At 67.4% G+C, this 55,763-nt stretch carries 51 protein-coding genes and 1 tRNA gene (1 of these 52 running past the window's edge); 34 read left to right on the top strand and 18 right to left on the bottom strand.

Annotated features, from left to right (window positions below):
* The 6 genes from ACXJKJ_RS17710 to ACXJKJ_RS17685 all read left to right on the top strand — a co-directional run.
* Nucleotides 1–545: the 3' portion of a YqgE/AlgH family protein gene (locus tag ACXJKJ_RS17710; protein WP_056199455.1), read on the top strand. The gene continues 34 nt to the left of window position 1, outside the view; 545 of the gene's 579 nt are visible here — the last part of the coding sequence; its start codon lies beyond the left edge, outside the window; it ends in the stop codon at nucleotides 543–545.
* The gene (gene ruvX / locus ACXJKJ_RS17705) at nucleotides 542–937 is read left to right on the top strand and encodes a Holliday junction resolvase RuvX (RefSeq protein ID WP_457354310.1); all 396 of its coding nucleotides are present in this window, start codon (nucleotides 542–544) and stop codon (nucleotides 935–937) included. The genes ACXJKJ_RS17710 and ruvX overlap by 4 nt, the downstream gene beginning before the upstream one ends.
* Nucleotides 934–1,422: a bifunctional pyr operon transcriptional regulator/uracil phosphoribosyltransferase PyrR gene (gene pyrR, locus ACXJKJ_RS17700; RefSeq protein WP_056199449.1), complete on the top strand. Its 489-nt coding sequence runs from the start codon at nucleotides 934–936 to the stop codon at nucleotides 1,420–1,422. Before ruvX ends, pyrR begins: the two co-directional genes overlap by 4 nt.
* Nucleotides 1,422–2,384 (top strand): aspartate carbamoyltransferase catalytic subunit, encoded by a 963-nt coding sequence (locus ACXJKJ_RS17695; RefSeq protein ID WP_056199446.1) that lies wholly within the window; start codon nucleotides 1,422–1,424, stop codon nucleotides 2,382–2,384. Before pyrR ends, ACXJKJ_RS17695 begins: the two co-directional genes overlap by 1 nt.
* Before the next feature lie 2 nt (nucleotides 2,385–2,386).
* Nucleotides 2,387–3,688, top strand: coding sequence for a dihydroorotase (locus ACXJKJ_RS17690; protein ID WP_056199444.1), 1,302 nt, complete (start codon nucleotides 2,387–2,389; stop codon nucleotides 3,686–3,688).
* 76 nt (nucleotides 3,689–3,764) lie between these two features.
* A complete protein-coding gene (locus ACXJKJ_RS17685) occupies nucleotides 3,765–4,496 on the top strand; it encodes a lysophospholipid acyltransferase family protein (protein WP_056199441.1) in 732 nt (243 codons plus the stop codon).
* Here ACXJKJ_RS17685 and ACXJKJ_RS17680 read toward each other — a convergent pair.
* Nucleotides 4,477–5,238, bottom strand: a complete 762-nt coding sequence (locus ACXJKJ_RS17680; RefSeq protein ID WP_056199437.1) for a hydroxypyruvate isomerase family protein — start codon at nucleotides 5,236–5,238, stop codon at nucleotides 4,477–4,479. The two genes, ACXJKJ_RS17685 and ACXJKJ_RS17680, sit on opposite strands and share 20 nt — an antisense overlap.
* A 60-nt stretch (nucleotides 5,239–5,298) precedes the next feature.
* On the opposite strand from ACXJKJ_RS17680, the gene ACXJKJ_RS17675 reads away from it, so the two are divergent.
* Entirely contained in the window at nucleotides 5,299–6,315 is a 1,017-nt protein-coding gene (locus ACXJKJ_RS17675) for a glycosyltransferase family 9 protein (RefSeq protein ID WP_457391336.1), read from the top strand.
* On the opposite strand, the gene gpmA is transcribed toward ACXJKJ_RS17675, so the two are convergent.
* The gene (gpmA, locus tag ACXJKJ_RS17670; protein WP_457326075.1) at nucleotides 6,300–7,043 is read right to left on the bottom strand and encodes a 2,3-diphosphoglycerate-dependent phosphoglycerate mutase; all 744 of its coding nucleotides are present in this window, start codon (nucleotides 7,041–7,043) and stop codon (nucleotides 6,300–6,302) included. The genes ACXJKJ_RS17675 and gpmA overlap by 16 nt on opposite strands.
* Nucleotides 7,044–7,132: 89 nt before the next feature.
* Here gpmA and ACXJKJ_RS17665 point away from each other — a divergent pair, with 89 nt between their 5' ends.
* The 4 genes from ACXJKJ_RS17665 to ACXJKJ_RS17650 all read left to right on the top strand — a co-directional run bounded on the left by ACXJKJ_RS17665 (nucleotide 7,133) and on the right by ACXJKJ_RS17650 (nucleotide 9,581).
* Nucleotides 7,133–7,543, top strand: coding sequence for a rhodanese-like domain-containing protein (locus ACXJKJ_RS17665; RefSeq protein WP_056199428.1), 411 nt, complete (start codon nucleotides 7,133–7,135; stop codon nucleotides 7,541–7,543).
* Between the two features lie 83 nt (nucleotides 7,544–7,626).
* Nucleotides 7,627–7,887 carry a glutaredoxin 3 gene (gene grxC, locus ACXJKJ_RS17660; protein ID WP_457391334.1) on the top strand — a complete coding sequence of 87 codons (261 nt, stop codon included), beginning with the start codon at nucleotides 7,627–7,629 and terminating at the stop codon, nucleotides 7,885–7,887.
* A gap of 142 nt (nucleotides 7,888–8,029) precedes the next feature.
* Nucleotides 8,030–8,503 carry a protein-export chaperone SecB gene (secB, locus tag ACXJKJ_RS17655; RefSeq protein ID WP_056199425.1) on the top strand — a complete coding sequence of 158 codons (474 nt, stop codon included), beginning with the start codon at nucleotides 8,030–8,032 and terminating at the stop codon, nucleotides 8,501–8,503.
* A gap of 79 nt (nucleotides 8,504–8,582) precedes the next feature.
* On the top strand, nucleotides 8,583–9,581 hold the full coding sequence (locus ACXJKJ_RS17650; protein ID WP_457391333.1) for an NAD(P)H-dependent glycerol-3-phosphate dehydrogenase: 999 nt from the start codon (nucleotides 8,583–8,585) through the stop codon (nucleotides 9,579–9,581).
* A gap of 1 nt (nucleotide 9,582) precedes the next feature.
* On the opposite strand, the gene trmL is transcribed toward ACXJKJ_RS17650, so the two are convergent.
* Both trmL and ACXJKJ_RS17640 read right to left on the bottom strand, forming a co-directional pair.
* Nucleotides 9,583–10,053: a tRNA (uridine(34)/cytosine(34)/5-carboxymethylaminomethyluridine(34)-2'-O)-methyltransferase TrmL gene (trmL, locus tag ACXJKJ_RS17645; RefSeq protein ID WP_457391331.1), complete on the bottom strand. Its 471-nt coding sequence runs from the start codon at nucleotides 10,051–10,053 to the stop codon at nucleotides 9,583–9,585.
* Nucleotides 10,054–10,237: 184 nt separating this feature from the next.
* A complete protein-coding gene (locus ACXJKJ_RS17640) occupies nucleotides 10,238–10,990 on the bottom strand; it encodes a ComF family protein (protein WP_057295803.1) in 753 nt (250 codons plus the stop codon).
* Nucleotides 10,991–11,013: 23 nt separating this feature from the next.
* On the opposite strand from ACXJKJ_RS17640, the gene ACXJKJ_RS17635 reads away from it, so the two are divergent.
* From ACXJKJ_RS17635 to ACXJKJ_RS17605, 7 genes are all read left to right on the top strand, one after another.
* Nucleotides 11,014–11,937, top strand: a complete 924-nt coding sequence (locus ACXJKJ_RS17635) for a biotin synthase (protein ID WP_457391329.1) — start codon at nucleotides 11,014–11,016, stop codon at nucleotides 11,935–11,937.
* Between the two features lie 195 nt (nucleotides 11,938–12,132).
* Entirely contained in the window at nucleotides 12,133–13,311 is a 1,179-nt protein-coding gene (coxB, locus tag ACXJKJ_RS17630; protein ID WP_394326335.1) for a cytochrome c oxidase subunit II, read from the top strand.
* Nucleotides 13,312–13,341: 30 nt separating this feature from the next.
* Nucleotides 13,342–14,991, top strand: a complete 1,650-nt coding sequence (ctaD, locus tag ACXJKJ_RS17625; RefSeq protein ID WP_457391328.1) for a cytochrome c oxidase subunit I — start codon at nucleotides 13,342–13,344, stop codon at nucleotides 14,989–14,991.
* Entirely contained in the window at nucleotides 14,991–15,107 is a 117-nt protein-coding gene (locus ACXJKJ_RS17620) for a cytochrome oxidase small assembly protein (protein WP_394326330.1), read from the top strand. The genes ctaD and ACXJKJ_RS17620 overlap by 1 nt, the downstream gene beginning before the upstream one ends.
* 83 nt (nucleotides 15,108–15,190) lie before the next feature.
* Nucleotides 15,191–15,796 carry a cytochrome c oxidase assembly protein gene (locus tag ACXJKJ_RS17615; RefSeq protein ID WP_457391326.1) on the top strand — a complete coding sequence of 202 codons (606 nt, stop codon included), beginning with the start codon at nucleotides 15,191–15,193 and terminating at the stop codon, nucleotides 15,794–15,796.
* Nucleotides 15,793–16,035 carry a DUF2970 domain-containing protein gene (locus ACXJKJ_RS17610; protein WP_457391324.1) on the top strand — a complete coding sequence of 81 codons (243 nt, stop codon included), beginning with the start codon at nucleotides 15,793–15,795 and terminating at the stop codon, nucleotides 16,033–16,035. The genes ACXJKJ_RS17615 and ACXJKJ_RS17610 overlap by 4 nt, the downstream gene beginning before the upstream one ends.
* Nucleotides 16,036–16,085: 50 nt before the next feature.
* Complete coding sequence (locus tag ACXJKJ_RS17605; RefSeq protein ID WP_056199399.1) at nucleotides 16,086–16,970, top strand: cytochrome c oxidase subunit 3; 885 nt, start codon at nucleotides 16,086–16,088, stop codon at nucleotides 16,968–16,970.
* 58 nt (nucleotides 16,971–17,028) lie between these two features.
* Here ACXJKJ_RS17605 and ACXJKJ_RS17600 read toward each other — a convergent pair whose 3' ends face one another.
* Nucleotides 17,029–17,244: a DUF2909 domain-containing protein gene (locus tag ACXJKJ_RS17600; RefSeq protein WP_457391322.1), complete on the bottom strand. Its 216-nt coding sequence runs from the start codon at nucleotides 17,242–17,244 to the stop codon at nucleotides 17,029–17,031.
* Between the two features lie 68 nt (nucleotides 17,245–17,312).
* Between ACXJKJ_RS17600 and ACXJKJ_RS17595 the strand changes: the two genes are divergently transcribed.
* The 5 genes from ACXJKJ_RS17595 to ACXJKJ_RS17575 are packed head-to-tail and all read left to right on the top strand — an operon-like array spanning nucleotide 17,313 to nucleotide 21,222.
* Complete coding sequence (locus ACXJKJ_RS17595) at nucleotides 17,313–17,984, top strand: SURF1 family protein (RefSeq protein WP_457391320.1); 672 nt, start codon at nucleotides 17,313–17,315, stop codon at nucleotides 17,982–17,984.
* 16 nt (nucleotides 17,985–18,000) lie between these two features.
* A complete protein-coding gene (locus ACXJKJ_RS17590; RefSeq protein ID WP_327082885.1) occupies nucleotides 18,001–18,633 on the top strand; it encodes an SCO family protein in 633 nt (210 codons plus the stop codon).
* Entirely contained in the window at nucleotides 18,630–19,715 is a 1,086-nt protein-coding gene (locus tag ACXJKJ_RS17585; RefSeq protein ID WP_457325419.1) for a COX15/CtaA family protein, read from the top strand. The genes ACXJKJ_RS17590 and ACXJKJ_RS17585 overlap by 4 nt, the downstream gene beginning before the upstream one ends.
* A gap of 2 nt (nucleotides 19,716–19,717) precedes the next feature.
* Complete coding sequence (gene cyoE, locus ACXJKJ_RS17580; protein WP_056199384.1) at nucleotides 19,718–20,623, top strand: heme o synthase; 906 nt, start codon at nucleotides 19,718–19,720, stop codon at nucleotides 20,621–20,623.
* Nucleotides 20,620–21,222 carry an SCO family protein gene (locus tag ACXJKJ_RS17575; protein WP_457391319.1) on the top strand — a complete coding sequence of 201 codons (603 nt, stop codon included), beginning with the start codon at nucleotides 20,620–20,622 and terminating at the stop codon, nucleotides 21,220–21,222. The genes cyoE and ACXJKJ_RS17575 overlap by 4 nt, the downstream gene beginning before the upstream one ends.
* Nucleotides 21,223–21,265: 43 nt before the next feature.
* Here the strand turns inward: ACXJKJ_RS17575 and rpoH are convergent, their stop codons facing one another.
* The 4 genes from rpoH to ACXJKJ_RS17555 form a co-directional block, all read right to left on the bottom strand.
* Nucleotides 21,266–22,183, bottom strand: a complete 918-nt coding sequence (gene rpoH, locus ACXJKJ_RS17570; RefSeq protein ID WP_394326329.1) for an RNA polymerase sigma factor RpoH — start codon at nucleotides 22,181–22,183, stop codon at nucleotides 21,266–21,268.
* 148 nt (nucleotides 22,184–22,331) lie between these two features.
* Nucleotides 22,332–22,832: a chemotaxis protein CheW gene (locus tag ACXJKJ_RS17565; protein ID WP_056199375.1), complete on the bottom strand. Its 501-nt coding sequence runs from the start codon at nucleotides 22,830–22,832 to the stop codon at nucleotides 22,332–22,334.
* Between the two features lie 31 nt (nucleotides 22,833–22,863).
* Nucleotides 22,864–26,040: a CHASE domain-containing protein gene (locus ACXJKJ_RS17560; protein ID WP_457391317.1), complete on the bottom strand. Its 3,177-nt coding sequence runs from the start codon at nucleotides 26,038–26,040 to the stop codon at nucleotides 22,864–22,866.
* A 5-nt stretch (nucleotides 26,041–26,045) separates the two neighbouring features.
* Nucleotides 26,046–28,607, bottom strand: a complete 2,562-nt coding sequence (locus tag ACXJKJ_RS17555; RefSeq protein WP_457391316.1) for an ABC transporter permease — start codon at nucleotides 28,605–28,607, stop codon at nucleotides 26,046–26,048.
* Between the two features lie 348 nt (nucleotides 28,608–28,955).
* Here ACXJKJ_RS17555 and ACXJKJ_RS17550 point away from each other — a divergent pair, with 348 nt between their 5' ends.
* The 5 genes from ACXJKJ_RS17550 (at nucleotide 28,956) to ACXJKJ_RS17530 (ending at nucleotide 32,971) form a co-directional block, all read left to right on the top strand.
* A complete protein-coding gene (locus ACXJKJ_RS17550; RefSeq protein ID WP_457391315.1) occupies nucleotides 28,956–29,972 on the top strand; it encodes an SMODS domain-containing nucleotidyltransferase in 1,017 nt (338 codons plus the stop codon).
* Complete coding sequence (locus tag ACXJKJ_RS17545; protein WP_457391314.1) at nucleotides 29,972–30,475, top strand: hypothetical protein; 504 nt, start codon at nucleotides 29,972–29,974, stop codon at nucleotides 30,473–30,475. The genes ACXJKJ_RS17550 and ACXJKJ_RS17545 overlap by 1 nt, the downstream gene beginning before the upstream one ends.
* Nucleotides 30,476–30,545: 70 nt before the next feature.
* A tRNA-Gly gene (locus ACXJKJ_RS17540) sits at nucleotides 30,546–30,619 on the top strand.
* 716 nt (nucleotides 30,620–31,335) lie between these two features.
* Nucleotides 31,336–32,619 (top strand): hypothetical protein, encoded by a 1,284-nt coding sequence (locus tag ACXJKJ_RS17535; RefSeq protein WP_457391312.1) that lies wholly within the window; start codon nucleotides 31,336–31,338, stop codon nucleotides 32,617–32,619.
* 70 nt (nucleotides 32,620–32,689) lie between these two features.
* Complete coding sequence (locus tag ACXJKJ_RS17530; RefSeq protein WP_457391310.1) at nucleotides 32,690–32,971, top strand: hypothetical protein; 282 nt, start codon at nucleotides 32,690–32,692, stop codon at nucleotides 32,969–32,971.
* Nucleotides 32,972–32,997: 26 nt separating this feature from the next.
* On the opposite strand, the gene ACXJKJ_RS17525 is transcribed toward ACXJKJ_RS17530, so the two are convergent.
* The 3 genes from ACXJKJ_RS17525 to ACXJKJ_RS17515 all read right to left on the bottom strand — a co-directional run bounded on the left by ACXJKJ_RS17525 (nucleotide 32,998) and on the right by ACXJKJ_RS17515 (nucleotide 38,346).
* Nucleotides 32,998–33,936 (bottom strand): diguanylate cyclase, encoded by a 939-nt coding sequence (locus ACXJKJ_RS17525; RefSeq protein WP_457324618.1) that lies wholly within the window; start codon nucleotides 33,934–33,936, stop codon nucleotides 32,998–33,000.
* Entirely contained in the window at nucleotides 33,933–36,545 is a 2,613-nt protein-coding gene (locus tag ACXJKJ_RS17520) for a response regulator (RefSeq protein WP_457391308.1), read from the bottom strand. Before ACXJKJ_RS17520 ends, ACXJKJ_RS17525 begins: the two co-directional genes overlap by 4 nt.
* A 121-nt stretch (nucleotides 36,546–36,666) precedes the next feature.
* Complete coding sequence (locus ACXJKJ_RS17515) at nucleotides 36,667–38,346, bottom strand: bifunctional metallophosphatase/5'-nucleotidase (protein ID WP_457391306.1); 1,680 nt, start codon at nucleotides 38,344–38,346, stop codon at nucleotides 36,667–36,669.
* A 412-nt stretch (nucleotides 38,347–38,758) separates the two neighbouring features.
* Here ACXJKJ_RS17515 and ACXJKJ_RS17510 point away from each other — a divergent pair, with 412 nt between their 5' ends.
* A complete protein-coding gene (locus tag ACXJKJ_RS17510; RefSeq protein WP_056199361.1) occupies nucleotides 38,759–41,314 on the top strand; it encodes a TonB-dependent receptor in 2,556 nt (851 codons plus the stop codon).
* A gap of 102 nt (nucleotides 41,315–41,416) precedes the next feature.
* On the opposite strand, the gene ACXJKJ_RS17505 is transcribed toward ACXJKJ_RS17510, so the two are convergent.
* Entirely contained in the window at nucleotides 41,417–42,901 is a 1,485-nt protein-coding gene (locus tag ACXJKJ_RS17505) for an NAD-dependent succinate-semialdehyde dehydrogenase (RefSeq protein WP_056199358.1), read from the bottom strand.
* A 104-nt stretch (nucleotides 42,902–43,005) separates the two neighbouring features.
* Here ACXJKJ_RS17505 and alaS point away from each other — a divergent pair, with 104 nt between their 5' ends.
* Nucleotides 43,006–45,630, top strand: coding sequence for an alanine--tRNA ligase (gene alaS / locus ACXJKJ_RS17500; RefSeq protein WP_457391305.1), 2,625 nt, complete (start codon nucleotides 43,006–43,008; stop codon nucleotides 45,628–45,630).
* A gap of 400 nt (nucleotides 45,631–46,030) precedes the next feature.
* The gene (locus ACXJKJ_RS17495; RefSeq protein ID WP_457391304.1) at nucleotides 46,031–47,167 is read left to right on the top strand and encodes a serine hydrolase domain-containing protein; all 1,137 of its coding nucleotides are present in this window, start codon (nucleotides 46,031–46,033) and stop codon (nucleotides 47,165–47,167) included.
* 28 nt (nucleotides 47,168–47,195) lie between these two features.
* Here the strand turns inward: ACXJKJ_RS17495 and ACXJKJ_RS17490 are convergent, their stop codons facing one another.
* The 5 genes from ACXJKJ_RS17490 to ACXJKJ_RS17470 form a co-directional block, all read right to left on the bottom strand.
* The gene (locus ACXJKJ_RS17490) at nucleotides 47,196–49,316 is read right to left on the bottom strand and encodes a methyl-accepting chemotaxis protein (protein ID WP_457391303.1); all 2,121 of its coding nucleotides are present in this window, start codon (nucleotides 49,314–49,316) and stop codon (nucleotides 47,196–47,198) included.
* 87 nt (nucleotides 49,317–49,403) lie between these two features.
* Nucleotides 49,404–49,928 carry a chemotaxis protein CheW gene (locus ACXJKJ_RS17485; RefSeq protein WP_457391302.1) on the bottom strand — a complete coding sequence of 175 codons (525 nt, stop codon included), beginning with the start codon at nucleotides 49,926–49,928 and terminating at the stop codon, nucleotides 49,404–49,406.
* Between the two features lie 29 nt (nucleotides 49,929–49,957).
* Nucleotides 49,958–52,081 carry a chemotaxis protein CheA gene (locus ACXJKJ_RS17480; protein WP_457391301.1) on the bottom strand — a complete coding sequence of 708 codons (2,124 nt, stop codon included), beginning with the start codon at nucleotides 52,079–52,081 and terminating at the stop codon, nucleotides 49,958–49,960.
* Nucleotides 52,082–52,106: 25 nt separating this feature from the next.
* Nucleotides 52,107–52,469 (bottom strand): response regulator, encoded by a 363-nt coding sequence (locus ACXJKJ_RS17475; RefSeq protein ID WP_056199337.1) that lies wholly within the window; start codon nucleotides 52,467–52,469, stop codon nucleotides 52,107–52,109.
* A gap of 54 nt (nucleotides 52,470–52,523) precedes the next feature.
* Complete coding sequence (locus tag ACXJKJ_RS17470; RefSeq protein WP_056199334.1) at nucleotides 52,524–52,991, bottom strand: hypothetical protein; 468 nt, start codon at nucleotides 52,989–52,991, stop codon at nucleotides 52,524–52,526.
* A gap of 197 nt (nucleotides 52,992–53,188) precedes the next feature.
* On the opposite strand from ACXJKJ_RS17470, the gene ACXJKJ_RS17465 reads away from it, so the two are divergent.
* From ACXJKJ_RS17465 to ACXJKJ_RS17455, 3 genes are all read left to right on the top strand, one after another.
* Nucleotides 53,189–54,346 carry a response regulator gene (locus tag ACXJKJ_RS17465; protein WP_457354275.1) on the top strand — a complete coding sequence of 386 codons (1,158 nt, stop codon included), beginning with the start codon at nucleotides 53,189–53,191 and terminating at the stop codon, nucleotides 54,344–54,346.
* Nucleotides 54,343–54,990, top strand: a complete 648-nt coding sequence (locus ACXJKJ_RS17460) for a response regulator (RefSeq protein ID WP_056199324.1) — start codon at nucleotides 54,343–54,345, stop codon at nucleotides 54,988–54,990. The genes ACXJKJ_RS17465 and ACXJKJ_RS17460 overlap by 4 nt, the downstream gene beginning before the upstream one ends.
* A 216-nt stretch (nucleotides 54,991–55,206) precedes the next feature.
* Nucleotides 55,207–55,763: efflux RND transporter periplasmic adaptor subunit (locus ACXJKJ_RS17455; RefSeq protein WP_457391300.1), on the top strand; the 557-nt coding region annotated here is incomplete at its 3' end.

Genomic DNA, 55,763 nt, shown 5'->3' with positions numbered 1-55,763 from the left:
TCCTCATCGCCATGCCCGGCATGGCCGACGAGGCCTTCGCAGGCACCGTGGTCTACCTCTGCGAGCACAACGACAACGGCGCCCTGGGCCTCGTCATCAACAAACCCATCTCTCTGACGCTGGGCAATCTGTTCGAGAAGGTCGAGCTCAGCCCACCGGCCGAACCGCTGGCCGACAGCCCCGTCTTCTATGGCGGCCCGGTGCAGACCGACCGCGGTTTCGTGCTGCACGAGCCGCTGGACGAAGAGGGTGGCCACTACAACGCGACGCTGGCCGTGCCCGGCGGCCTGGAGATGACGACCAGCCGCGACGTGCTTGAAGCGCTATCCAACGGCGCCGGCCCCAGGAAGATCTTTGTCACGCTCGGCTACAGCGGTTGGGCCGCGGGCCAGCTCGAAGAGGAAATCGGCCGCAACGGCTGGCTGACGGTGGACGCGGCGCCCGAGATCATCTTCGACACGCCGGTGGAGCAGCGCTACGAGCGCGCACTGGCCCTGCTGGGCGTGGACCCACGCATGCTCAGCTCGGACGCGGGGCACGCATGATGGCGGCGTTGGCGCCGTCGCATCAGATCTTTCTTGCTTTTGACTTTGGCACCCGACGCATCGGCGTCGCCTCGGGCACACGCTTGCTCGGTTCGGCCGAGCCGCGTGCCACGGTCAGGAGTGGCGATTTCGACGCGATTGCCGCCCTCGTCAAGACCTGGCAGCCCGACGCCCTCGTCATCGGCGTGCCGCGCCACCCCGACGGCGCGCCCCACGAGATGACGGCCAAGGCACAGAATTTCGGTCGCCGGCTGGCCGGGCGCCATCACCTGCCGGTCTTCGAAGTGGACGAGCGCTACACCAGTGTCGAAGCCGAGGCTGAAGGCGCGCACGATGTGGACGCCGCAGCCGCCGCCCTCATCCTTGAACAATTTTTCCGGGAACATCCATGAGTGACCTCAAGCTGGACGCTGAAGGCCTTTACCTCGAGCTCAGGCGCGGCGTGCAGCGACTGCTGACCGCCGACACCGCCCTCGTGGGCATCTGGAGCGGCGGCGCCTGGCTGGCCGAGCGGCTGGCCGTTGACCTGGGCCTGGCCGACGCCGGCACCATCTCCAGCGTGCTGCACCGCGACGACTTCGGCTCACGCGGCCTGGCCAAGGCCGACCACACCTCGCTGCCCTTCGACGTCAATGGCCGCGACATCCTGCTCATCGACGACGTGCTCTACACCGGCCGCACGACGCGGGCCGTGCTCAACGAGCTGTTCGACTTCGGCCGCCCGGCCAGCGTGCAGCTGGCGGTGCTGGTGGACCGCGGCGGGCGGCAGCTGCCGATCGAGCCGGCGTTCTCTGCGGCCCGCGTCACGCTCGCCGCAGACCAGAGCCTGCGCCTCGCGCGCGCCGACGGGGGCCGATTTGCCTTTGAGGTGAAGTGATGCTTTCCAAACGCAACCCCCAGCTCAACAAGCACGGCGAGCTGATCCACCTGCTGTCCACCGAAGGCCTGCCGCGTGCGGTCATGGAACAGATCCTGGACACCGCGGGCAGCTTCCTCTCGGTCAACGACCGTGAGGTCAAGAAGGTGCCGCTGCTGCGCGGCAAGTCGGTGTTCAACCTGTTCTTCGAGAACAGCACCCGCACCCGCACCACCTTCGAGATCGCCGCCAAGCGCCTGTCGGCCGACGTCATCAACCTGGACATCGCGCGCAGCTCCACGGCCAAGGGCGAGACGCTGCTGGACACTGTGGCCAACCTCAGCGCCATGCACGCCGACATGTTCGTCGTGCGCCACAGCGAGAGCGGCGCGCCCCACCTGATTGCCCAGCATTGCGCGCCGCACGTGCACGTTGTCAACGCCGGCGACGGCCGCCACGCCCACCCGACTCAAGGGCTGCTGGACATGTACACGATCCGGCACTTCAAGAAAGACTTCCGCAACCTGACCGTATCCATAGTCGGCGACATCGTTCACTCGCGCGTCGCTCGCAGCGACATCCATGCGCTCAACATCCTGGGCGTGCCGGAGATCCGCGCGGTGGGCCCCAAGACCCTGGTCCCCGGCGACCTGCGCGACATGGGCGTGCGCGTCTGCCACGACATGGCCGAAGGTGTGAAGGACGCCGACGTCATCATCATGCTGCGCCTGCAAAACGAGCGCATGAACGGCGGCATGCTGCCCAGCAGCGGCGAGTTCTTCAAGCACTTTGGCCTGACGCCCGACAAGTTGCGCCTGGCCAAGCCCGACGCCATCGTCATGCACCCGGGGCCGATCAACCGCGGCGTCGAGATCGCGTCCGAAGTGGCCGACGGCAAGAGCAGCGTCATCCTGCCGCAGGTCACCTTCGGCATCGCGGTGCGCATGGCCGTCATGGCCATCCTGGCTGGCAACGAGGCATGAGCATGAAGATCCTGATCCAAGGCGGCCGCCTGATCGACCCGGCGTCCAATCTCGACCGCATTGGCGACGTCGCCATCGCGAACGGCCGCATCGTGCACCTGGGGGATGTGGGCGACTTCGTTGCCGACCGCACCGTGGACGCGAGCGGCCTCATCGTCGCGCCCGGCCTCGTCGACCTGTGCGCCCGACTGCGCGAGCCCGGGCACGAGCATGAAGGCCTGCTCGAAAGCGAACTCGCCGCAGCGGCCGCTGGTGGCGTGACCAGCCTGGTCTGCCCGCCCGACACCGACCCGGTGCTCGACGAGCCCGGTCTCGTCGAGATGCTGAAGTTCCGCGCCCGCAAGCTCAGTCGCTGCCGCCTGTTTCCGCTCGGCGCGCTGACGCGCCAGTTGAACGGCACGGCGCTGACCGAGATGGCCGAGCTGACCGAGGCTGGCTGCATCGGCTTCTCGCAGGCCGAGGTGCCGATCAAGGACACGCTGGTGCTGAGCCGGGCGCTTCAATACGCCGCCACCTATGGCTACACGGTCTGGCTGCGCCCGCAGGACGCGTATCTCGGCGGTGGCGTCGCGGCCAGCGGTTCGGTCGCGACGCGGCTGGGGCTGTCCGGCGTGCCCGTCAGCGCCGAGACAGTGGCGCTGCACACCATTTTTGAATTGGTACGCGCCACGGGCGCCCGGGTGCATGTGTGCCGCCTGTCCAGCGCCGCCGGCGTCGAACTGGTGCGCGCGGCCAAGCGCGAGGGCCTGCCCGTCACGGCGGACGTGTCCATCAATTCGCTGCACCTCAGTGACGTCGACATCGGCTACTTCGATTCGGCCATGCGCCTGACGCCGCCGCTGCGCCAGGGTCGTGATCGCGATGCGCTGCGCGCGGGCCTCGCCGATGGAACTATTGACGCGCTGGTGTCCGACCACATGCCCGTGACGATCGACGAGAAGGCTGTGCCCTTTGCCGAGGCCACGCCGGGCGCGACGGGCCTGGAGCTGCTGCTGAGCCTGGCGCTGCGCTGGGCCCAGGATTCCAAGCTGCCGCTGCAGCGCGCGCTGGCCGTCGTGACGGCCGAACCGGTGCGGGTGCTGGGCAGCGCACTCGGCTCTTTGTCCGCCAGCGCCGGTCGCCTGGTGGAAGGTGGCGTCGCCGATGTCTGCGTGTTCGACGCGGCGGCGAGCTGGTCCGTCACGCCCGACGCCCTGGCCAGCCAGGGCAAGCACACGCCGTTTGCCTTCGCCTCCAGCGGTTTCGAGCTGCCCGCGCGCGTGCGTTGCACCCTTGTCGCCGGCCACGTCGCCTACGAAGGATGACCGCCCCCACGCGCGCTTCGCACGCTGCCCCCCGAGGGGGTGCAGCCTCCCTAGGGGCGGCCCGGCGGGAGGCTGAATGAGATCCCTGATCGCCACCTGGCGCCTCACGCGCCTTGTGCCGCATGTGCTGCACGGCCTGTGGATCGTCAAGCGCCGCTTCGAGCTGCTGACGGCGTCCGAGCGGCATGGGCTGATCCAGTGGTGGTCGCTCAAGACGCTGCGCATCCTCGGCATCGCGCTGAAGTCCCAGGGCCAGGCCTTGCCGACGGGTCATCTCATGGTGGCCAACCACATCTCCTGGCTGGACATCGCCGGCGTCCACGCGGTGCTGCCGCAGGCGCGCTTCGTGTCCAAGGCGGACGTGAGGCACTGGCCGGTGGTCGGCGCCCTCGTCGAAGGCGCCGGCACGCTCTTCATCGAGCGCGCCAGCAAGCGCGATGCGCTGCGTGTCGTGCACCAGACGGCCGCAGCCCTGCAGGCGGGCGACTGTGTCGCCGTCTTCCCGGAAGGCACCACGGGCGCCGGGCCCGAGATGCTGCCCTTCCACGCCAACCTGCTGCAGGCGGCGGTGTCGGTCGATGCCCCGGTGCTGCCCGTCGTGCTGCGGTGGCACGAGCCCGGCGAGCGCTTCAGCTCGTCGGCGCGCTTCATTGGCGACACGACGTTGGTTGAGAGCCTGTGGCGCATTGCTTCGGCCAAGGGGCTGGGCATTGATGTGCAGATCCTGCCCAGCGTGATGACGACCGGCCAGGACCGTCGCGCCCTTGGTGCGATGCTGCGCGGCGTGATCAGCGCGAAGCTGGGCTGAGCCAGGCCAGGCCGGCCGGCGTATTGCCACGGGGCCGGTATTCCAGGCCGACAACGCCTTGCCAGCCACGCGCGTCCAGCAAGGCCAGCTCCGCCGCGAATTCACCGGCCTCGGGCTCATGCCGCCCGGCAACGCCGGCGACCTGCACATGGCCCAGCACGCCGAGGTCCAGCGCGCGCGCCAGATGTGTCAGTGATTCACCTTCAGCGACGCGGCAATGGTAGAGGTCGAGTTGCAGTTGCACGCGGGGCGTGTCCAGCGCCGCCAGCAGCTCCAGCGCCTGGGCCTGGCGATGCAGGAAATAGCCGGGCATGTCGCGGCGGTTGATGGGCTCGACGACCAAGGGCAGGGGCGACTGCTCGGCGGCCCAGCCGAGGTTGGCCAGCCAGGTCGAGCGGTGCTCGGGCGTGTCCTCGGCCAAGCCTGACAGCAGATGCACGCGGGCCGCGCCAAGGCGGTCGGCCAAGTCCAGGCCGCGCAGCGTCGCGTCGCGAAACTCGGCCACGCGGCCGGGCAGGGCGGTGAAGCCGCGCTCGCCGACGGCCCAGTCGCCGGCAGGGGCGTTGATGAGGACGACCTTCAGCCCCGCCAGCGCGGCCGTCAGCGGTGGGCGGTCATGCAGATGCGGCTGCTGCAGCTCGACGGCGGCAAAGCCGTCGGCCCGCGCCACCGCCGGCCGGTCGAGATAGGCGTGCTCGGTGTAGAGCCAATCGAGATTGGCTGCGAAGCGTGGCGGGATCACTGCGACTCCGCTACCAGGGCGGCGTCATGGCTGGCGATCACTTTGGCTGAGGAGGGCAGGGTGATCTCGGGCATGGAGAACGGGCCTGCGCAGGGAGAATCCCGCGTCACTTGTAAAGAATTGCTGATGATAGAAGCCCGACCGTTGATCGTCCGTCTGCGCAACTTCGTTGGCGACACGGTTTTGAGCATTCCGGCGCTGCGGCTGCTGCAAAGCCACGGCTATCGCCTTGAACTGGTCGGCAAGAGCTGGGCACGCGGGTTGTTGGAGACGGAAGGCTGGCGCGTCCATGTGCGGCCCGAGAGGCTCGGCGAGCGCGTGGCGCAGTTGCGCGCGCTGCGGCGGCAGCTGCGTGCGCAAGACCCCGGATTCGACCGGCGCTCCAATACGCTGCTCTTTCCCTACGCGTTTTCAGCGGCGCTGGACGCGCGACTGGCCGGCCTGCGCGCCGAGGGCCATGCGGTGGAGGGGCGCACCTGGCTGATGCGCCGTGGTCACCCGCGGCGCCCGGGGCGGCACACGCTGGTCGAATACTGGGAACTGGCCTGCGACTTCCTCGGCATCGACGAGCCGCCTCCGCCGGTCATCGGCCTGCAGGTCAGCGAGGCCCAGCGGGAGCGGGCCGCGGCTCTGCTGGCGGGGCAAGGCATCGCCCCGGGGCGCTACGTGATGATCTGCCCGTTCGCCAACGGGAAAACCGAGTTCCTGGACCGCACCTGGCCGGCCTTCCCGGAATTCGTGCGCCGCCTGGATGCGGCGGGGCGCCGCATCGTGATGGTGCCGGGACCGACCGAGCTGGAGGGTGCCCGCCAGCTCTACCCTGACGTGGTGCGGTTCGAAGGCGTGGGCCTGGGCATCTACGCCGCGTTGCTGCAGATGGCCGGCATCGTCGTCTCCAACGACACCGGGCCGGGCCACATCGCCGCCGGCGTCGGCGCACGGCTGCTCACCCCCTGGGGGCCGGCCGATCCCGCGGTCTGGGCGCCGTGGGGGCCGACGGTCAAGCTGCTTCAGTACTGGCCCGGCTGGGCCAGCGTGGAGGAGGTGCTGGCCGAGGTGGATCAGGCCTTGCCCTGATTGGCCACGGCGGCAGCCGCCTTGGCGGCGGCTTCGGCGTCGCCCAGGTAGTAGCTCTTGATCGGCTTCAGGTTCTCGTCCAGCTCATAGACCAGCGGGATGCCGTTGGGGATGTTGACGCCAACGATGGCGTCGTCGGCGATGTTGTCGAGGTACTTCACCAACGCGCGGATGCTGTTGCCATGGGCGGCGATGAGCACGCGCTGGCCGCCCTTGATGGCGGGCGCGACGGTCTCGTTCCAGAACGGCAGCACGCGGGCGACCGTGTCCTTCAGGCATTCCGTCAGCGGAATGTCCTCGGCGTCCAGGCCGCGGTAGCGAGGGTCGCTGCGTTCGCTGCGTGGGTCGGTCGCTTCCAGCGCCGGCGGCGGTGTGTCGTAGCTGCGGCGCCAGATCAGCACCTGCTCGTCGCCGTACTGCTTGGCCATGTCGGCCTTGTTCAGGCCCTGCAGGCCGCCGTAATGGCGCTCGTTGAGGCGCCAGGCGTGGCGCACCGGCAGCCAGGTGCGGTCCATCTGGTCCAGGGCGTGCCACAGCGTCCACACGGCGCGCTTGAGCACCGAGGTGTAGGCGATGTCGAAGTCATAGCCCGCTTCCTTCAGCAGCCGGCCGGCCGTCTTGGCCTGCTCGACACCGGTGGGCGTCAGGTCCACGTCGGTCCAGCCGGTAAAGCGGTTTTCCAGGTTCCAGGTCGATTCGCCGTGGCGGATGAGGACGAGCTTGTACATGGGGCAAGGCGCGCTGAGGTGGTGGGAAGCGGCGGATTATCCGACCCAGCGATAATCGCCGGCTTCGTTGAATTACACGGGATGCTTGCTTGAACTTCCTGATCGAGAACTGGTTTCTGCTCGTCGCCGCACTTGTGTCCGGTGGCCTGTTGCTCTGGCCCATGCTGATGTCGGGTGCACAGGGCGGCGGCCTCGCCCCCGCCCAGGCGGTGCAACTGATCAACCGCGAGAAGGGCGTGCTGATCGATGTCAGCGAGCCCGAAGAGTTTGCCAAGGGCCATGCCGTCGGCGCGCGCAACATCCCCTTTGGCCAGATCGAGGGCCACAAGTCCTTGCCGTCCAACAAGGCCCTGCCGCTGGTGTTGGTGTGCCCGACCGGCGCACGCGCCGGCCGCGCCGCGGGCATGCTACGCAAGCTGGGCTATGACAAGGCCCAGGTGCTGGCCGGCGGCCTCAAGGCCTGGCGGGAGGCGAATTTGCCGGTGGAAAAAAGCGCGTGAGCGGTTTTTCGCCCAACCGACTTTTTCTGCCTTTCATTGGGCAGAAATCTGCGTAGGCAGATTTGCGGCTGAAGGAGATTGAGATGGCTGCCGTCAAGATGTACACCACCCTGGTCTGTCCGTTCTGCGTGCGCGCCAAGATGCTGCTCAAGCAACGCGGCGTCGAGCAGATCGACGAGATCCGCGTCGACCTCAACCCGGCCGAGCGCCAGGACATGATGGCCAGGACGGGCCGCCGCACCGTGCCGCAGATCTTCATCGGCGACACCCATGTCGGGGGGTGCGATGACCTCATCGCCCTCGACCAGAAGGGCGGCTTGCTGCCCTTGCTCCAAGCGGCCTGAAGGGTCGCTTTGGGCGTTCTTGCCTGATTTCAACACCGGGCAAGCCCGATCGGCTTGTCACGAGGCATCGCCCATAATCCAGTGACTGCCCGCAGCACGCCGCCTGCGGGCTTTTGTTTGACGCTTCGCTAGAAAGAATCCCATGGCCGACGAGATCCAAGCCGCCCCCGAAGGCACCCCCGTGTTCCAGATCCAGCGCATGTACCTGAAGGATCTGTCGCTGGAGCAGCCCAACGCGCCGCACATCCTGCTGGAGCAGCAGCAGCCCCAGGTCGACATCAACCTGACGCTGTCGGCCGAGAACGTCACCGACGGTATCTTCGAGGTCTGCGTGACGGCCACGGTCAACACCAAGGTCGGCGACAAGACGCTGTTCCTGGTCGAAGCCAAGCAGGCCGGCATCTTCGAGATCCGCAATGTGCCGCAGGACCAGCTCGAAGGCATCCTGGGCATCGTCTGCCCGCAGATGGTCTACCCCTATCTGCGCGCCATCGTGTCCGACGTCTGCACCCGCGCCGGCTTCCCGCCGGTGCTGCTGACGGAAGTGAACTTCCAGGCGATGTTCGAGGCCCAGCAGGCCCAGCGCGAAGCCCAGGGCGGCCAGGCCGTCAACTGAGCATCGAGGCTCGCCTCGTGATGACGCCCCGCTCCGTGCGGGGCGTTTTACTTGGGTGACACTTCTGCGCATGACGACGATGAAGATCAGCGTTCTCGGCGCCGGTGCCTGGGGCACGGCCCTGGCCATCCAGGCGGCCAACGCCGGCCATGATGTGAGCCTGTGGGGCCGTGACGCAACTGCCATCGGACAAATGCGGGCGAGCCGCCGCAACGCGGCCTATCTGCCCGACGGCGAACTGCCCGCCGCGCTCGGCCTGACCGGCGACCGCGCCGCAGCCATTGCGCACGCCGCCGACGGGCTGACCATCGTCGCGACGCCGATGTCCGGCCTGCGCGAAACCCTCGCCGCCCTGCCGCCAACGCAGCGCGTGCTGTGGCTGTGCAAGGGTTTCGAGGCAGTCACCGGGCGGCTCGGCCACGAGATCGCACGCGAGTTGCAGCCGGCCATGCGCGTCGGTGTGTTGTCCGGCCCCAGCTTTGCGCAGGAAGTGGCCGCTGGCCGGCCCACGGCCCTGGTCGCGGCGAGCGAGGACGCGGCGCTCGCACAGGCCGCCGTCGATGCTTTTCATGGTGACAGGCTGCGCGTCTACACGTCCAACGATCCGGTTGGCGTCGAAGTCGGCGGCGCAGTCAAGAACGTCATGGCCATAGCGGTGGGCGTCTGCGATGGCCTCTCCGGCGCCGCACCTGATGCGCCGGGGTTGAACGCCCGCGCCGCCGTCATCACGCGCGGCTTGGCCGAGATGCTGCGCCTGGGCCTGGCCCTGGGCGCCAAGGCCGAGACCTTCATGGGTCTGTCGGGTCTGGGCGACCTGGTGCTGACGGCGACGGGCGACCTGTCGCGCAATCGCCGCGTCGGCCTGATGCTGGCGCAGGGGCTCGCGTTGCGGGACATCCTGGCCAAACTCGGCCATGTGGCCGAAGGCGTCTACAGCGCGCCGACGGTGCTGGCGCGTGCGCGCGAGGCCGGCGTCGAGATGCCGATCACCGAGGCCATGGTGGCCTTGCTGGACGGGCGGCTGCGTGTCGGCGAGGCGGTCGAGCACCTGATGGGCCGCGAGGCCCGCGCCGAATAATTCAGGCGCCGCCTGCGTAGCCGTTCTGCCGCCAGGCTTCGAACACGGCGACCGCGACGCTGTTGCTCAGGTTGAGGCTGCGCTGGCCCTCGCGCATCGGCAGGCGCACACGCTGATCGAGCGGGAAGCTCTCACGCAGTTCGGGCGCCAGGCCGGCCGTCTCGCTGCCAAACACGAAGTAGTCGCCCGGCTGCCAGGCCACCTCGCCAAAGGACCGGCTGCCGCGCGTGGTGAAGGCGAACATGCGTGCGGCGTCGGGCGACTGGGCCGCCAGGAAGGCCGCCCAATCGGCATGGCGCTGCACGCGGGCGTACTCGTGATAGTCCAGGCCGGCGCGTTGTAGCAGCTTGTCTTCCATCGAGAAGCCCAAGGGCTCGATCAGGTGCAGGCTGCAGCCGGTGTTGGCTGCGAGCCGGATCACATTGCCCGTGTTGGGCGGAATCTCCGGCTGGACAAGGACGATATGGAACATGGACGCGAGTATCTTCGCCGGATCGCGGCGATCAACGTGTTGCATTCGGGCCGAGCGCCGGGCCGCTCCCAAGCCGGCCCGTCATGGCGATGTGCTTGCCGGTCGATCCGGCAAGCATCGCCGCCCCCTCGGGGGGCCGGCCAGGCTTGCCGGCGTCCAGCGCGGCAGGACTGGACGAGGGGCGTCATTCGCCCGGCTCCGGCGTGCGCGCAATGACCCAGGCCTGCACGCTCATCGCGCCGGCCTGCAGCAGCACATGGGCCAGCTCGAACAGCGTCGCGCCGCTGGTCATCACGTCGTCGAGCAGCGCGACGCAGGTGCCGCGCAACTGCGCCGCGCGCAGCGGCTCGACGGCGAAGACGCCGCGCACATTGGCTGCGCGCGCCTCCAGCTTCAGGCTGGCTTGGGCAGCGTTGTGGCGTACCCGCAGCAGCATCTCCGGCTCGCAGCGCAGGCCGCGCCGGCGCGCCAGCGCCTTGGCCAGCTCGTGTGCCTGGTTGTAGCCGCGCTCGCGCAGGCGGTCGTTCGACAGCGGCACGGGCAGCAGCCAGTCTGGCGCGTCGACCTCGGCCGCGGTCAGCGCCGTGTTCAGGCGCTCCAGCAGGCTCTCGCGCAGTTCCAGGGCCTGGTGGTATTTGAAGTGCTGCAGCAAGCCGTCCCAGGGGAAGCGGTAGTCCAGCGCAGCCACGGCGCGGTCCAGCGGTGGTGCCGCGTGCAGGCAGCGCCCGCATTGGGGGCGGGGCCTGCCGGTCAATTCGATGGGCAGCCTGGCCGCGCAGGTCCAGCAGCGCGGCTGCGGGCGTGCGTAGAGGGCCAGGCAGGCTTCGCAGATGGTCTGGTGGCTCCAGGCGCGGCAGACGGCGCACTGGCCGGCGCAGCGCAGCAGGACTTTCTCGATCAGAGCAGGCTTCGTTGCCGACAGGGAGCGCTCGGGCATCGGCTCAATATACTGACCGCTCCATGAGTGAACCGGCTTCGACCCCTACTTCAAACAAGGGGCCGCGGCCCCAGGACCTCGACGCCGCCGCCGTTCGCCACCAGGCGCGCCGCCTCGCGGCCGCTGCGCAGCCGCCGTGGTTGCACGACGAGGTCGCCGGGCGCATGGCCGAACGCCTGACCTATATCAAGCTGCAGCCGAACCGCGTGCTGGACGCATCGCCGGCCCTGGGCGCCAGTGGCGAGCTGCTGCGCCTGGCTTACCCGAGCGCGGAGTTGCTGTGGCATGAAGCCGACACGGCGCTGGCGGCTCGCGCGGCCGAGAAGCGCCAGCGCAACTGGTGGCAGAAGCTGCGTGGCGCCTCCTCCGGTCATGTCGATTCGCTGCCAGCGTTGCCCCAGGTCGACCTGCTGTGGTCCAACATGGCCCTGCATGCCTGCGCCGACCTGCCGGAGCTGCTCGACACCTGGCAGGCCAGCGTCGCGGTCGGCGGCTTTGTGATGTTTTCCTGCCTGGGCCCGGACAGCTTCGTCGAACTGCGGCCGTTGTATGCGCGCGCCGGCTGGGGCCGGCCGGCGCCTGACTGGTGGGACATGCATGACATCGGCGACCTGGTGCTCAAGGCCGGCTTTGCCGACCCCGTCATGGACCAGCAGCGGCTGCGCCTGACCTGGGCCACGCCCGAAAGCCTGCTGGCCGACCTGCGGGTGCTGGGCGGCAACCTGGCGCCCGCGCGCTTCGCCGGCTTGCGCGGTCGCAAGTGGAAGGCGGCACTGCTGGCGCAGCTGGAAACGCTGCGCGACGGCGAAGGCCGGCTTGCGCTGACGGTGGAACTCGTTTTCGGCCACGCCTTCAAGGCGGCGCCGCGGCTGACGATGGCGGCCGAGACCCATGTGTCCATCGACGCCATGCGCGCAACGCTGCGCAAGGGCCGTGAAACCGGGTGAAGGGGGATGAAGGGGGTGAATCCCCGGGGGCGGCATGGGCCGTCCCTCTCGGAGCCTGGGCTAAAATCCCGCGCCGCATAGAGGGCTTTGGGGCAACACCCGGCTCAACCCACGGAACTTGCCTCCCAAATCCAGCTGTCGGGCTGGACAAGCAAGCCCCGCTCTTCAAAGAACCAAGTGACAACCATGACGATGATGAACGCACGAGTGCATAGCGCCTCACGCGCTTGGGGCCGTTGGGCCACGGCGGCGATGGCGGCCCTGGCGGCCGGCCCAGCCCTGGCGGTCAACGACCTGAAGGGCGGCCCCGGCGTCAATCAGCTCAATCTGCACGAGCCGGTCACGCGCATCGCGGCCGACCAGATGTGGCTGCACAACTTCGTGATGATCGTCTGCCTGGTCATCTTCTTCGCGGTGTTCGGGGTGATGTTCTATTCCATCTTCAAGCACCGCAAGTCCAAGGGCGCGGTGTCGGCCAACTTCCACGAGAGCGTGGCCGTCGAGATCGCCTGGACGGTGGTGCCCTTCCTCATCGTCATCGGCATGGCCCTGCCGGCGACCAAGGTCGTCGTCGCGATGAAGGACACCACCAACGCCGACGTGACCATCAAGGCCACCGGCTACCAGTGGAAATGGGGCTATGACTACCTGAAGGGTGAAGGCGAAGGCATCGGCTTCCTGGCCACGTTGGACACCGCTCAACGCGAGTCATCCAACACCGGCAAGCCCGAGCCGGTCGACAACTACCTGCTCAAGGTCGACAACCCGCTGGTCGTGCCGGTGGACAAGAAGGTCCGCATCATCACGACGGCCAACGACGTCATCCACGCCTGGATGGTGCCGGCCTTCGGCGTCAAGCAGGACGCCATCCCCGGCTTCGTGCGCGACACCTGGTTCAAGGCCGAGAAGATCGGTGACTACTACGGCCAATGCGCCGAGCTGTGCGGCAAGGAACACGCCTATATGCCCATCCACGTCAAGGTCGTGTCCGCCGAGGACTACACCAAGTGGGTGGATGGCAAGAAGAAGGAAATCGCCGCCAAGGCCGATGACCCGAACAAGGTCTGGGAGCAAGCCGCCCTGGTCGCCCGCGGCGAGAAGGTCTATGGCGCCAACTGCGCCGTCTGCCACAAGGCCGACGGCTCGGGCGCCGGCCCGATCAAGCCGCTGGACAAGTCGCCGGTCGTGCTCGCCGAAGACAAACTGCAGCAGGTTCAGGTCGTGCTGAACGGCCGCATGGACAAGGGCATGCCCGCCTGGAAGCAGCTCAGCGATACCGACATCGCCGCCGTGATCACGTACACGAAGAACAGCTGGTCCAACAAGACGGGCCAGACGGTGCAACCGGCCGAAGTGCTGGCCGCCCGCAAGTAATCGACCGAACGCCGAATCAGAGGAAATCACATGAGTGCAGTGCTCCCCCCCCACGGCGCGGTCGGTGGCCATGACGGCCACGCCCACGATCACGACCACCACGATGATCACCACGCACCCCACGGCTGGCGCCGCTGGGTGTTCGCGACCAACCACAAGGACATCGGCACCCTCTACCTGCTGTTCTCCTTCACGATGCTGATGATCGGCGGCATCCTGGCCCTGTGCATCCGCGCCGAGCTGTTCCAGCCGGGCCTGCAGTTCTTCAACCCCGAACTCTTCAACCAGTTCACGACCATGCACGGTCTGATCATGGTGTTCGGCGCCATCATGCCGGCCTTCGTCGGCTTCGCGAACTGGATGATCCCGCTGCAGATCGGCGCGGCCGACATGGCTTTCGCGCGGATGAACAACTTCAGCTTCTGGCTGCTGATCCCCGCGGCCATCATGCTGGTGGGCAGCTTCTTCATGCCCGGCGGCGCCCCGGCTGCGGGCTGGACGCTCTACGCGCCGCTGACGCTGCAGATGGGCCCGTCGATGGACGCCGGCATCTTCGCGATGCACATCATGGGCGCCTCGTCCATCATGGGCTCCATCAACATCATCGTCACCATCCTCAACATGCGCGCCCCCGGCATGACGCTGATGAAGATGCCGATGTTCGCCTGGACCTGGCTGATCACGGCCTACCTGCTGATCGCCGTCATGCCCGTGCTGGCCGGCGCCATCACGATGACGCTGACCGACCGCCACTTCGGCACCGCCTTCTTCAACCCGGCTGGCGGCGGCGACCCGGTCATGTACCAGCACATCTTCTGGTTCTTCGGCCACCCCGAGGTCTACATCATGATCTTGCCGGCTTTCGGCATCGTCAGCCAGATCGTGCCGGCCTTCGCCCGCAAGCGCCTGTTCGGCTACGCCTCCATGGTGTACGCGACGGCGTCGATCGCCATCCTGTCCTTCATCGTCTGGGCTCACCACATGTTCGCCACCGGCATGCCGGTGACGGGCCAGCTGTTCTTCATGTACGCGACCATGCTGATCGCCGTGCCCACGGGCGTGAAGATCTTCAACTGGCTGGCGACGATGTGGCGCGGCTCGATGACCTTCGAGACGCCGATGCTGTTCGCCGTCGGCTTCATCTTCGTGTTCACGATGGGCGGCTTCACCGGCCTGATCCTGGCGATGGCACCGGTCGACATCCAGCTGCAGGACACCTACTACGTCGTGGCCCACTTCCACTACGTGCTGGTGGCCGGCTCGCTGTACGGCATGTTCGCCGGCTACTACTACTGGTCGCCGAAGTGGACCGGCGTGATGTATTCGGAGACCCGCGGCAAGATCCACTTCTGGGGTTCGCTGATCTTCTTCAACATCACCTTCTTCCCGATGCACTTCCTGGGTCTGGCCGGCATGCCGCGTCGCTATGCCGACTACCCGATGCAGTTCGCCGACTTCAACGCGATTGCATCCATCGGCGCCTTCGGCTTCGGCCTGATGCAGGTCTACTTCTTCCTGTTCGTCGTCGTGCCGGCCATGCGCGGCAAGGGTGAGAAGGCGGCGCAGAAGCCCTGGGAAGCCGCCGAAGGCCTGGAGTGGGAAGTGCCGTCGCCGGCGCCCTTCCACACCTTCGAAGAGCCGCCCAAGCTGAACGCTTCGGCCACCAAGATCGTCGCCTGATGGCCATGACGCCCGAACAGCGCAAAGCCAACCGACGGCTGGGATTGATCCTGCTGTCGATTGCCTTGATTTTCGGCATCGGCTTCGTCACGAAGATGGTGCTGCTGGCTCACTGACATGATGAAGCCCCCACGCGCACTTCGTTTGCTGCCCCCCGAGGGGGCGCGTCAGCGCCTTCGGGCGGCCGGGCGGCACTGACATGCGCTTCCTGGCCGCTCTGCATCGCGACAACCGGCAGCTCGTCATGAAGCTGGCGGTGGTGGTCGCGTTGATGTTCGGCTTCGGTTACGCGCTGGTGCCGCTGTACAAGGCCATCTGCAATGCGCTGGGCATCAACGTGCTGTCGCTGGCCGAGCGCCAGACCGCGCTTTCGGCCAAAGGCATCGCCGACGGCAACGGCCAGATCGACTTCAGCCGTGAAATCACGGTCGAGTTCGACACCAATGCCCGCGGCCCCTGGGACTTCAAGCCGGCGGTGCGCCATCTGACGGTGCACCCGGGCGAACTGACCCAGGTCATGTACGAGTTCCGCAACGTGCAGGACCGCACCATGGCCGCCCAGGCGATCCCCAGCTATGCGCCGATGCAGGCGAGTGCGCATTTCAACAAGCTCGAATGCTTCTGCTTCAACGAGTACACGCTGAAGCCGGGCGAGAGCAAGCAGTGGCCGGTCGTGTTCGTCATCGACTCCAAGCTGCCCAAGGATGTGAAGACCATCACCCTGTCCTACACCTTCTTCGAGGTGGCGGGCAAGGGCGGTGTGAAGCTCGGCCAGGCACCCCAGGGTGCGGGATCCGCGCTGTGAGCAAGCCCGGCCAAGATCTGAAGGAAGCGGTGGGTCGCAAGGCCTCGTTCGCCCAGACGATCTCGGCTGTGGCCTGGAGTTTTTTCGGCGTGCGCCGGGGCAAGGACCATGAGAACGACATGGCCAAGCTCAACCCGGTGCATGTATTGATCGCGGGCGTGCTTGGCGCCGCCCTGTTTGTATTGGTGCTGGTGCTGCTGGTCCGTTGGGTCATCAGCAGTGGCGTGGCCGGGGCCTGAGGGCCCGAGCCGCAACAGAGTTCAGAACGAGCGAGTACTAGGAGAACAACATGTCGGCAGCGACTACCCCGGGCAAGACCCCGTACTACTTCGTCCCGGCGCCTTCACGGCATCCGGTGATGGCCGCGATCGGCCTGTTCTTCGTCATCCTCGGCGCGGGCCAGTGGGTCAACGGCCATGGCTGGGGCATGTACTCGCTGTTCGGCGGCCTGGCCTTCTGGGCCTTCGTGCTGCAGCAATGGTTCCGCCAGGCCATCGGCGAGAGCGAAGGCGGCTTGTACAGCGACCGCATCGATGTCTCGTTCCGCTGGAGCATGGGCTGGTTCATCTTCTCGGAGGTGATGTTCTTCGCCGCCTTCTTCGGCGCGCTGTTCTGGTCCCGCCTGTACTCGGTGCCGGTGCTTGGCAGCCTGGAAAACGCCTTGCTGTGGCCCGACTTCAAGGCCATCTGGCCCAGCACGGCGCCCGGCTTTACCGCTGCGCCGGCGGGCACCGTCGAGGCTTTCAGCACCATGGGCCCCTGGCCCATTCCGACGATCAACACGGCACTGCTGCTGACTTCCGGTGTCACGCTGACCATCGCCCACCACGCGCTGATCGCCGGCAACCGCGGCAAGACCATCCTGTGGATGTGGATCACCGTGCTGCTGGGCGCGACCTTCGTCGGCTTCCAGGCCTATGAATACCACCACGCCTACACCGAGCTCAACCTCAAGCTGACCTCCGGCATCTACGGCTCGACCTTCTTCATGCTGACCGGCTTCCACGGCTTTCACGTCTGCGTGGGCGCACTGATGCTGCTGTTCATCACCATCCGCCTGATGAAGGGCCACTTCACGCCGGAGCGCCACTTCGGCTTCGAAGGCGCCGCCTGGTACTGGCACTTCGTGGACGTGGTGTGGCTGGGCCTGTACGTCATCGTCTACTGGATGTGACTTCCCGGTCTCGCAATGAGAAAGCGCCGCAGCAGCGGCGCTTTTTTGTTGTTGAAGCTCAGGATTTCACCGGCAGTCCGGTCGGCTGTATCCAGCCCATCTTCCAGCTCAGCAGGATGACCAGGAACAGCGTCACCGACACGGCGACCCGCACCGCCAGCGCACGGGCCATGTTGGGGCTTTTCTTGTTGCCGCCTTTGCGCAGCATGAAGAAGCCGGCCGCGCCGAGCGCGCCAAGGATGCCGATGAAGGCGATCAGGATCACGAATTTCATGGTGTCGAATTATCCGCTCGGGGTCTTGCATGAGCGGTAGGCGCTGGCTGGTGCTGTTGGCGGGCCTGGTGGGCGCCGCGCTGACGGCGCGGCTCGGCGTCTGGCAGCTTGACCGTGCCGCGCAGAAGATCGCGTTGCAAGCAGCCATCGAGGCCGAAGCCGACAAGCCGGCGCTCACCGAGGCCGAGTTGGGCGGCGAAGGCCAACTGCACCGCCGTGTGGCCCTGCGTGGCACCTGGATGGCCGAACGCACGATCTGGCTGGACAACCGGCCCATGGACGGCCGCACGGGCTTCTTCGTCGTCACGCCGCTGCGCCTGGCGGGCCGCGACGACGTCGTCCTGGTACAGCGCGGCTGGGCGCCGCGCAATCAACTCGACCGCCAGCAGCTGCCCCCCTTGCTCACGCCGCCCGGCGAGGTTGCCGTCGAAGGGCGGCTGGCGACGTCGCCCTCCCGGCTTTACGAGCTGGGCGAAGGGTCGGCCGGCACGATCCGGCAAAATCTCGACCCTGCGGCCTTCGCCGTCGAGTCCGGCCTGAAGCTCTTGCCGCTGACCGTCGTGCAGACCGCCACCGATTCGCCCGACGACACGTTGCTGCGCCATTGGCCAGCGCCCGACCTCGGCCTGCAAAAACACTATGGCTATGCCTTTCAATGGTTTGCGCTCTGCGCGCTGATCGTCGGTCTCTATGTCTGGTTCCAACTCATCCGTCCCCGGCTCCGCCGTCAGCAGTCCTGAACCGCTGAGCTTCGCGGTGCACAGCCTGCCCGATCCCGGCACGACGGGGCAGCAGCGCGTCGGCCGCTGGAAGATGCTGCTGGTGCTGGCCATGTGCGCGGCGCCGGTCGTCGCCTCCTACTTCACCTTCTACGTCGTCAGGCCCAGCGGCTCGGCCTATGGCGAACTGATCGCGCCTGCCGTCGACATGCCTGCCGACCTGCCGCTCACCGACCTGCAGGGCAGGGCGGTCGCGCCGGCTTCCTTGCGGGGTCAATGGCTGCTGGCCGTCGTGCACGGTTCCGACTGCCCGGCCGCCTGCGAACAGCAGCTCTTCGTGCAGCGCCAACTGCGCGAGATGCTGGGCAAGGAGCGGGCGCGCGTGGACAAGCTCTGGCTCATTCCCGATACCGGCACGCCGCGCCCCGAAGTGATGGCTGCCGTCAGTCAGAAGGGCGCCGAAGTGACCGTGCTGCGCGTGCCCAGGGACCGGTTGGATGCCTGGCTCAAACCCGCCTCGGGCAAGGCGCTGGCCGACCATTTCTACATCGTCGACCCCATGGGCAACTGGATGGAGCGCGCCCCTGCCGAGCCCGAGCCCAAGAAGCTCAAAGCCGATCTCGACAGGCTGCTGCGCGCCAGCGCCAGCTGGGATACGGCAGGCCGATGAACGACCTGCTGGTCCCTCTTGGCCAGGTCGCCGCCATCGGCGGCGCGGTCGCCATCGGCCCACTGCTCTGGTGGCGCCAGCGCTCGCGAAGCGCGACGCCGGCAGGGCGGCTGCGCGCGCTGACCCTGCTGACGCTGTTCCTGACCTTCGACCTCATCGTCTTCGGCGCCTTCACGCGCCTGACCGATTCGGGCCTGGGCTGCCCGGACTGGCCGGGTTGCTACAGCGCTGCAAGCCCGGCCGGCGCCCACGACCACATCGAGGCCGCCCAGACCGCGATGCCCACCGGCCCGGTCACGCACGGCAAAGCCTGGATCGAGATGGTTCACCGCTATCTGGCCAGCGGCGTGGGCCTGCTCATCCTCGTCATGGCTGCGCTGAGTTGGCGGCTGAAGCGGCGGGGCGCAGAGACCGCACCATCGCCCTGGCTGCCGACGCTGACGCTGGCCTGGGTCTGCGTGCAGGGGGCCTTCGGCGCGCTGACGGTCACGATGAAGCTCTTCCCGGCCATCGTCACGCTGCACCTGCTGCTCGGCATCGGCCTCTTGATGCTGCTCGCCTGGCAGCACGAGGCCTACGAGCCGCGGCCGATCATCGCGCCGTCGGCGTTGCGCCGTGCGGTCGCCGTCGTCCTTGTGCTTGCACTTGTCCAGGTCGCCCTTGGCGGCTGGGTCAGCACGAATTACGCCGTGCTGGCCTGCGACGAATTCCCCACCTGCCACGGCGGCCAGTGGTGGCCGCAACTGGACTTCGCGCAGGGCTTTCAGCTCTGGCGCGCACTGGGCCAGCGCGCCGACGGCGGCTGGCTCGGGTTCGAGGCGCTGGCCGCCATCCACACGGCCCATCGCATCGGCGCGGGCGTCGTCTTTGCGGCCATCCTGGCACTGGCCTGGCGGCTGCGTCGGCATGCGGCGAACTGGTCCAACTGGCTGCTCGCCGCGGCTGGCTGGCAGCTCGCCTCCGGCCTGTCCAATGTCGTGCTCGACTGGCCTATCGTGGCTGCCCTCGCCCACACCGCTGGCGCCGCTCTGCTGCTAGCCCTGCTCACCATCTTGCTCGCGCGCCTGAGGGCGCAAACTTGACCATGGCCTCCACGTCCACCGCCAGCGCCTTCGTGCACAGCCCGCGCTGGCAGCAGTTCTACCAGCTGACCAAGCCGCGCGTCGTCCAGCTCATCGTCTTCTGCGCAGCCATCGGCATGGCCCTGGCCGTGCCCGGCCTGCCCTCGCCGGAACAGGCCCTCACCATGCTTGCCGCCGTCGCTGGCATCTGGCTGGTCGCCGGCGCTGCGGCCGCCTTCAACTGCCTCATCGAGGACGGCATCGACGCGCGCATGAAGCGCACCGCCTGGCGCGCCACGGCCAAGGGTGAGCTCAGCCGTACGCAGACGCTCACCTTCTCGGCCCTGCTGTGCGCAGCCGGCATGGCGCTGCTGGGTTTCTACGTCAACGTGTTGACGATGTGGCTGACCTTCGCCACCTTCATCGGCTATGCCGTCATCTACACCGTCATCCTGAAGCCGATGACGCCGCAGAACATCGTCATCGGCGGCGCCTCGGGCGCCATGCCGCCGGTGCTGGGCTGGGCCGCGCTGCGTGGCGACCTCGGCCCCGAGCCCTGGCTGCTGTGCTTGATCATCTTCCTGTGGACGCCGCCGCACTTCTGGGCGCTGGCGCTGTACCGCGCTGAAGATTACGCGCGCGCCGGCCTACCCATGCTGCCCGTCACGCATGGCAACGACTACACGCGGCTGCAGATCCTGCTCTACACCTGGGTGCTGTTCGCGGCCACGCTGCTGCCCTTCCTGACCGGCATGAGCGGCTGGTTCTACCTCGCCAGCGCCGTCGCACTCGGCCTGGGCTTCTGCGGCTATGCCTTCCGGCTGTGGCGCTCGTATTCGGAGATGCTGGCGCGGCGGACCTTCTGGTTCTCCATCTGGCATTTGTCGCTGCTCTTTGCGGCGCTGTTGATCGACCACTACATCGCATGAACACCCGTCGTTTCGCGCTGGCCGCTCTGGTCACACTGTCGCTGGCCGCCTGCCAGAAGGCGAGCCCCGACAAGCCCGCCTTCAAGGGCATCGACCTGACCGGCGCCGAGTACGCCCGCACGCTGAACCTGACCGACCAGGACGGCCGCGCCCGCTCGCTGGCTGACTTCAAGGGCAAGGTGCTGGTGGTCTTCTTCGGCTACACCCAATGCCCCGACGTCTGCCCGACGACGATGGCCGAGGTGGCCGAAGTCAAGCGCAGCCTGGGCGCGGACGGCGACAAGGTGCAGGGCATCTTCGTCACCGTCGACCCGGAGCGCGATACGGCGCAGCTGCTCAAGGCCTATCTGGCCAGCTTCGATCCCAGCTTTGTCGGCCTGCGCGGCAGCGAGGAGCAGACGAAGGGCGCGGCCAAGGAGTTCAAGGTCTTCTACGCCAAGGCGCCGGGCAAGACACCCGAGACCTACACGATGGACCACACGGCGGCGAGCTTCATCTTCGACACCGAAGGCCGCGTGCGCGTTTACGCGCGCTACGGCTCGGGCGCCCAGCCGCTGGCGGACGACATCAAGCTGCTGCTGGCCGAAGCCAAAAAGTAGAAAAGGCCCCGAGGGGCCTTTTACTTGGAGCCGAGGAGGTCAATCAGGCCGCTTCGGTCAGCGCCTTCTTCATCTTCTTCATCGCCGCCACCTCGATCTGGCGGATGCGCTCGGCCGACACGCCGTATTCGGCAGCCAGCTCGTGCAGCGTCATACCGCCCGACGAATCGTCGTTCACCTTCAGCCAGCGCTCCTCGACGATGCGGCGGCTGCGCGCGTCCAGCACGTCCAGGGCGCGGTGGATGCCGTCGCCGGCCAGTTCGTCGCGCGAACGCGCCTCGATGACGCGGGTCGGCTCATGGCTGTCGTCGGCCAGGTAGGCGATGGGCGCGAAGCTCTCGCCATCGTCGTCGGTCTGCGGCTCCAGCGCCACGTCGCCGCCCGACATGCGGGTCTCCATCTCCAGCACTTCCTCGCGCTTGACGTTCAGCGTGCTGGCGACATGGGCCAGTTCGGCCTCGGTGAGCGTGTTGCGATGCGTCTGGCCGTCGGCCTGGTCGGCCTTCATCTGGTGCTTCATCGAGCGCAGATTGAAGAACAGCTTGCGTTGGGCCTTGGTCGTCGCGACCTTGACCATGCGCCAGTTCTTCAGGATGTACTCGTGGATCTCGGCCTTGATCCAGTGCATGGCATAGCTCACCAGGCGCACACCCTGGTCCGGGTCGAAGCGCTTGACGGCCTTCATCAGGCCGACATTGCCTTCCTGGATCAGGTCGCCCTGGGGCAGGCCGTAGCCCATGTACTGGCGGGAGATGGCCACCACCAGGCGCAGATGCGACAGCACCATGCGGCCGGCGGCTTCCAGGTCGCCCTTGTCGCGCAGGCTGCGCGCGGCGGACCCTTCTTCCTCGGCCGTCAGCAGCGGCAGGCGGTTGACGGCGGAGATGTATGCGTCCAGATTGCCCAGCGAAGGCACCATGGCCCAGGGGTCGCGGACGGCAATGGCAGAAGAGGCGGACATCGTCATGAATCCTTGCTAAACCGCGGCGCGGAATGCCGCGGTGAACAGGATATTAGCACTCTGGTTTAGTGAGTGCTAAGTCAGTTCGTGACGGTGCTGGAATGCAATGTTTCCAACGGTGAAACAGTCAGCGATCGCTAACTTTCCTTCAGTCGACCAGGCCGAAATCCGGGCTTTTGATCATGGCCTCGATGTCCAGCAGGATCAGCATGCGCTCGCCGAGCTTGCCCAGGCCGGTGATGAAGCGGGCGTCCAGGGCGGCGGCCACTTCCGGGCGCGGCTTGATCTCGTCGGCGCTGAGTTCCAGCACGTCGGACACCGAATCCACGACGACACCGACGACGCGGCCGGCCACATTGAGCACGATGACGACGGTGAAAGCGTTGTATTCACCGGCCTGGCCCAGGCGGATGCGCAGGTCCACGATGGGCACGATGACGCCGCGCAGGTTGACGACGCCCTTGACGAAGGCCGGTGCATTGGCAACGCGGGTGGGCGGCTCGTAAGAGCGGATTTCCTGCACGCGCAGGATGTTGAGGCCGTATTCCTCTGCGCCGATGCGAAAGGTCAGGAACTGGCGGCCATCGGTGCGTGCCAGGGCCTGCACGGCCTGGGCACCGGTGCTGGGAACGAGATCGGTGGAACTCATCGGGCGCTGACGCGTGTTGGGGACTGGGCCCTCATTCTGCCCCCGCTACGACGGAGCCCGGCGCCAACAATTCATCGACCAGGGCGAGCAATTCACGCACGTCCAGCGGCTTGGTCAGATAGTGCTGGGCGCCCGCCACCTCGGCGGCGGCGATCTGCTCGGGCTGGGCATTGGCCGACACGACGACGACCGGGGGGAGCGGCTGGCCCAGCTCGCGCATGCGGCTCAGCAGCGTCAGGCCGTCGCCATCGGGCAGCTGCCAGTCGAGCAGCAGCAGGGCCGGCGGGCGCTCGCGCAAGGCGCGCAGGCCGGCTTCCACGGTCGGCGCCACTTCCAGCTCGATGCCGGGCCGCTGCTCCAGGATGCCGCGCATGACTTCGGCGTTGAGCGGGTTGTCCTCCACGTAGAGCACGCGCCGCTGGGGGCTGGGGCGCGGGCTGGTCGGTTCGTCCGGGGCCGTCTCCTGGGACAGTGCAGCGGCAGCGCCGCTGGCCGGCAGCCTCAGCACGAAGCAGGCGCCGGGGCCGTCCTGCTCTTCGGCGCGCAGGCTGCCGCCCATCATCTCGGCCAGGCGCTGGCTGATGACCAGGCCGATACCCGTTCCCGGCAGGCCGCTGCGCTCGCGGCCCAGGCGGTTGAAAGGTTGGAAGAGGGCGGCGCGCTGCTCTTCGGTAAGGCCCAGCCCGGTGTCGCGCACGGCGATTTCGACCCACCCCAGCTCAGGTCGAGCCACCTCGACGCTGACGCTGCCGCCTGGGCGGTTGTACTTGACCGCGTTGCTGAGCAGGTTGGTCAGGATTTGGGTAACCCGCGTGGGGTCGCCGACGAGGCGCACGGCGGCCGGGTCGATACGCTGGCTGATGGCCAGGCCGCGCTCTGCGGCTTGACCTTGCACCAGCGCCAAGGCCCGGGCCAGCAGCGGCGGCAGCTCCAGCAGCACAGGCTCCAGGCGCAGCGAGCCTGCCTCGATGCGCGACAGGTCCAGCGTGTCGTTGATCATTTCCAGCAGATGCCAGCCGGCCTGGGCGATCTGCTGGGCGCGTGCGCGCTGGCCCGGTGCCAGCGGTTCACCGGCGTCCATCTGCATCAGCTGCGTGAAGCCGAGGATGGCGTTCATCGGTGTGCGCAGCTCATGGCTCATGCGCGACAGGAACTCGCTCTTGGCCTGGTTGGCCGCCTCGGCGGCCTCGCGGGCGCGGTCCAGCTCCTCGATGCGCAGCTGGTCGGTGATGTCCTCGATGATGCCCACCAGCCGGTGCGGCCGGCCGTCCGCGCCGCGCAGCAGGCTGACCAGCACGCGCGCATGGGCGGTGCTGCCGTCGGGACGGATATAGCGCTTCAAGCGGCGGTAGAACGGGATCTCACCGCGCATCAGCCGGCGTGCCAGGCGGATGTCCTCACGACGGTCATCGGCATGGGTCACGTCGATGGAGCGCTTGTTCGCCAGCGCCTCGGCCGTGTAGCCGACCAGATGGCAGAAATGGGCATTGACCTCCTGGAAGCCGCCGTTGAGGTCGGTGAAGGCGATGCCGATGGGCGCAGTCTCGAAGATGCTGTGAAAGCGCTGCTCGCTCTGGCTCAGCGCGCGTTCGCCCTGGGCGCGGTTGGCAACCTCGCGCTCCAGCGCGGCGGTGCGTTCCTGCACCAGCGCCTCGACATGCTGGGTGCGGCCCGACATCAGCAGCAGCAGCGCGCCCACCATGGCCGTGGCCAGCAGGCCGACGAGGGCGAAGGCCCAGCTGCGCCCCGGCGCCTGCACCAAGCCGGGCAGGTCATAGATGCGAATCTCCCATGACCGGCCGCCGAACTCCAGCGGCATCTTGACCAGGGGCAGGTCGGCGCCCCCACGTTGCACGGCCTCGCAGCCCAGGCGCCCGCCCAGTCGCGGATAGAGCGCGCCGCGCTCCAGGTCGACGAGACAGGCGCCGAGATGCTCGGGCCAGTTGGCCGCCAGGCGCGACAGCAGCAGGTCGGGCCTCAGCGTGGCGAAGACGACGCCGTCCAGGGCCTGCTCGCTGGGCGCCGCCTGGCCCCGGTAGAGGGGCTGATAGACCACGACGCCGACCGCGGCCTCCTTGTCCTGCGACAGCTGGAAGCCCGCCGACGCCACCGGTTTCCCCAGCGACGCGGCGCGCTCGATGGCTGCGCGCGCGCCGGGGATGGTGCGCACGTTCACGCCCAGCGCGCCGGCATTGCGCGACAGCGGTTCGATGAGGCGGATGGCCAGCATGTCCTCGTCCGCCGGTGGGCGCAGGTCGCCCGCACGCAGGCGGTCGCGCGCCTGGTAGCCGCCGGGAAAGGCATCGGCCGCGGCAGCCGCGTTGAAGCGGTCGACGTCGGCGCGCGCAACACGCAGCGTCAGGCCCAGCGCGATCAACGGGCTCTCCTCGGTCAGGAAGCCGCTCGTCGCTTGGGCGAACTCCGCGCGCGTCGGCCTTGGTTTGACCTTGACGAGGCCGTGCATGCCCTCCAGTGCCAGCAGCGGCTCGCGCAGCCGGCCGGCCAGGTCCTGGGCGGCGCTGGTTGCGTCGCGCGTGAAGTCGGCGCGGTTGCGCTGGCGGTCCCATTCCATCGTGACGGCCACGCCCAGGCCCACGAGCAGCGTTGTCAGCAGCATCGGCAGGCCGACGCTGAAGCGCCGCGTTGCCCAGGCCGAACGCGGCTGGCCGATCAGGGCCAAGGTGATCGGCGTGGCGATGAGCACGCCCATCAGGTCGCCGGTCCACCAGATCGTCCAGACCAGGCCCATCTGCGCGGTGGCGATGACGCCGAAGGCCTTCAGCACCAAGCTCGCGCAAGTTGGGCTGACGACGCCCGCCAGCGCCGCCGCGAACAGATAGCCGGCGATCTCGCGCGGCGAGGCCAGCACCAGCGGCCGGCCGCACCAGCGCCGCATCAGCAGCGTGCCGGCCACTGCCTGGGCGGCGGCACCCAGGCCGATGCCCAGGGCCAGCGGCAGCACGCCGCTCAGTTCGTTCATCGTCGTGGCCTGCACGATGAAGGATCCCAAAGCCACCGCCGGCGTGTAGCGCAGGCCCCAGACCAGCAGCACGGCCAGGCCCCAGCCGGCGGCGGGGTAGATGGGCGCGACCTGGTAGGGCGGCAGCACCATCAGCAGGCCCAGCCGCGCCAGCACGTAGTAGACGGCGACGATGGCCGCCGACAGCGCCAGGTAGCGGCCCACGTCGTGGGCGCTCAGCGGCCGCATGGCCTTCATTCGGCCTGGGCCTCCCTCAGCGTCTGCACGACGGGCCGCTGCAGCACGCCGCGCAGGCTCCACCAGCCGGCGCTCCAGGCCAGCAGTGCGCCGCAGGCCGCGCCAACCAGCGGCACCCAGGGCTTGATGTGCCAGTCAAACTCGAAGACGAAGCGCGCCAGCAGGGCCGCCAGCACCAGCGCCACAGTGCCGGCCAGGAAGCCGGCCAGGGCGCCGACACCCAGCAGCTCGGCGCGCTGCACCTGGGCCAGCAGCGACGACGGCGCGCCCAGGGCCCGCATCAGCGCGAACTCACGCGTGCGGGCCTCGCGCGTGCTGCCCACGGCCGCCAGCAGCACGACCAGGCCGGTGGCCAGCGTGAAGCTGAACAGGAACTGCACCGCCTGGATGACCTGGTCCAGCACGCCCTGCACCTGATTGAGCTGGGCCGACACGTCGATGACCGTGAGATTGGGGAACTGGCGCGCCAGCTCGCGGTCCAGCTTGGTGGCCGGCGGGCTGCGGTAGGCGGCGATCTGCGTGGACGGCAGTTCGGGCAGTTCTGCCTTCTCGAACAGCACGAAGAAGTTGACGCGCATGGACGACCAATCGACCTTGCGCAGATTGGTGATGCGCCCCTGCACGGGCTGGCCGGCGATGTCGAAGGCCAGCGTGTCGCCGAGCTTCAGGCCGAGCGTCTGGGCCAGGCCTTCTTCGACGCTCAGGCCGGTCTCGTCGGGCTTGGCATCACCCCAGCGGCCGCTGGTGATCTGGTTGTGGGCCGGCTTGTCGGCCGTGTGGCTGAGGTTGAACTCGCGCTCGGCCAGGCGCTGGGCGCGTTCCTCGGCAAAGCGCTTGGCCTGCACCGGCTCGCCGTTGATCGCCGTCAGGCGGCCGCGGATCATCGGGTACCAGTCGTAGTCCTTCACGCCGGCGTCGGTCAGCGTCTTGCGAAAGGCTGTTGCCTGGTCGGGCTGGATGTTGATGACGAAGCGGTCCGGTGCGGCCGCCGGCGTCGCGCGGCGCCAGCTGTCGATCAGGTCGGTGCGCAGCAGCACCAGCAGCGCCAGCGCCAGCAGGCCAACGGCCAACGAGGACACCTGCATGACTGCAAAGCCCGGCCGTGCCGCGACCTGGCGCGTGGCCAGCAGCAGCCAGCGCGGCACGCCCGCACCGCTGACATTGACCGGCACCAGCCGGCGCAGCAGCCACACCGCCGCCCAGGCCAGCAGCGCGAACAGCAGCACCGCGGCGGCAAAGCCTGCGGCGGCGATGGCGCCGAGCTTCACGTCGCCTGCCAGCACGACGAGGATGGCCGCGAGGCCCGCCACACCCGCGCCGAGCACCAGCAGTGAGCCGGCCTTGGGCGCGCCGAGGTCGCGGCGGATGACGCGCAGCGGCGGCACGGCGGCGAGCTGCAGCACCGGCGGCAGGCCGAAGCCCAGCAGCAGCGACAAGCCCAGGCCCAGGCCCAGCAGCGCCGGCCAGATGCTGGGCGGTGGCAGGTCGACGTCGATCAGCCCGGCCAGTAGCGACACGAAAACCTGGTGCAGGGCCAGGCCGCCCAGCACGCCGACCGCGCTGGCGCTCAGGCCTGCGAGCAGGAACTCCAGCCCGTACGCCCAGGCGATGCGGCGCTGCGGCTGGCCGAGCACGCGCAGCATGGCGCAGTCGTCCAGATGGCGGGCTGCAAAGTCGCGTGCCGCCAGCGCCACGGCCACGGCTGCGAGCAGGGCTGACAGCATGGCCACCAGGCGCAGGAAGCGGGCCGCGCGGTCCAGCGTCTGGCGCATCTCGGGGCGGCCGGACTCCAACGACTCCAGGCGCACGCCGCGCAGCTTGTCCTTCTCGACGAGTTGCTCGGCGCCGGCCACGAAGCGGCCGACGGCACCCGGTGCTGCGCCCGGGCCGGGCACGACCGCCATGCGGTAGGTGAGGCGGCTGGCGGGCTGCACGAGACGGGTGGCGGCGAGGTCGGCCTCGGCCAGCATGACGCGCGGCGCGAAGCTCATGAACCCAGCGCCGCGGTCGGGCTCGGTCTCGATCAGCGCGGCGAGCTTCAGCTTCGCGTCGCCGAGCAGCAGCGAGTCACCGAGCTTCAGTCCGAGGCCATCGGCCACGGCCGGATCGACCCAGACCTCGCCGGCGGCTGGCGCACCGCTGCGGCCGGGCAGGGCCTCACGCAGCTTGATGCTGCCGCGCAGCGGATAACCCGCACCAACGGCCTTCACGGCCACCAGCCGGCTCTCGCCGCCATGGGCTTCGTCGCTGCGCGCCATGCTGGGGAAGGTGGCCGTGCGCACGGTGGTCAGGTTCTGGGCGGCGGCCAGGTCGACGAGGGCAGGGGCCGTGGGCTGGTCACTGGCAACGACTGCATCGCCGCCCAGCAGCTTGGCTGCGTCGCGGCGCAGGCCCTGGTCGAGGCGGTCGGACAGGAAGGCCACAGCGCACAGCGCCGCGACGGCCAGGGCCACGGCCAGCATCAGCAAGCGCAACTCGCCGGCCCGCCAGTCCCGCAGCAGCTGGCGCCAGGCGATCACGAGGGTGGCAGGTGGACGCGATACGACAGGTGACGTCATGCGCGCGACTGTAGCCGCGCCGACCTGCGCTGCTGAGCCATTGAGGCAGTTTCGGCTGCGGTGGAGCGGGATGCGGGAATCGAACCCGCGGCTCTAGCTTGGGAAGCCGCGTCACGAGCTGTGGTCGCGTCCTGCGGGCACATGACGCGATCCGCGCCCGTAACGCTGCCAAGCGATCAACGGTGGCAACGTCGATGGGCCGACTTCTCGTGTGATCGTCGATGACGGCCGGTGAGGGCGATCAGCGACGTGGAGCAGGCGAAGGGAATCGAACCTGATTCCGGGCTTGTTACAACCGTGAATTGCTGTGCATTTACCCAGTGCGCTCACCTGCGCCCTGGAGGTTTCGTGAGCCAACAGCTGCCAAATAGATTGCTTTCCCTGGCAAGTCTTCTCGAAGGGACTCAATCGTATCAAGCGTCGCAAGGGCTCGGCCTTTTCTCGGCTGCGCAGGCGCCAGAGCCTCCGAAGTGGATACACGTCACGAAGCGCTTTTCGACTTTCCTGGGCAACCTCGAGCTGACGGCTTCGCAGGAAGTAGACGGATGGACGAAGATTTACGGTGTCGTGTCATGCCTCAACTCGGCCTACTACGGCAGCAACTCTCAGACAGACCATGCCTTTCTCATCGGTTCGTGGGCGAAGGGCACCCAGGTTCGTCCTCCCCGCGACGTTGACCTGTACTTCCTGCTACCAGTCGACGTTTATCACCGGTTCGAGAAGTACGCCGCCGGTGTGAACAAGCAATCGGCCCTCTTGCAAGAAGTGAAGGCGAAGCTGCTTGCGTCCTATCCGACAAGCAACATCAAGGGCGATGGCCCGGTGGTGCTCGCCGGGTTCACGAGTTACAGCGTTGAGGTCGTGCCGGCGTTCCTGTACAGCGACGAGGAACGGTCCTACTACGTATGCGACACGAAGAACGGCGGCTCGTACATGAAGACCATGCCCTTGCATGAGGTCGATGCGATCACCGCGGCCGATGGGCGTACCGCAGGTAACGCTCGCCGCCTGATTCGGATGCTGAAAGCGTGGCAAGCATGGTGCTCTGTGCCGATCAAGTCGTTCTACCTTGAGCTACTGGCCATCGAATTTCTCGATCAATGCGAATGGCGCGGTAAAGGCTACTTCTACTACGACTGGATCAGCCGCGACTTCTTCAAATGGGTGATCACCAAGGCAAATACCCACCTTTGGGCGCCAGGGACGTACCAGATGCTATGGCTTGGTGAGGCCTGGAAGTCCCGTGCTGAGTCTGCCTACGCGCGCGCCGCGAAGGCTTGCGAGTTCGAACGGAGCAACGACATGGCGAATGCGGGTGACGAATGGCAGAAAATCTATGGCAACGACATTCCGAAATGGGTCTGATGGATCAGCGCACGCAGCAACTCGTCGACGAAGCGAAGCGGCAGGAGGAGTCCTGCCTGTACACCTCTACGGCGCTGTTTAGCTGGCAGAAAGAAGTCCGCGTATTCCGCGTGGCCTTCATCGTCCTTCCAATCATCTGTGGCGCGTTTGCCAGCGCGCGCATCTTCGTGCGCGATCCGTATTTCGATTGGCCAATCGCCATCGCAGCCTTGATCGCGGGGTTGTTCCCTGCAATCTTCAAGGCGCTTGACCTAGACGTGAGCTTGAAGTCCACCGCGGACAGCGCCAACCGATTCAAGACCTTGCAAGACCGCTTCCGTCAGGCATCAATGATTGGCGCGACGCGCACGACGGAAGAACTTGAGGACGAGTTCAATGCACTGATGCAGCGAATGGATGACGCGCGCTCAGCCAACCCGACGATCCCAGATCGGCACTTTGAAAATGCCAAGAAGAAGATCCAGAAGGGCGACTACAGCTTTGACGGCGTCAAGAGGGCTTAGTCGTGCCGGCTCCACTGCGTGTCCGCGTGAGATCCACCTGCGGTGACACGCGCTAGACTGGAGCCCTGCCGCAGGTGTCGTTCAATGGCAGGACCTGAGTTTCCCATACTCAAGATGAGGGTTCGATTCCCTTCGCCTGCTCCACGTCGCTGATCGCCGTCACCGTCCGTCATCGACGATTACACAAGAAGTCTGCCCATCGACGTTGCCAACGTTGATCGCTTGGCAGCGTTACGGGCGCGGATCGCGTCATGTGCCCGCAGGACGCGACCACAGCTCGTGACGCGGCTTCCCAAGCCAGAGACGAGGGTTCGACTCCCTCTACTCGCTCCACCTTCACTGATCGTCATCGACGATCACCCAAGAAGTCAGCCCATCGCCGTTGCCAACGTTCATCGCTTGGCAGCGTTACGAGCGCGGATCGCGTCATGTGCTCGCAGGACGCGACCACAGCTCGTGACGCGGCTTCCCAAGCTCGATACGCGGGTTCGATTTCCATCACCCGCTCTACATCGTTGATCGCCGTCGCCGTCGCCGTCGCCGGTCGTCATCGACGATCACACGAGAAATCGGCCCCTCTACGTTGCCAACGTTGATCGCTTGGCAGCGTTACGGCAGCGGATCGCGTCCTGGACGAGTCACGGAAGCGGCATTCAAGCCGGAGACGTGTTCCCGCGTCGTGGTGTCGTGGTCCCGCTCCGTCGCCGTTGATGGCTCTCCTTGCACCTGGCGGCCCGGCACCGCGTGGACTCAGCCGTTCGGTGACACCACCTCAGCATTCGACCGATGGTGCGCACAGGCCGAGCGGCTCATGCTGCGACTGAAGCCGGCGAACCTGCCGCGCATTCAGAAGGGCAGCGATGAAGACTCGCCAATCCAGTACCGATACTGACAACGCGTCGCGCCAGCCAGCCGCTGAGCGCGAATCGCGGGATGGCGGATCGCGCGAGGCGACCGGCCCCCGGTCGGCACTACAGGTGGCGATCAACCGCTCGCCGCGTGTCCTGGCTCAACGCCAGGTCCTGGAAACCGTGTCCGACGCGGCCGGTGGCGCGCCGGTCCAACGCAGGATCGTCGTGGCCAATAAGAAGGCATCCGTGCCGCTCAAGTCCGCCCTGGGGGAGGTCGAGGGGACGCCGACCTGTGCCGCCGTGCAGGAGTCCAAATACGTGGCGCTGGTGGCGGAGGCGGGCGCCTCGTCCTCCGCCATGCCGCGATTTGGATCCGAGCCTGAGGCGTTCAAGGCGGAAGTGACAAAGACGCACTCGTCGGCCGAAGGCATCGACGCCTACATTCCGGTCTCGGCGGCTGACCTCCTCTGTGGCGTGCGGGACCCTGGCCACACGATCCGGGCCGATGGGCAGACCGAAGTCCGCCGCCCCATCATGGAAGACACGGGGCTGAGGCCCATCTTCGACGCCAGCGGCCGGTACGACACCATCAAGCAGCAGGTCGGCGAGCGCATCGAGCCGCTCGAGCCGCCCGGCATCAGCGGCGCGACGGTGCTGCTGCACGAGCTCGGCCATGCCCTGCAGTACTTCTCCTTTCTCGGGGGCCCAGGGAGCGAATCGTCATCCAGCAAACCGCTTTTGATGGGGCTGCTTCCCACTCTGGCGCAGGTCGACAAGTTGGAGGAGGACATCCGGACGCACGATCTCAAGACGCCGCGATGGACGGCCAGGGTCATGGAGCTGAGTGCGCTCGGTCAGCAGCTTCACCGCCTTCACGACCTGGCGAGTGACGCCCATGACAAGGTGCTCCCTGAGGAGATTGATGGCCTGGACACGCTGCGGATTCACGCGCTGGATATCGCGAAGTTGTGGATGGAGCACGACGTCATGACCGGCGTCGAGCATCCGTTCGCCATCGGGCGCGGCGAGGGCATCCGCCTGCGGCATGGGGAGGAGTCAGATACCACGTCCAAGCGGGTCAGGGGCGAGGCGGGGCGCAGGGAGATCGAGCACCATTCGGCGGTCGGCGCGATGGACCGGCGCGGGTTGAACCAGGGGAACGCCGCGGACAACATGAAGGGACAACTGCAGGTCGATTCCTCGAAGCTGCAGGAGCAGGTGCGGAAGCTGCTGACCGGCGTGAAGGCTCTGCAACATAACGAGACGGTGCTCAAGTGGTTGTCGGAGGATTGACCATGCGCTGGCCCGGCGGCACCCGGCGTCGAAGCCCCGGCTGCCGGCTTCGCTGCGGGCGAGCAATTGCGTGAGAACACCCGCCAACGGCTATTGCACTTCCATGAGTCAGACGGGGTACTACCAGACGGCGATACAAAGCCTGCCATTGAGCATTGGCCTCGACAACAAGACCATGGTGTTGCTGGATACCTTGCGCAAGCAACGCAACACCTCTGACTGCGATGGCGATCCGGTCAGCCCTGCTGCCGTCGAAGAGGGGATCGAGCAGGCCGCCAAGCTGCTCGAAGACCTCAAGGCATGGCTGAAGAAGAATCGCCCCGATTTGCACTGGGCACGTTGGAAGAACTGACTGTCGGCGCCGGCGCGTATTGAGCTTCAGCCTTCGACCCAACTCACCCTTCCCCTCCCCGCAGCCTTGGCCAGATACAACGCCTTGTCCGCCGCCTCGACGAGCCCCTGAGCCTGCGACCCCGCGGACACCCCCAGGCTGATCGTCACGCAGCCTTCCACCCCCGGATGCGGCAGCGACAACGCCCTCACCGTGTCCTCCATCAGCTGCGCCACCCCGATCGCTCCTGCCAGATCGGTGTCCGGCAGCAGGCAGACGAACTCCTCTCCGCCGTAGCGCGCCAGCAGGTCGGTCGGCCGCCGCAGGCAAGCCCGCAATGCCGCCGCCACGCGCCGCAGGCAGTCATCCCCCGCCAAGTGCCCCAGCGCATCGTTGTAGCGCTTGAAGTGGTCGACATCGGCGAGCACGATGGCCAGTGGCGAGCGCGAGCGCTGCGCGCGCCGGGCTTCGGCGATGAAGCGCTCGTCGAAATGCCGGCGGTTGTGCACGCCGGTCAGCCCGTCGATGAAGGCGAGCTCGCGCAAAAGGTCCGACTGGGCTTTCAAGGTCAGCTGGGTCCGCACCCGCGCCCGCACGACGGTGGGATTGAAGGGCTTGGTGATGAAGTCGGCCGCGCCGGCGTCCAGCGCGCGGGTCTCGTCCTCGGGCTGGTCCTGCGCGGTCACGAAGATGACGGCGATGCTGCGCAGCAGCGGGTCGGCCTTCAGTTCGGCGCAGAGCTGGTGGCCGTCCATGCCGGGCATCTGCACGTCCAGCAGCACGAGGTCGGGCTGGCGGTCGCGGCACAACTGCAGGGCGCGGCTGCCGTCGGTGGCCATCAGCACCTGGCAATCGCTCGCGAAGACGCGGTGCAGGGCCTGGATGTTGACCGGCTGGTCGTCGACGATGAGCAGGCGCGGGCGGCGGCCGGCCGGCGCGTGGCCGGGCGTCAGCGGTGCGCGGTCAGGCAGGGAGAGCTGCATCATGGTCGGGCTTCCAGCGTCGTGCGCAGGCGGTGGCACAGCGTCAGCGCAGTGCCGAAGTCGAGGGCTTCCATGGCCGAATCGAGGGCAATCGCGGTGCCTTCATCGGCCTCCTGCCGCAGCCGCTCGCGCAGGCCCTGGTGGAAGTCGAGCGCAGCGAGGTCGGCGCCGTCGAGCAGTTCGGCGAGGGCGTCCACGCGCTGGGCGAGGCTGCCGGGCGCTGCGGGCCGCTGCTGTTCGGCGAGATCGTCGTGCAGGGCCTGGCGGGCGTGCAGGTCGGCGGCGAGCCGGTCCAGCGCGGCGAGGTCGGCCTGGCGGCGCTCGAGAAAACGGCGGCGCCAGTCTTCATCGGGCGCACCGGCATGTTCACCTTCGGCGGCCAGGGCAGCCAGTTCCCCTGCGCCGAGCATGGCGGCCAGCCCGCGGTAGCCATGCAGGCCGCGCGTGGCAGTACGGCCGCCCTCGGCCAGGGCCCGGGCGAGCTTGCGATCCTGTTCGTGCAGGGCGGCCAGCGTGCGTTCGAACAGCTCAATGCGGCCGGACATGCGCGCGAGCGCCTCGGCCAGCGCGATGCCGGCCCGGCCCGCGTCGGCCAGCAGGGTGGGCGGCAGCTCGGCGGCCACGGTCCTGGGCGCCGTGGGCGCAGCGCCGCAGCGCCGGCTGATCACGGCGACCAGCACGTCGGGGTCGAAGGGCTTGCCGATGTGCTCGTCCATGCCGGCCTCAAGGCAGGCCTGGCGTTCGGCATCCAGCGCGCCCGCCGTCATCGCAATGATGGGCAGGGTCAGGCCCAGCTGACGTCGGATCAGCCGCGTGGCTGTCGTTCCATCCATGACGGGCATCTGCACGTCCATCAGCACGGCGTCAAAGCCGCGCCGGCCGCGGGTCTGGGCGAGCAGGGTCAGGGCCTGCTGGCCGTCGCCGGCCAGGCTGATCTGGGCACCTTCGAGTTCAAGCAGTTCGCGCGTGACCTGCTGGTTGCCGGGGTTGTCCTCGACGACGAGGAGATGCAGGCCGGCCAGGCGCTGCGGTGCCGGTTCGGGCGGCTCGCCGTCACTGCAGCGTGCCTGGATGGCCGCGCTGACGGCCTGGCTCAGCAGGGTCGCGGTGATGGGCTTGACGAGGAAGCCGTCGAGCAGGGCCTGCTCGGCCGCGCTGCGCTGGGCCAGGCGTTCGCGGTCGTAGCTGGTGACCATCAGGATCAGCGGCTCGGGGCCGAGGCGCTGGCGCAGGTGCACGGCGGTCTGCCAGCCATCCATGCCGGGCATGACCCAGTCGAGCAGCACGACCTCCGGCGTGCCGCTGGTGATCAGCTCCAGCGCCTCGGCGCCGCTGGCTGCCAGGCGCGCCGTCCAGCCCAGGGATTGGGCCAGCGTGCCGATGACCCGGCGCGCCTCGGCATGGTCGTCGATGACGAGGGCCTGCAGGGCCTGACGCGGCACGGGGGCGGCCTCCTCGGCGGGCAAGGGGAAGCTCAGCGTGAAGCTGAAGCGGCTGCCCTGGCCGGGCGTGCTTTCGATGTGGATGTCGCCGCCCATCAGGCGCACCAGGCGGCGGCTGATGGCCAGGCCCAGGCCGGTGCCGCCGAAGCGCCGGGCCGTTGACGCCTCGGCCTGGGCAAAGCCCGAGAAGATGCGCTGCTGCTGCTCGGGCGCGATGCCGATGCCGGTGTCGCGCACCGAGAAGGCGAGCACGACGCTGCTGGCGTTCTGCGACACGAGCGAGATGCCGAGCACGACCTCGCCGGCCTGCGTGAACTTGATGGCGTTGCCGGCCAGGTTGATGAGCACCTGCTGCAGGCGCAGTGCATCGGCGACCACGACCGGCGGCAGGGCGGGGTCGAGGTCGAACAGCAGCTCGAGCTCGCGCTTGTCGACGTTGGCGGCCAGGATGACGGAGAGGTCGCGCAGCAGCTCGTCCAGGCGTGTCGGGTGCGGGTCCAGGCCGAGGTGGCCGGCTTCGATCTTGGAGAAGTCGAGGATGTCGTTGAGCAGGCCGAGCAGGCCACGCGCGGCGCCTTCGCTCTTGACGGCGTAGTCACGCTGGCGGGCGTCCAGTGGCGTCTTCTGCAGCAGGCGCAGCATGCCCAGCACGGCATTCATCGGCGTGCGGATCTCGTGGCTCATATTGGCCAGGAAGCGCGTCTTGGCTTGTGACGCGCGCTCGGCGGCGAGACGGGCCTGGGCCTGGGGCGTCAGGTCGAGGACTGTCAGCACGAGGCCACCATCGGGAAGGGGCGCCGTGCGGGCCTCGATGAGGCGCTCGCCGGTGCGGTAGGTCTCGAGGCGGTTGGCGCGCTGGTCGCGGCCCAGGGCCAGGGCCGCGTCGACCGCGGCGCGGGCCTGTTCGCCTTCGCCATAGTCGCCGCGGGCGGCGAAGAAGAGGATCAGGTCGTCGAAGCGCAGCGGCGGTTCTTCGAAAAGGGAGGCCGGCACGTTGAGCAGGCGCTCGAACTCGGCGTTGTGCACGAGGAGACGGCGTTCGGCGTCGAAAACGGCCAGGCCGCAGGGCAGGTGGGCAATGACCTCGCGGATCAGGGGGCTGGGCGTGCCGGGCGAGGGGCTCGCGGCTGCAGGACCGGCCTGAGGCTGGGCGTCACCGCCGGCTTGCATGTCCCACGCCATCACGCCCCCGAGCCGCTGCTGCCCGGCCATCAATGCCGGGCGCTTCGAGTCTAGGGCGGCCCCGTCAGGGCGCCGGGCCGGGGTCGCTACAAGAAGTTACAGGTTTGCCCTAGTCGCGCACGATGCGGCCCGGCGCCGCCTGGGAAAGCGCCAGCGGGTTGTCGCGCAGCAGCTCGACGAGGGCGTCGATGTCGGTGCCGAGCACGGCGCGGTCGCGGCCATGCTTGAAACCCGCCTGGGCGTCGCCGCCTTCGGAGAGGAAGTTGTTGATGACGACGCGGTAGTTGCGCGCCGGATCGATCGGCTCGCCGTTGATGCGCGGGTCGACGAGTTGGGCGACGCCATCGGCCGCGGCGCGCCAGTGGTAGCGCAGCGTCGACGAGGGCTGCAGCATGCGCGGGGCGGCGTCGCCCTTGGGCAGCTGGCGCTGCAGAATGTCCAGCAGCTGCTGGCCGGTCAGCGTCACCGCGACGATGTCGTTGCCGAAGGGCTGGATGGCGAGCAGGTCACTCATCGTCGTGGGCTTGCCGGGCTTCACGGTCAGGTCGGCGCGGATGCCGCCGGGGTTCATGAATGCCACGTCGGCCGGGCCCTGCTTGCGCGCGAAGGCGAGCTGGCTGTCCGCGATGAGGTTGCCCAGCGCGGAGTCGCCATGGGGCTCCTTGGCATTGCGCGAGGCGCCTTGCGTCAAGGTGGTGACCGGCTTGTTGCGGGCTGCTTCGGTCAGCGCGGCGGCCTGGGCGACCAGGGCGGCCAGTGCCGGGTTGGGCGCGTAGGCCGACTGCAGCACCGGGTGGTTGACGGCCTGGGCATCGAGCACGCGGCCGGCAGCGTCGAACTTGAGATGGCTTTCGGTGATCCAGCCGCCATAGCTGCCGGCTTGCACGACGAGGCGGCCGTCGATCTTGCAGGTGTAGGCCTGATGGGTGTGGCCGCCGATGATGATGGCGTAGGCGGGGTCCAGGCGCTTGGCGATGTCCTGCACGCGGCCGGTCAGCGTCGGGCAGGCGTAGCTCGGGTCGTTGGCGCTGGCGTCCCTTCCTTGAACGCCACCCTCGTGCATGACGGCCACCAGCACTTGCGCGCCTTCCGCCTTGAGCTGGGGGACGAGCGCATTCAGCGTGTCGGCCTCGTCGGCGAAGCGGATGCCCTTGATCGCCCGGGCGACGATGACATGCGGCGTCTCCAGCGTCGCTACGCCCGCGATGGCGACTTTCAGCGCGCCAGCCTGCTTGATGACATGGCTGGGCAGCAGCGGCTTGCCGGTGTTCGCGTCCAGCACATTGGCGCCGAGATAGGGAAAGCCGGGGCCCTTGTAGCCCGGCCACAGGCAACCGCCTGCGCCGCATTCGCCGCGGGTCTGGCGCAGCAGCTCGGGCAGGCCGGCATCCAGCTCATGGTTGCCCAGGGCGCTGGCGGCGATGCCGAGCTGGGACATGGCGGTCAGCGTCGGCTCGTCGCGCAGCAGGTTGGAGATCAGTGGCGAGGCGCCGATCAGGTCGCCGCCCGCCACAACCAGGGCATCGGGGTTCTTGGCCTTCAGCGCGGCCAGGGCCGTGGCCAGATACGCGGCACCGCCGGCAGGCTGGGACTTGAGCGCGCCTGTGGCCGGGTCGGGCAAGCGCGGCAGCAGCGGCGTCGGGTCGGCGGGCTGGATGTTGCCGTGGAAGTCGTTGATGGACAGCAGCGTCAGCTCTGTCGTGGCGGGCTGCTGCTGGGTGGCGCAGCCGGCAAACAGGGCGCCCAGCACGAGGCCGGTGGCGAGACGGAAGGAGTGGGTAAAGGCCATGACGGAGCTGCTTGGAGGAGGCTGGGATCTTGGAGGTCGGTTTGTAGCGCGAGTTTGTCGCGGTTTCGCGACATCACGAGGTTCTGCCGCAAGGTTTACATTCCAGTAAAGATTGCACCATATCGGTGCTACAGGCGGCCCGATTCGTGGCTTGGTTCCGTGATTCCCAAGTCAGCGGGCCAAAAACGGGGAGTAATGTCGCCGGCCGGCGATGCACTGTCCCAGTGCTTCACGCCGGGCGCGAGTGTCTGAATCGGGCCACTTCTGACTTACCCGTAAAGTTCTGTCACAGAAAGTCATGACAATTCCGGGGCGCTTTGCGAAGCGTCTTTCTGCCGCGGTCATCGACGAACGGCACCCTACTGAATCTGTTGAAGCCCGCGCGCTTGGCGCACCCACTAGGAGTCTAGGAATGAAGAGCAGACTATTCTGCAAGACCGCCACCGCCCTGGCAGTTTCCGTGCTGGCCACCGGCACGGTGTACGCGCAGCAAGCGCCGGTGGATCAAGCCAAGGAAGAGGCCGCACCGCGCGCCAAGGACGATGCCGTCCGCCTGGGCACGATCACGGTCATTGGTTCCGGTGCCAAGCTGGCCGGTGGCAATATGATCAATGACGACTCCGTCAAGGGCCGCAGCACGATCACCAAGGCCGCGATGGAAAAGGAAATCGCCACCGGAAACGTGCTGCAGAGCATTGCGCAGCTGCCCGGCGTGAACACCTACAACTACGACGCGACCGGCCTAAACGGCGGCGACGTGAGCATCCGCGGCTTCGGCTCCGATCAGATCGGCTTCACGGTGAACGGCGTGCCGGTCAACGATTCGGGCGGCTATGCTTTCTATGCCCAGGAAATGATCGACAAGGAGAACCTCTGTACCGCTTCGGTGGCCCAGGGCTCTCCCGAGCTGGAATCGCCCCACAGCGGCGCCACCGGCGGCAGCGTGAGCATGATCACCTGCGACCCGAATGACACGAGCCGCCTCCGCTTCTCGCAGACGTTCGGCGGCCTGAACCTGTTCCGCTCCTTCCTGCGTGTCGACACGGGTCGTTTCCTGGACAACAAGGCCAAGGTCTTCCTGAGCTATTCGCATGCCGAAGCCGACAAGTGGAAGGGTGTCGGCAAGCTCAAGAAGGACCATGTCGACGCCGGCTTCACGCTCGACCTGAACGAGGACAACCACATCCTGGGCTCGATCCTGTACAACCGTTTGTACAACCAGAACATCTTCTCGGTCAGCCTGTGCCAAGCTCAGCTCGTTCCGCTCTCCAGCTGCGCCGCCTCCTTTGCCTCTGGCTCTGATGCCAATGGCACGCCCTATGGCTACAACTATGACTACGGCGCGAACTTCAAGGCGCTGAAGACACCGGTGGGCGGCACGGCCCAGACCGACGTCACCCAGTCGCCGGTCTACTACGGCATGGCGCTGAACCCGTTCAAGAACGTGATTGCGTCGGTGTCGGGTTCCTTCAAGGTCGCCCAGGACACTTATTTGAAGGTCCAGCCCTACATGTGGTACGGCTTTGGCAACGGCGGCTGGTCGCAAGTCATCCTTGACGAAACCGGTACCGCTGCCAAGACCGGTAGCTCGGGGACTAGCCTGATTGGCGGCGCCATTGACATCAATGGCGATGGCGACAAGCTGGACAAGGTTGCCGTGGGCCGCGCCAGCGTGACCAAGACCATGCGTCCCGGCATCACCGGCGAACTCAGCACCACGCTGGACAGCCACTACCTGAAGCTGGGCCTGTGGTATGAGCGTGCCCAGCACCGCCAGACCCAGCCGGGCGTCCGCATCAATGCCGACGGCACGCCGGCGGACCCCTGGCTGCAGGACGGCTGCATCAAGCGCACTGACGGCACTTGCTACGAAGGTCGCGACAGCAAGACGATCAGCACCGCCTACCAGATCTACCTGAACGACCAGATCACGCTGTTGAACGACCGCGCCTTCATTTCGCTGGGCCTGCGCCTGCCGCATGTGACGCGTGACGTGACCAACTACGCTAGCGAGACCCCGGTCCCGACCTACACGCTGGTCAATGGCGTCTATACCAAGGGCGCCAACGTCTACCAAGACTTCAACATTACGCGTTCGTTCCGCAAGGCGTTGCCGCAAATCGGTGCCCGCTTCAACCTGGACAGCAAACAGCATGTCTTCCTGAATGCCGCGAAGAACTTCCGCGCACCACCGAACTATGCCTATCAGGTCAGCTCCAGCGGCGTCTATGTAGCATCCGTCAACGGCGGCCCGGTCCAGCCCTTCGTAGAGGTCAAGCCGGAAACGTCGACGATGATCGACGGCGGCTACCGCTTCCAGTCGAAGGACATCTCGTTCACGGCTACGCTGTTCAGCTCAGACTTCAAGAACCGCCAGGTCTCGGCGACGGACCCGAATACCCTGGTCACCACCTATGTAAATGCCGGCGGCGTGAAGAACCGTGGCCTGGAGATGGAAGTCGGCAGCGGCGTCTTCGGCGGCTTCTCGGCCTATGGCTCGCTGACGCTGCAGAAGAGCAAGATCACGGACGATCTGCAGCTGACCGCTACCGGCTTCCTGCCGATCAAGGACAAGGAGTTCGGCAAGACGCCCAAGAAGATGGCCGCCCTGTCCGTGCAATACGAGCAAGGCCCGGTCTATGTGCGCCTGAAGGGCAAGTACACCGGCTCGCAGTACGTGGACCTGATGAACCAGGAAGCCGCCCCCGCTTACACCACCGGTGACCTGGACGCCGGCTTCAAGTTCGGCAACTTCGGCTCGCAGCTGAAGAACGCCCAACTGCGCCTGAACGTCAGCAACATCGGCAATGCGAAGTACCGCAGCGCGTCTTCGATCCTGACCAACACGCAGGCAACGCCGCTGCGGACGACGAATGGCTCGACCGCATCGCAATCTGCCAGCACCGAGTTCTACTACCTCGGTGCCCCGCGCTTCACCTCGCTGACCTTCAGCGTGGATTTCGAGTAAGTAGCTTGACTGCCGGGTGCACAAGGCCCGGTCAGTCGGTTCGGCAACCGCGAGTGCAGCCAGAAGCTGCCTCGCGGTTTTTTTGTTGCCGGGGCCTGGTTTTCAGCGGTGGATGTCGCCCAGGCAGAGGTACTTCACCTCGACATAGTCCTCGATGCCCTGGCGCCCGCCCTCGCGGCCCAGGCCCGATTGCTTCACACCGCCGAACGGCACCTCGGCCGTCGAGATCAGCCCCGTGTTGACGCCCACCATGCCGTATTCCAGCGCCTCGCCGACGCGGAAGATGCGGCCGATGTCGCGGCTGTAGAAATAGCTGGCCAGGCCGAACTCGGTGGAGTTGGCCAACCGGATCGCGTCCTCTTCGGTCTGGAACTTGAAGATGGGCGCCACCGGGCCGAAGGTCTCCTCGCGCGAGCACAGCATCTGCGGCGTCGCATCGGCCAGCAGCGTCGGCTCGAAGAAGTTGCCGCCGGCGGTCTCGATGCGCTTGCCGCCCGCCAGCAGTTTGGCACCCAAGGCGATGGCGTCGGCGACATGGGTCTCGACCTTTTCCAGCGCTGCAGCGTCGATCAGCGGCCCGACATTGATGCCGGCATCAAACCCATTACCTGTCTTCAGCGCCGCGACCTTGGCCGCGAATTTCTCCAGGAAGGCGTCGTAGATACCCGCCTGCACATAGATGCGGTTGGCGCAGACGCAGGTCTGGCCGGCGTTGCGGTATTTGCTGGCGATGGCGCCTTCCACGGCGGAGTCGAGGTCGGCGTCGTCAAAGACGATGAAGGGCGCATTGCCGCCCAGCTCCAGGCTGAGCTTCTTGATCGACGGCGCGCACTGCTTCATCAGGATGCGACCGACCTCCGTGCTGCCGGTGAAAGACAGATGGCGCACGACATCGCTCTCGCACAGCACCTGGCCGATCTCGATGGACTGCTGGGAGTCCGCCGTCAGCACGTTCAGCACGCCGGCCGGCATGCCGGCCTGCTGGGCCAGTTCGGCAGCAGCCAGGGCCGTCAGCGGCGTCGCCTCGGCCGGCTTGATGATGACGGTGCAGCCGGCGGCCAGGGCCGGGGCGACCTTGCGCGTGATCATCGCCAACGGGAAGTTCCACGGCGTGATGGCCGCGCAGACGCCGACGGCCTGCTTGATGACGAGGTAGCGCTTGGTCGGGTCGGTCGTCGGGATGGTCTCGCCGTAGACGCGCTTGCCCTCCTCGGCGAACCAGTCGAGGAAGCTGGCGCCATAGATGACTTCGCCGCGCGCTTCGGCCAGCGGCTTGCCCTGTTCGGCCGTCATCAGCCGGGCCAGGTCGTCGGCGTGCTTGACGAGCAGCTGCTGCCAGCGCACCAGCACGGCGGCGCGCTCCTTGGCGGGTTTGCTGCGCCAGGCGTTCAGCGCGTTGGCGGCGGCGGCGATCGCCGAATCGGCGTCGGCGCGGCCGAGGTTGGGCACCTGGGCCAGTTCGCGGCCGGTGGCCGGATCGTTGACCGCAAACGTGGCGGAGCCGCCGACCCATTCGCCATTGATCAGGGCCTGCGTGCGCAGCAGGCCGGGGTTGTCGAGCGCGTCCAGTGGGGAATTCGCGTCCATCAAGGGTTCTCCAGAGGTATCGCCCGGGACTCTACCCGGGGCAAGTAAAGCCCCCTCTCTACAATCGCCCCTCCTTGTCACAGACCTTTTCCAGGAAACCCCGGATGAAAGCCGCCGAGATCCGCCAGACCTTTCTGAAGTTCTTCGAGTCGAAGGGCCACCAGATCGTCGCGTCCAGCCCCGTCGTGCCGGGTGACGACCCGACGCTGCTGTTCACGAACGCCGGCATGAACCAGTTCAAGGACGTGTTCCTGGGCTTTGACAAGCGCGCCTACTCACGCGCCACCACCAGCCAGAAGTGCATCCGCGCCGGCGGCAAGCACAACGACCTGGACAACGTCGGCTACACGGCGCGCCATCACACCTTTTTCGAGATGCTGGGCAACTTCAGCTTCGGCGACTATTTCAAGAAGGACGCGATCAGCTATGCCTGGGAGCTGCTGACGGTCAACTTCAAGTTGCCGGCCGACAAGCTCTGGGTCACCGTCTACGAGGAAGACGACGAGGCCTACGAGATCTGGAACAAGACCGTGGGCGTGCCCGCCGAGCGCATCGTGCGCATCGGCGACAACAAGGGCGCGCGCTACATGTCCGACAACTTCTGGATGATGGGCGACACGGGCCCCTGCGGCCCCTGCACCGAGATCTTCTACGACCACGGCCCCGACGTCGCTGGCGGCCCCCCGGGCTCGGCCGAGCAGGACGGCGACCGCTACATCGAGATCTGGAACAACGTCTTCATGCAGTTCAACCGGACTGAAGACGGCGTGATGCACCCGCTGCCCAAGCCCAGCGTGGACACGGGCATGGGCCTGGAGCGCCTGGCTGCGGTTCTGCAGCATGTGCATTCCAACTACGAGATCGACACCTTCGTGACGCTGCTGGCTGCGGCCAAGAAGGCTGTGGACGCGGCCGGTGGTGACGACTGTGACGCCACCAGCCCGTCGCTGAAGGTCATCGCCGACCACATCCGCGCCTGCTCGTTCACCATCGTCGACGGTGTCATTCCCGGCAACGCCGGCCGCGGCTATGTGCTGCGCCGCATCGCCCGCCGCGCCATCCGCCACGGCTACAAGCTCGGCGCCCGCACGCCGTTCTTCCACAAGCTGGTCGCGGCGCTGAGCGCCGAGATGGGCGAGGCCTACCCCGAGCTGCGCCAGGCGCAGGCCCGCGTCACCGACGTGCTGAAGCAGGAGGAGGAGCGCTTCTTCCAGACCATCGCCACCGGCATGGAAATCCTCGAAGCAGCCCTCGCCAAGGGCGGCAACGTCGATGGCGACACGGCCTTCAAGCTGCATGACACCTACGGCTTCCCGGTCGACCTGACCGCCGACGTCTGCCGCGAGCGTGGCGTGACGGTGGACGAGACGCGCTTCAACGAACTGCTGGACGAGCAGAAGAACCGCGCCCGCGCCGCCGGCAAGTTCAAGATGGCGCAAGGCCTGGCCTACAGCGGCGCGCCGACCGAGTTCCACGGCTACGAGCACCTCGTCTGCGAGCACAGCAAGGTGACGGCCATCTACGTCGATGGCGCTCAGGTCAACGAGGCGCAGGCCGGCGACGATGCCGTCATCGTGCTCGATCACACGCCCTTCTACGCCGAGAGCGGCGGCCAGGTCGGCGACGCCGGCGAGCTGCGCAACGGCACGACGCGCGTCGTCGTCGCGGACACGATCAAGATCCAGGCCGATGTGTTCGGCCACCATGGCCAGGTCGTGGAAGGCTCGGTCAAGGTGGGCGATGTGTTCGTTGCCCGCGTTGACGCCGAGCGCCGCGCCAAGACCGTGCGCAACCACAGCGCCACCCACCTGATGCACAAGGCCCTGCGCGAGGTGCTGGGTGCCCACGTGCAGCAGAAGGGCTCGCTGGTTACGCCTGAGCGCACGCGCTTCGACTTCGCGCACAACGCGCCGATGACGGCCGAGGAGATCCGCGAGGTCGAGTCGCTCGTGAATGCCGAGATCCTGGGCAATGCCGGGGCCAACGCCCAGGTCATGGCGCTGGACGACGCGCAGAAGTCGGGCGCCATGATGCTTTTCGGCGAGAAGTACGGCGAGACGGTGCGGGTGCTGTCCATCGGCTCCTCCAAGGAGCTCTGCGGCGGCACCCACGTGAAGGCCACGGGCGACATCGGCCTGTTCAAGATCGTGGCCGAGTCGGGCGTTGCAGCTGGCATCCGCCGCGTCGAAGCCGTCACCGGCGACAACGCGCTGGCCTATCTGCAGCTGCTGGAAACCACGGTGCAGGGTGCCGCGATGACGCTCAAGACCTCGCCGCACGAGCTGGGTGCCCGTCTGCACGCGGTGCTGGACCAGATCAAGTCGTTGGAGAAGGAACTCACCGCTGCCAAGAGCAAGCTGGCCTCCGCCCAGGGCGATGAGCTGCTGGCCCAGGCCGTGGACGTGGGTGGCATCAAGGTGCTGGCCGCCAAGCTGGAAGGCGCCGACGCCAAGACGCTGCGCGAGACCATGGACAAGCTCAAGGACAAGCTGAAGACGGCGGCCATCGTGCTGGCCGCGGTCGACGGCGACAAGGTCCAGCTGGCGGCCGGCGTGACGGCCGACAGCATTGGCAAGGTCAAGGCCGGCGAGCTGGTCAACTTCGTCGCCCAGCAGGTCGGTGGCAAGGGCGGCGGCAAGCCTGACCTGGCCATGGCGGGCGGCACGCAGCCGGCCGGCGTGGCCGCGGCGCTGCAGAGCGTGGCGGGCTGGGTGGCTGAGCGCGTTTGAGGAAAACTGCCCCTCGCCCAATCTCGCCGCGCTGAACGCCGGCGAGCTTGGTCGGTCCCCCGAGGGGACGGCGATACTTGCCGGATCGACCGGCAAGCACATCGCCAGACGGGCCGGCTTGGGAGCGGCCCTGCGCTCGGCCCGGAATACCGCCGACTTACCGATCTAATGAATTAGGCCCGCTCATCGCGGGCCTTTTTCTTTGGCGGGTACGGCCTGGGGCAGCAAGCTGCCGACCATGCCGACGATCGTGCGTTTCGTCGGCAAGTGCTGGCCCGCGAGGAGGGCGCCGACAACACTGCGCCGGCCCTCCAACCCTCCCCATGCCGCATGGCGGGCGGTCCTGCCTCGCCGTGTCGAGCCGCGGGATCGGTGTGTCCAGAACAGAAGAAACCCCGTGATGAACCACAGAATCTGCGCGATCGCCCTGGCCGCATGCGCCGCCTCGTTCACAGTCCTTGCAGCCGATGCGCCGCAGGCGCCCGCGTCTGCGGTCAAGGCGGCGCCCACCCTCGGTCTGCAGGCTCGCCTCGAAACCAGCGTGGGCGGCAAGGTGCCCGCCATGGGCGCCGTGGTGATACGCGGTGGCCAGGTGACGGAGCTTGTGGTGGCCGGCCTGCGCGCCAAGGGCGACGCCGAACCGGTCCGGCCGGGCGATGTCTGGCACCTCGGCTCCAACGGCAAGGCCATGACGGCCACGATGGTCGCGCGGCTGGTGGAACGGGGCGTGTTGTCCTGGGACGCCCCGCTGAGTCAGTTGCTACCCGAGCTGGCCGTGGACATGCAGACCGCCTATCGTGACGTCACCCTGCGTGACCTGCTCGCACACCAGGCCGGCCTGCAAGCGGACATTGATGAATCCTGGATGGCGGTGTTCTACAAAGACAAGCGCCCTTTGCACGAACAGCGCCTGGCCTTCGCCCGCATCGCGTTGGCGCAGCCTCCCGCCTTTGCACGCGGTGCCGGCGACGGCTACTCGAACTCGGGTGTGCTGATCGCCGGCCTGGCCGCCGAGCGCGCCGCTGGCTTGCCCTACGAGACCCTGTTGCAACGCGAGCTGTTCGAGCCGCTGGGCCTGCGCAGCGCGGGGTTTGGTGCCACCCACCGCGGCCAGCCCTTGGGGCACAAGGCTGGCGAACCCGTCGAAGGCGTGGAGGCGGGCAACCCCGCCGTCATTGCGCCGGCCGGGGGCATCACCATGTCGCTGGAAGACTGGTCCAAGTTCGCGGTCGACCAGATGGCCGGCGAGCACGGACGCGGCAAGCTGCTGAAGGCGCAGACCTACCACCTGTTGCACCAACCGGCGCGTGAAGGCGGCAAGTTTGCGCTTGGTTGGCGGGCGCAGAACAGCATGGCCGGCGTGAACGCCCGCCACCTCGCCCACACCGGCAGCAATCAGGCCTGGTTCGCCCTCATCGTGCTGAAGCCGGACACCGAAGATGCCGTGCTGGTGACCAGCAACGCCAGCGAGGACGTCGAGGCCGACAAAGCCGTCCGCGCGGTGGCAGTTGCCACGCTCAAGGCCATGGCGCCCTAGGCGGGCATCAACAAGGAGCGCCCAGGGCTCAGAAGGTTTCCCAGTCGCCTTCGGCGGCCGCCGGTGCCGGTGCCGGTGCCGGGGCAGGGCGGGGCGCGACGACGGAGGCGGGCTTCGCGGCAGCGGGCTTGGGTGCTGCCGCCTTGAAAGGCGCCTTGGGTGCTGCGGCCTTTGGAGCGGGTGCGTGCGCCTTCGTCGGTGCCGGGGCGCTGGCCCTGCGCTGCGGCTCGCTGCCGGCCACGCGGAACACGGCGACGGCCTCGACAAGGCGCTGGGCTTGCTCCTTCAGGCTCTCGGCCGCAGCGGCGGACTCTTCCACCAGGGCGGCGTTCTGCTGCGTCATCTGGTCGAGTTGCACGACCGAGGTGTTGACCGAATTGATGCCCTCGCTCTGCTCGGTGGCGGCCGAGCTGATCTCGCCAATGATGTCCTGCACGCGCTGCACGCTGGAGACGATCTCGCCCATCGTCGTGCCGGCCGTCTGCACCAGACGGGCGCCGTTCTCGACGCGCTCGACGCTGTTGCCGATCAGCGCCTTGATCTGCTTGGCCGCCTCCGCGCTGCGGCCGGCCAGGGAACGCACCTCGCCGGCCACGACCGCGAAGCCGCGGCCCTGCTCGCCGGCGCGCGCCGCTTCCACAGCGGCGTTCAGCGCCAGGATGTTGGTCTGGAAGGCGATGCCGTCGATGGTGCCGATGATGTCGGAGATCTTCTTGCTGGCGACATTGATCTCGTCCATGGTCGTGACGACCTGGCCGACGACCTCGCCGCCGCGTGTCGCGGCCGCCACGGCGGACTGCACGAGCTGGTTGGCCGTGCGGGCCGAGTCAGCGGTCTGCCGCACGGTGCCGGTCAGTTCGCTCATGGACGAAGCAGCGTTCTGCAGGTTGCTGGCTGTTTGCTCGGTGCGCTGGCTCAAATCCAGGTTGCCGGTCGCGATCTCGGTGCTGGCCGTGCCGATGCTGTCGACTGAATTGCGCACCGTGCCGATGGTGGTGGCCAGGCGCTGGCGCATGCCCTCGGTGTCCTGGATCAGTGAGCCGATCTCGTCGTTGCGACTGCTGCTGACCGACTGGGTCAGGTCGCCCTCGGCAATCGCGCCGACGGCCTTCTGCAGCGAGGCCAGCGGCTGTGCGACCCAACGGCGCATCATCCACATCAACCCGAAGCCCAGGCCCACGGCAGTCAGTGCGAGGGCGCCCCAGAAGAACCACAGCGTCGTGCGGCCGGCGGCCTGAGCCTCGCCGCGTGAGACCTGGGCGACGACCCAGTAGCCGGTCTTCTCGCTCTTGCGCGCCACGGCGAAGTTGTCGGTCTTGCCGTTGCCCAGCACATCGGGCACGTCGTCCAGCACGACGGCGCTGGCGGTCTGTTCGGCCAGCGTCTTCTCGAAGCCGGGTGCGACGCTGGACAGCAGCTTGCCCTTGGCCGACGGGTGTGCGGCGAGCAGGGCCTTGGTCGGGTCCTTGGGCACGGCCACGATATAGGTGCCGCCGTGCTCGAAGAACTTGGCGCTGCCGGCCATGCGGTCCATGGCGAGCTCGAAGGCGTCGAGGTCGAAGCCGACGAAGAGAATGCCGATGACCTTGCCGGCGTCGCTTTTGATCGGTTCGTAATGCGTCATGTAGGCGCGGCCGAACAGCAGCGCGCGGCCGGTGTAGGGCTTGCCGGCGGAAACCGTGGCATGGGCAGGATGCTGCTTGCCCAACATCGTGCCCATGGCACGCTCGCCCTTCTCGTTCTTCAGCGAGGTCGTGATGCGTTCGAAGTCGTCGCCCTTGGCCGCGAAGACGGTGGCCACGCCGCCGTTGACGGCCGCGAACTTGTCGACCTGGGTGAAGTTGCCATTGAGCTTAGGCCCCCAGTCGCGCAGGTCGCCGGTGGCCTCGTCCAGCGTGAAGCTGGGACCGAAATCCTGGCGGAAGGAGCCGAAGCTGCGCTGGATCTGCTTGGCGGCGACATCGTCCATCGCCTGCATTGCATCGACCAGCGACTCGGCCTTGTCACCGACCCAGGTCTGCACCTGGTCATTGGCGGACCGCTTCAACAGCGTGCCGACGATGAGGCTGACACCCAGCAGCACCACTGCAACGGCGACTGCGCCGGTCAGAGACACCTGGCGGGCAATGGAGTTGTTGGGCTGACTCATGCGAATCTCCAGGGGCCAAAGCAAGCAAGGCTCCGCACACCCCGCCTCGTTGCGGGGGGCACGTGAACAGGAATCAGGGCAGGGCGGTCAAGCGGCGATGGCCGCTTCCATCAGGCCCATCTCGGCACTGCTCATCAGGCCTTCGATATCCATCAGGATCAACATGCGGTCGCCGACGGACCCGATGCCGGTGATGAAGCTGGTATCCACCGACGCCGAGCTCAACTCGGGGGCCGGCTTGATCGCGTCGCGGCCCAGCTCCAGCACGTCCGAGACCGAATCCACGACGGCGCCGACGACGCGGTTCTTCACGTTCAGCACGATGACGACCGTGAAGCTGTTGTACTCGGCGCTCGGGCAGTTCAGCTTCAGGCGCAGGTCGACGATGGGGACGATGACACCGCGCAGGTTGACGACGCCCTTGATGAAGTCCGGCGCATTGGCGATGCGCGTGGGCTGCTCGTAGGAACGGATCTCCTGCACTTTCAGGATGTCGATGCCGTATTCCTCGGAGCCCAGGCGGAAGGTCAGGTACTCGCCGCTCTTGGGGCCGTGGGCCTTGGCGCTGAGGGCACCGGGTTGGCGCAGGGCAGGGACGTTGCTGGCTTCCATGCAGACCTCCTAGTTATGTGTGTGATGGTTCAATGGCGCGAACGACGCACAAGGCTGCCGACGTCCAGGATCAAGGCCACGCGGCCGTCGCCCATGATGGTGGCGCCGGACACGTCATTGACCTTGCGGTAGTTGGCTTCGAGGTTCTTGACGACGACCTGCTGCTGGCCGAGCAGTTCGTCCACCAGCAGCGCGACGCGGCCGCCTTCGGCCTCGACGACGACCATGATGGAGCTGACGTGCTCGAAGTCGAAGCGCGGCACGTCGAACACCTTCTCAAGCTCGATGACGGGCATGTACTCGTCACGCACCTCGACGACGCGGCCGGAGCCGGCGACGGTCTTGATGGTGTCGGACTGCACCTGGAAGGATTCGACGACGGAGGACAGCGGCAGGATGTAGCACTCGTCGCCAACGCCCACGCTCATGCCGTCCATGATGGCGAGTGTGAGCGGCAGGCGCACAGACACCTTCATGCCGTAGCCTTCCGCCGAGTCGATCTCGACCGTGCCGCCCAGCGACGTGATGTTCTTCTTGACCACGTCCATGCCGACGCCGCGGCCGGACACGTCGGTGACCACATCGGCCGTGGAGAAGCCGGGCGCGAAGATCAGGCTCCAGCACTCGGCATCGGTCATCGTGTCCGGCGCGTCGATGCCCTTCTCGCGGGCCTTCTTGATCAGCTTGTCGCGGTTCAGGCCGCGGCCGTCGTCGCGAACCTCGATGACGATGCTGCCGCCCTGGTGAGAAGCGACCAGCGTGATCGTGCCCTGCTCTGGCTTGCCGCGGACGGTGCGGTCCTCCGGCATCTCGATGCCGTGGTCGCAGCTGTTGCGCACCAGGTGGGTCAGCGGGTCGGTGATCTTCTCGACCAGGCTCTTGTCCAGTTCGGTGGCTTCACCCTGGGTGACCAGTTCGACCTTCTTGCCCAACTTGGCCGCCAGGTCGCGCAGCATGCGCGGGAAGCGGTTGAAGACCGTCGACATCGGAATCATCCGGATCGACATGACCGATTCCTGCAGATCGCGCGTGTTGCGCTCCAGGTCGGCCAGGCCCGAGGTCAGCTGCTGGTACATCGCCGGGTCGAGTTCGCGGCTGTTCTGGGCCAGCATGGCCTGGGTGATGACGAGTTCGCCGACGAGGTTGATGAGCTGGTCGACCTTCTCGATCGACACGCGCAGCGTCGTCTGGTCCATGGCCGCGGGCTTGGCCTCGGCCTTGGCGACCGGCGTGGCGGGGCGGGTCGGCACGATGGCGGCCGTGGGCGCGGCCTCCGCGGCGGGCGCTGCCGCAGCGACACTTTCGGGCACGCCGGGGGCGTCATCGAAGAAGCCGTAGCCTGGGTCGGCGGACGGTGCCTCGGCCGGTGGTGCGCCGGGCGCACCGTCGTAGAAGCCGAAGCCGGGGCCGAGCGGGATCAGCTTGACCTGCTCGCGGGCGACGTGGAAGGTGAAGAGGTCCAGCAGGTCGTTGTCGGTCGAGCTGGTCAGCACCTTGAAGCGGCGCATGCCGTCGGAACTCTGGCCGGCGTCCAGCGGCTCGATGTTGCCGAGGTCGGTGATTTCCTTGAAAAGCTCGACCAGGTTGTCGGCCAGGCTGAGGTCGGTCAGCGGGCCGACCTGCAGTTCCAGCAGGCGCGCGCCGGACTTGAGCGGTACGGCGGGCGCCGCGGCAGCAGGCGCGGTTGCCGCCTTGGGTGCCGGAGCGGCTGCTGCAGGTGCGGGCGCGCCGCCGCCTTCGACGAAGCTCTTGATGCTGACCAGCAGGTCGGTCGTGTCGAATACGTCGCCGCCCGAGCCCTGATGGCGGGCGAGCTGGGTGCGCAGCGCGTCGCCGGACTGCAGCAGCACGTCCACCATGGCGGCGTTGGGCTGCAGCTCGTGGCGGCGCAGCTTGTCCAGCAGCGTCTCCATCTGGTGGGTCAGCTCGGCGACATCGCTGAAGCCGAAAGTTGCCGCGCCACCCTTGATGGAGTGGGCGCAGCGGAAGATGGCGTTCAACTCCTCGTCGTCGGCCGCCTCGACGTTCACATTGAGCAGCAGCCGCTCCATGTTGTCGAGGTTCTCGCCGGCTTCCTCGAAGAAGACCTGGTAGAACTGGCTGAGGTCGATGCCAGCACTGATGCTGGCGCCTTCTGTGGTCATGTCGCCCATGGCTGTTGCTCCGGTGGACCGAACTTCAGCGAATGACCTTGCCGATCACTTCGATCAGCTTGGCCGGGTCAAAGGGCTTGACCAGCCAGCCGGTGGCGCCGGCAGCCCGGCCCGCCTGCTTCATCGCATCGCTGGACTCGGTGGTCAGGATCAGGATGGGCGTGGTCTTGAACTTGGGGTTCTCGCGCAGCTTCTTGGTCAGGCTGATGCCATCCATGCGCGGCATGTTCTGGTCGGTCAGCACGAGGTCGAAGTCACGCTGGCCCGATTTCTCCCAGGCGTCCTGCCCATCCACAGCTTCCACCACGTTGAAGCCGGCGTTCTTGAGCGTGAAGGCCACCATCTGGCGCATCGAGGCCGAATCGTCGACAGCGAGGATTGAGTGCATTTGAGTTTTCTCCGAGAGAACGTTGCCTGGGGGCTGAATTTAGCTTGGGGGGATTCAGAAAAGTTCGATGGAGCCGGCGTCCATCTCATCCTGCGTGACCGGGTTGGGCCGCAGCGGTGCGATCTCGACGACGGCCGCGCCGTCCTCGTCATCCGCACCGAAGGCGTCGCGGGCCAATTGGTCGGCGCAGTTGCGCAGGCGCTGGCTGGTGTGGGCGATGAGCTGGGTTGCCATGTCCTGGAACTGCAGCGCTGTGATGGCGCCGGCAATGTCCTGCATGATCTGCTTCAGGCCTTCGGAGGCCGGCGTGCCGTCGCTGCTGCTGAGCAGGGACATGACCTCGCCGGACGCGCTGTAGAAATGCGTGGACAGGGCTTCACCGGCATCGTCGAGAAGGCGCTGCAGGCGCTCAAGGTCGTTCGTCACCGTCATCAGGTGATCCTGCAGTTCCGCGGCCGCCAGCAGCGGCATGGCGGCCACGGCTCCATCGAATTCGGCGGCGGTGGAAGGTTCTGTCTGCATCGTGTCTCCGCGAGGGGATGCTGCTTCTTGTCCCAGCCCTGTGGATACCCTCAGGGCGAATGCATCATGGCATGTTCACTCCTTTTTCGGCCCCTGTCGACCTGGAGATGTCACGAGAACGAGCCGTATTACCGCTCTGACCCGCGTCAAGTGTGGCGCCGGGCCACCTGCCGCGAGCGGCGGCATACTGCGCCCCCATGACGATTTCTGCTATGGAGCAGGCGCCCCGGGTCCTGCGTGTGCTGCATGTCGAGGACTCCGAACTCGACCATCAACTCATCCTTGCCCAGCTCGGCCGTGCGGGGCTCAAGGTCGAGATGCAGAGGCTGGACGCCTTGCCCGCCGTGCTGGCCGCGCTGGAGCGCCCCTGGGACGCCATCATCTCGGACTACAACCTGCCTGGCTACTCGGGCCTGGATGTGCTGGAGGCGGTGAAGGCGCGCCAGCTGCTGACGCCTTTCATCCTCGTTTCCGGCGAGATCGGCGAGGACACCGCCGTGGGCGCGATGCGCAATGGCGCCTCCGACTACCTGCTGAAGAACAACCTGAACCGGCTGGCACCCGCCCTGCTGCATGCCATCGACGCCGCCGAGAACGAAAAGGCCCGTGTGGCCGCCGATCACGAACTGGTCAAGTCCAAGCAGCGCCTGCACCAGTTGGCCGGCCACCTGCAGACCAGCGTCGAGCTGGAGCGTGCCGCCATCGCGCGGGAGATCCATGACGACGTCGGCGGGTCCTTGACCGCCGTCAAGTTCGACCTCGCCTGGATCGATCGCCATGCCCAGGAGCCCGAGGTGCGCCAGCGCGTTGCCGCGGCATTGGAGACTGTGAATGCCGCCATCGAGGCCAGCCAGCGCATCATGCACAACCTGCGTCCGGCTATCCTGGAGCAGGGCCTGGTTGCCGCCCTGCAGTGGATGACGGCCCGTTTCGAACGCCGCACCGGCATCGAGGCTGGCCTGCGCATCGGCGAAGAGCGGCTGGCGCTGCCCTCCGGCGTGCCGCTGGTGGCTTACCGCACGGCGCAGGAGGCGCTGACCAATGTATCCAAGCATGCGCTGGCGACCCGGGTCGACATCGAACTCAGCCAGGACTCCGGCGTGCTGACGCTGGAGATCCGCGACAACGGGCGCGGCATGGGGCGGGGCGACCTCGCCAAGGAGCGGTCCTTCGGCATCCGTGGCCTGCACGAGCGCGCCGCGACGGTGGGCGGCTGGGTCGACTTGTCCAGCCCGCCGGGCGGCGGCACCAGCCTGATCCTGACCGTGCCGCTGGCCCAGGACGCCATCGACGCACTGGACGACTCGACCGACTTCGGCAAGGATGACGGCCAATCCATCTGGGGACGCGCGTGATCAAGGTCATCCTCTGCGACGACCACGGCCTGATCCGCCGCGGCATCCGTGACACGTTGGCGGATGCCCAGGACATCGAGGTCATTGGCGAGGCCGGCGACTACACCGAGCTGCGCGGCCTGCTGCACACCCTGGGCAAGGACAACCCCTGCGACGTGCTGGTGCTGGACATCAACATGCCCGGCCGCTCCGGCCTGGACGTGCTGCATGTGCTCAAGGACGAGGGCAACCCGGTACGCACGCTGATCGTGTCCATGTATCCCGAGGACCAGTACGCCATCCGCGCGCTCAAGGCCGGCGCCTATGGCTATGTCAACAAGGGCGGCGACCCCGCCACGCTGGTGCAGGCCGTGCGCACCGTGGCCCAGGGCCGAAAATATGTAACGCCCGAGATCGCGCAGATGCTGGTCGAAAGCCTGACCGCGCCCGTCACCGAGCAGGCCCACCACAAGCTCTCCGACCGCGAGCTGCAGACCCTGGTCATGATCGCCTCGGGCAAGCGGCTGTCCGACATCGCCGAGGAGCTGATGCTCAGCCCCAAGACCGTCAGCGTCTACCGTGCCCGCATGCTGGAGAAACTGGGCCTGAGCAACAACTCAGAGTTGACGGTCTATGCCATCCGCAACGGACTCGTCGCCAGCTGAATGACGCCGGCGCACCAAGCCTGACGGCCGCCGTTCATCGCCCCTGGCTGTCGATTCGCCACCGCCAGCCGCCGTCCATCGATTGATGACATGCTGTGGCAGCAGCCACTGCACAATCCGCCCCGGTTCCAAATGGGTGGTCGAAAGACCGGTGCTGCTGCGGGCCTGAGGGTCCGCCCAAGCCAACTGTTCAGGGGGCATGTCATCGATACCGGATTGCTGAAAGAGTTGCGCATCGACGGTGCGCATCGCGAGGACCATGGCGACGGCGGGCCGCCCAAGTGGGTCTGGGCCCTGGTGGTGGCCGTCGTGCTGCTGGCCGCGGGCGGCGCCTGGGCCTGGTGGTGGCTGTCGGGGAACAAGCCGATCCCGGTGCAGACGGTCACGGTCCGCGCCAACGGTCAGGGCGCCAGCGCCGATGCAGTCCTGCAGGCGACGGGTTATGTGACGGCGCGCCGCATGGCGACCGTCTCGGCCCAGATGACCGGCACGCTGACTGAGGTGCTCATCGACGAGGGCTTCAAGGTCAAGAAGGGGCAGGTCCTGGCCCGGCTCGATGACACCGGCTTGAAGGCGGGCCTCGCCGCGGCCCAGGCGCAGATACGCACGGCCGAAGCCAATCTCGGCCAGGTGCGCGCCCAGCTCGCCCAGGCCCAGGCCGACGAGCGACGCCAGGCCGAGCTGAACGCCAGCGGCATGACGACGCGCCAGTCGCGCGAGCAGGCGGCCACGGCGGTGAAGACCGTGTCCGCGCAGATGGAGGCGTCTCAGCG

This window comes from Roseateles sp. P5_E1, from assembly GCF_054049335.1.
The sequence above is the reverse complement of the archived record's forward strand: the minus strand, read 5'-3'. Positions and strand labels throughout refer to the sequence as shown.

Excerpts from the sequence above, each read along its gene's own strand:
- ruvX (WP_457354310.1), top strand. The coding sequence starts at position 542 with ATGATGGCGGCGTTGGCGCCGTCGCATCAGATCTTTCTTGCTTTTGAC.
- pyrR (WP_056199449.1), top strand. The coding sequence starts at position 934 with ATGAGTGACCTCAAGCTGGACGCTGAAGGCCTTTACCTCGAGCTCAGG.
- ACXJKJ_RS17695 (WP_056199446.1), top strand. The coding sequence starts at position 1,422 with ATGCTTTCCAAACGCAACCCCCAGCTCAACAAGCACGGCGAGCTGATC.
- ACXJKJ_RS17690 (WP_056199444.1), top strand. The coding sequence starts at position 2,387 with ATGAAGATCCTGATCCAAGGCGGCCGCCTGATCGACCCGGCGTCCAAT.
- ACXJKJ_RS17685 (WP_056199441.1), top strand. The coding sequence starts at position 3,765 with ATGAGATCCCTGATCGCCACCTGGCGCCTCACGCGCCTTGTGCCGCAT.
- gpmA (WP_457326075.1), bottom strand. The coding sequence starts at position 7,043 with ATGTACAAGCTCGTCCTCATCCGCCACGGCGAATCGACCTGGAACCTG.
- grxC (WP_457391334.1), top strand. The coding sequence starts at position 7,627 with ATGGCTGCCGTCAAGATGTACACCACCCTGGTCTGTCCGTTCTGCGTG.
- secB (WP_056199425.1), top strand. The coding sequence starts at position 8,030 with ATGGCCGACGAGATCCAAGCCGCCCCCGAAGGCACCCCCGTGTTCCAG.
- ACXJKJ_RS17650 (WP_457391333.1), top strand. The coding sequence starts at position 8,583 with ATGAAGATCAGCGTTCTCGGCGCCGGTGCCTGGGGCACGGCCCTGGCC.
- trmL (WP_457391331.1), bottom strand. The coding sequence starts at position 10,053 with ATGTTCCATATCGTCCTTGTCCAGCCGGAGATTCCGCCCAACACGGGC.
- ACXJKJ_RS17640 (WP_057295803.1), bottom strand. The coding sequence starts at position 10,990 with ATGCCCGAGCGCTCCCTGTCGGCAACGAAGCCTGCTCTGATCGAGAAA.
- ACXJKJ_RS17635 (WP_457391329.1), top strand. The coding sequence starts at position 11,014 with ATGAGTGAACCGGCTTCGACCCCTACTTCAAACAAGGGGCCGCGGCCC.
- coxB (WP_394326335.1), top strand. The coding sequence starts at position 12,133 with ATGAACGCACGAGTGCATAGCGCCTCACGCGCTTGGGGCCGTTGGGCC.
- ctaD (WP_457391328.1), top strand. The coding sequence starts at position 13,342 with ATGAGTGCAGTGCTCCCCCCCCACGGCGCGGTCGGTGGCCATGACGGC.
- ACXJKJ_RS17620 (WP_394326330.1), top strand. The coding sequence starts at position 14,991 with ATGGCCATGACGCCCGAACAGCGCAAAGCCAACCGACGGCTGGGATTG.
- ACXJKJ_RS17615 (WP_457391326.1), top strand. The coding sequence starts at position 15,191 with ATGCGCTTCCTGGCCGCTCTGCATCGCGACAACCGGCAGCTCGTCATG.
- ACXJKJ_RS17605 (WP_056199399.1), top strand. The coding sequence starts at position 16,086 with ATGTCGGCAGCGACTACCCCGGGCAAGACCCCGTACTACTTCGTCCCG.
- ACXJKJ_RS17600 (WP_457391322.1), bottom strand. The coding sequence starts at position 17,244 with ATGAAATTCGTGATCCTGATCGCCTTCATCGGCATCCTTGGCGCGCTC.
- ACXJKJ_RS17585 (WP_457325419.1), top strand. The coding sequence starts at position 18,630 with ATGAACGACCTGCTGGTCCCTCTTGGCCAGGTCGCCGCCATCGGCGGC.
- cyoE (WP_056199384.1), top strand. The coding sequence starts at position 19,718 with ATGGCCTCCACGTCCACCGCCAGCGCCTTCGTGCACAGCCCGCGCTGG.
- ACXJKJ_RS17575 (WP_457391319.1), top strand. The coding sequence starts at position 20,620 with ATGAACACCCGTCGTTTCGCGCTGGCCGCTCTGGTCACACTGTCGCTG.
- rpoH (WP_394326329.1), bottom strand. The coding sequence starts at position 22,183 with ATGTCCGCCTCTTCTGCCATTGCCGTCCGCGACCCCTGGGCCATGGTG.
- ACXJKJ_RS17565 (WP_056199375.1), bottom strand. The coding sequence starts at position 22,832 with ATGAGTTCCACCGATCTCGTTCCCAGCACCGGTGCCCAGGCCGTGCAG.
- ACXJKJ_RS17560 (WP_457391317.1), bottom strand. The coding sequence starts at position 26,040 with ATGCGGCCGCTGAGCGCCCACGACGTGGGCCGCTACCTGGCGCTGTCG.
- ACXJKJ_RS17555 (WP_457391316.1), bottom strand. The coding sequence starts at position 28,607 with ATGACGTCACCTGTCGTATCGCGTCCACCTGCCACCCTCGTGATCGCC.
- ACXJKJ_RS17545 (WP_457391314.1), top strand. The coding sequence starts at position 29,972 with ATGGATCAGCGCACGCAGCAACTCGTCGACGAAGCGAAGCGGCAGGAG.
- ACXJKJ_RS17535 (WP_457391312.1), top strand. The coding sequence starts at position 31,336 with ATGAAGACTCGCCAATCCAGTACCGATACTGACAACGCGTCGCGCCAG.
- ACXJKJ_RS17525 (WP_457324618.1), bottom strand. The coding sequence starts at position 33,936 with ATGATGCAGCTCTCCCTGCCTGACCGCGCACCGCTGACGCCCGGCCAC.
- ACXJKJ_RS17520 (WP_457391308.1), bottom strand. The coding sequence starts at position 36,545 with ATGCAAGCCGGCGGTGACGCCCAGCCTCAGGCCGGTCCTGCAGCCGCG.
- ACXJKJ_RS17515 (WP_457391306.1), bottom strand. The coding sequence starts at position 38,346 with ATGGCCTTTACCCACTCCTTCCGTCTCGCCACCGGCCTCGTGCTGGGC.
- ACXJKJ_RS17510 (WP_056199361.1), top strand. The coding sequence starts at position 38,759 with ATGAAGAGCAGACTATTCTGCAAGACCGCCACCGCCCTGGCAGTTTCC.
- ACXJKJ_RS17505 (WP_056199358.1), bottom strand. The coding sequence starts at position 42,901 with ATGGACGCGAATTCCCCACTGGACGCGCTCGACAACCCCGGCCTGCTG.
- alaS (WP_457391305.1), top strand. The coding sequence starts at position 43,006 with ATGAAAGCCGCCGAGATCCGCCAGACCTTTCTGAAGTTCTTCGAGTCG.
- ACXJKJ_RS17495 (WP_457391304.1), top strand. The coding sequence starts at position 46,031 with ATGAACCACAGAATCTGCGCGATCGCCCTGGCCGCATGCGCCGCCTCG.
- ACXJKJ_RS17490 (WP_457391303.1), bottom strand. The coding sequence starts at position 49,316 with ATGAGTCAGCCCAACAACTCCATTGCCCGCCAGGTGTCTCTGACCGGC.
- ACXJKJ_RS17485 (WP_457391302.1), bottom strand. The coding sequence starts at position 49,928 with ATGGAAGCCAGCAACGTCCCTGCCCTGCGCCAACCCGGTGCCCTCAGC.
- ACXJKJ_RS17480 (WP_457391301.1), bottom strand. The coding sequence starts at position 52,081 with ATGGGCGACATGACCACAGAAGGCGCCAGCATCAGTGCTGGCATCGAC.
- ACXJKJ_RS17475 (WP_056199337.1), bottom strand. The coding sequence starts at position 52,469 with ATGCACTCAATCCTCGCTGTCGACGATTCGGCCTCGATGCGCCAGATG.
- ACXJKJ_RS17470 (WP_056199334.1), bottom strand. The coding sequence starts at position 52,991 with ATGCAGACAGAACCTTCCACCGCCGCCGAATTCGATGGAGCCGTGGCC.
- ACXJKJ_RS17465 (WP_457354275.1), top strand. The coding sequence starts at position 53,189 with ATGACGATTTCTGCTATGGAGCAGGCGCCCCGGGTCCTGCGTGTGCTG.